The organism is Amycolatopsis sp. NBC_01286, assembly GCF_035982555.1.
GTDB lineage: Bacteria > Actinomycetota > Actinomycetes > Mycobacteriales > Pseudonocardiaceae > Amycolatopsis.
The window spans coordinates 9,941,848-9,998,345 of sequence record NZ_CP108428.1; the positions used below are offsets into that span (position 1 = coordinate 9,941,848).

The window sequence follows — 56,498 nt, forward strand, 5'->3', positions numbered from 1 at the left end:
CGCGCGGTGCGGACCTTCTCCAGGACGTCCGCGATGAACGACTGCCCGCCGAAGCCCGGCTCGACCGACATGACCAGCAGCGTGTCGTAGTGCTTGAGCGCGTCGAGCCACGGCTCGAGCGCGGTGCCCGGCTTGATCGACAGGCCGGCCTTCGCGCCCGCGGCGCGCAGGTTCTTCGCCAGCGCGACCGGGTCCTTCGCGGCCTCGGCGTGCACCGTGACGTTGTAGGCGCCGGCCTCGGCGTACCCGATCGCCCAGCGGTCCGGGTCGTCGATCATCAGGTGGCAGTCGATCGGCACGTCCGTGCTCTTGAGCAGCGCCTTGACCACGGGCAGGCCCAGGGTCAGGTTGGGCACGAAGTGCGCGTCCATGACGTCGACGTGCACCCAGTCGGCGCGGTGGTCGCCGGGGCCGGCCACGGCGGCGATCTCCTCGCCGAGCCGGGCGAAGTCCGCGGAGAGGATGCTGGGGGCGATCAGGGGTCGGTCTGCCACATCCCGAGTGTAGGAGGCTCGCGCTAACGGTCGCTAACCGGTTGTGACCAGAATCTGGCTCCCGAGAGGGAGGTCACCCCGCCACCGGCCGCCCTACGCTCGCCGCATGTCCGGATTCCTCCTGTCCCTGACGCGGATCGGCAGCTACCGCAGCCTGCTCCACGCCGCCGCGGGCGCCGCCATCGCGGTGCCGGTGGCCCCCTTCGCCCTCGCCGTGGCGGTGTCCTTCGACGTCGATTCCCGGCTCCGGGCGCTCATCGCCCTGCTCGCCCTGGCCGTGCTCATGGGGCTGCTGGGCCTGCTGGGACCGGTGCGGCGCCTCGGCGTCGGCCTGGCGAACACCCTGCTCGGCACCGGCGTCCCGGCGCCCGAGCGGCACCCGGGGGCCGGGGCGCGGCTGCGCTCGGGCCTGTGGCTCGCGCTGCACACCGCGGCCAGCGGCATCCTGTTCACCGTGCTGGCCTTCCTGGGGCTCGGGGTGCTCGTGCCGGCGGTATGGCTGGCGGGTGGCCAGGACCGGATCTCGCTGTTCTGGTCGGACGTCCCGCTCGGGGCGTGGACGCTCCCGTTCGGGCTGGTGGCGGTCGTCGCGGCGCTGGTGCTGACCGCGGCCGCCACCCTGGGCCTCCGCGTCGGCGCGGCCGCGCTGCTGGGGCCGTCCGCGGCCGAGCGCGCGGCGCTCGCCGAACGCCGCGCCGCCGTGCTCGCCCAGCGCAACCGGCTGGCCCGCGAGCTGCACGACTCGATCGGGCACACGCTGACGACGTCGACCCTGCACGCGGCGGCCGCCGCCGACCTGGTCGAGGCGGACCCGGCTCAGGTGCGACGCGCCCTCGGCACGATCGAAGAAGCCTCGCGCAGCGCGCTCGAAGACCTCGACCACGTCCTCGGCCTGCTGCGCGAGGAGCCGGCCGCGAAGGAGCCGACGCGCACGTTGACCGAGGTGGACGTCCTGGCCGTCCGTGCCCGCGACGCCGGGCTCGACGTCCGGCTGACCGTCCGCGGCCCGGTCGGCGCGCTGCCCGCCACGGTGTCGCGCGAGGGCTACCGGATCGTCCAGGAGGGCCTGACCAACGCGCTGCGGCACGCCGGGCCGGGCCGGGTGGACGTCCGTGTCGAGGCCGGGCCGGACCGCTTGGAGATCGCGGTCGTCAACCCGCTGGACGGGGAAGGCGCACGCTCGGGACGGCACGGGCTGGAGGGGCTCGCGGAGCGCGTCGAGGCCCTGCGCGGCGAGCTGGCCGCCGGACCGGACGGCGAGCGGTGGCGGCTGAGCGCGACCATCCCGCTGCGGGCGGGCACGTGAGCCCGACCGTCCTGCTGGCCGACGACGAACCCCTGGTCCGCGCCGGCCTGCGGGCCCTGCTGGAGCAGCAGGGCCTGACGGTCGTCGGCGAGGCGGCCGACGGCGCCGAGGTGCTGCCCGCGGTGCGCCGGACCACACCCGACGTCGTGCTGATGGACGTCCGGATGCCCGGCACCGACGGCATCGAGGCGACCCGGCAGGTCCTCGGCGCGCTGGCCGACCCGCCGAAAGTCCTCGTCGTCACGACGTTCGACAACGACGACTACGTGCACGAGGCGCTGCTGGCCGGGGCCAGCGGGTTCCTGCTGAAGCGGGCGCGCAAGGAGGAGATCGCGCACGCCGTGCGGACCGTCGCCGCCGGGGAGTCGCTGCTGTTCCCGGAGGCGATCCGGCGGCTGGTGAGCGCGCGGGCGCCCGGCGGGGCGCACGCGCGGGCGGCGAAGAAGCTGACCCGGCGCGAGGCCGAGGTGCTGCGGCTGATCGCCACCGGGCTGTCCAACCAGGACATCGCCGCCGCGCTCGTGATCAGCCTCGAGACCGTGAAGACGCACGTGGGCAACATCTTCGGGAAGCTCGGCGCGGGCAACCGCAGCCAGGCCGTGGTCATCGCCTACGAAGCGGGCGTCGTCCGGCCGGGACACCTCGCCGGTCAATAACCGACGTGCTCCCGGTCACCCACGGGAAGCCAGGTGTTCGGCCAGCCGCCACCTGACGCTCACCTCGCGTCCGCGCACGGCACACGTGCAACCGGACTAATAACCCGTGTCCGGAATCCGGACCTTTACTTCCCGAAGTCCCCGAAGAGGAGAAACATGGCTTCGCTGCTCACCGGCCGCCGCCGGTGGCTGGTCGCGGGCGCGCTCGGCGCCGCACTGGTCGCCGCCGCCCCCGTTGCCCTGGCCGCCACCGGCTCCGGCCCCGCCGACGCGCGCTCGGCCGGCACCGGTGACCGCACCGGCGACGTCCGCTCCGCGATCCAGGGCGGCAGCGCCCGCAACGTCATCCTGTTCATCGGTGACGGCATGGGCCAGTCGGAGATCACCGCCGCCCGCAACTACGAGCGCGGCGCCGCGGGCCGACTCGCGATGGACGAGCTGCCCCTGACCGGCGACTACACGACCTACGCCGTCGAGCAGAACAACCCCGGCAAGCCCAACTACGTGACCGACTCGGCCGCGTCCGGCACCGGCTGGGCCACCGGCACCAAGTCCTACAACGGCGCGATCTCGGTCGACGCGTACGGCAACGACGTGCCGACGATCCTCGAGATCGCCAAGCGCAACGGCCTGCGCACGGGCGACGTCACGACCGCCGAGGTCCAGGACGCCACCCCGGCCGTGCTCGGCTCGCACGTCGTCAGCCGCGACTGCAAGGGCCCGGTCGAGACGACCGCGAAGTGCGCGAAGAACGCCAAGGAGAACGGCGGCCTCGGCTCGATCTCCGAGCAGCTGGTACAGACCCGCCCCGACGTCCTGCTGGGCGGCGGCGCGACGTACTTCGACCAGAAGGTCACGGCCGGCAAGTTCAAGGGCAAGACGGTGCTGGAGCAGGCCAAGGCGGCCGGCTACAACGTCGTCAACACCGCGGCCGACCTGGCGGCGGCGAAGAAGGGCAAGCCGGTCCTCGGCCTGTTCGCCAAGAACAACCTGCCGGTGAACTGGACCGGCCCGGCGGCCGTGCACGGCGGCACCGCACCGGCCCGCTGCACCCCGAACGCGGCCCTGCCCAAGGCCCAGCCGAAGCTGGCCGAGCAGACCCGCAAGGCGATCGAGCTGCTCGAGGACCGTCGCAGCGACAAGGGCTTCTTCCTGCAGGTCGAGGGCGCGAGCATCGACAAGCAGGACCACGCCGCCGACCCGTGCGGCCAGATCGGCGAGACGGTCGACTTCGACGCGGCGATCGCGGCGGGCACGGCGTACGCCCGCAGCCACCCCGACACCCTGGTGCTGGTGACCGCCGACCACGGCCACAGCAGCCAGATCGTCGAGCCCACGGCCACCCCGGGCCTGACCGCGACGCTCGTCACCAACGAGGGCGCGAACATGACCCTGGCCTACGGCACCGCGGAGACGGGCGGCTCGCAGTCGCACACCGGCACCCAGGTGCGCATCGCGGGTCTCGGCCCGCAGGCGGCCAACATCGTCGGCCTGACCAACCAGACCGACCTGTTCGGCACGCTGAAGCGGGCTCTGCGCCTGCGCTGACGCTTCATGGTGGGGCAGGCCCCCGGATCCATCGGGCGGCCTGCCCCAATGCCCCTGGCGCCGGTGCTCCCTAGGTTGGGGAGACCGAGACACAGGGAGTCATTTCATGCGGAAATCCTTGCGCGGCAAGCAGATCGTCGCGTGCGGCACGCTCGTCGCGCTCCTCGCGGCGACCACCGCGGCACCGGCGCTCGCCGTCACCACGAATCCGCTGCAGCGGGCGCTCGACCGCGTCACCGCCCAGGGCGGCGCGCCCGGCGCCGAAGCCGTCGTCACCGACCACGGCCGCGTCACCGAGACGCGCAGCGGGACCGGCGACCTGACCACGGGGAAGCCCTACCCGCACGACGCGAAGTTCCGCGTCGGCAGCGTCACCAAGACGTTCGTCGCGACCGTGGTGCTGCAGCTCGTCGCCGAAGGGAAAGTGAAGCTCGACGAGCCGATCGAGCGTTACCTGCCCGGCCTCGTCGCCGGCAACGGGAACGACGGCCGGCAGATCACCGTGCGGAACCTGTTGCAGCACACCAGCGGGCTCTACAACTACACCGACGACGTGCTGACGGCGGACCCCGAGTCCCTGCGCCACCGCGGTGCCGAGCCCGGCGAACTGGTCGCGATCGCGCTGCAGCACCCGCCGCTGTTCGCGCCCGGCCGTGGCTGGTCCTATTCGAACACCGACTACATCGTCGCCGGGATGCTCGTCGAGAAGGTCGCCGGCCGCAGTCTCGCCACGGAGATCGACCGCCGGATCGCCCGGCCGCTCGGCTTGCGCGACACGTCGCTGCCCGGCCGCGGCGACGAACACCTGCCGGCGCCGCACCCGCGCGGCTACCTGTCGCTCGGCGGGCCTCCGGCCGACTTCACCGACTTCGACCCGTCGATCGCCGGCGCCGCGGGCGGGCTCGTGTCGTCCGGCCGGGACCTGGACACGTTCTTCAGCGCGTTGCTGGCCGGCCGGCTGCTGCCCGCCGCGCAGCTCGCGCAGATGCGGCGCACGGTCCCGGCACCGACCGAACCCGGCGCCGACTACGGCCTCGGCCTGATCCGCCGCACACTGCCGGACGGCACGCCGTACTGGGGCCACGACGGGGGAATCTTCGGCTTCGCCACCCTGGCCGGCGCCCTCGACGGCGGCCGGGCCGCCGCCGTGTCGGTCAACGAGCTCCCCGCGCCCGACGGCGTGCAGCAGAACACCGAGACGGCGTTCGAGGTGGCGCTGGCCCGCAAGTAGCAGCCGGAACTGTCGGTGCCACCCGGTAGCGTGGAAATCGGGGGCGGCGCCCCACACGCTGTTCAGGGAAACCGGCTGTTCAGGGAAGCGCCCCTGCTCAGGGCAGCAGGTCCAGCGCCTCGGTCCACGGCCGCCCGACGTCCAGGCGGTGCAGCGTCACCCCGGCCTCCGCGAGGGTGCCGAGGTGGCGCTGCCACGCCGGGTGGTGCACCCGGGTGTCCTGGATCTGGTAGGCCACGACGATCGTGATCCCGGGCGCGCCGAGGACGTCACCGAGCACGGTCAGGGCCTGGTTGTCCGCGATCCCGAGCGCCAGCTTCGCCACCGAGTTGGCCGACGCGGGCGCGAACAGGAACACCGACGGGTCCGGGTGCGGCCGGGGCTCCCCCGGCAGCCGGGACGCGCTGCGCACCGGCAGGTCGGTCGCCGACTCGACGTCCGTCAGGGCGCCGGTCGACTCGAGCCAGCGCATCGCCGTCGGCGTCAGGGTGATCGCCGTCCGCCAGCCGCGGGCGGCGGCGGGCCGGGCCAGCTCGGCGGCGAACCGGACGTCCAGCCCGCCGCACGAGCCGGCGACCAGCCCGAGATCCCTCACGGTTTGCGCAGCACGGCGCAGAACATCGCGTCGGTGCCGTGGCGGTGCGGCCACAGCTGCACGTACGGCCCGTCACCGAGTTCCGGCACACCGGGGAAGAACTCCCGCGAGTCCAGCACTTCGGCCTTCAGCCGCCGCGCCGTCTCGCCCACCACACCCTCGGTCTCGGCCAGGTGCGGCGAGCAGACGACGTAGGTGAGCGCGCCGCCGGGCCGCAGCAGGGCGTAGGCCGCGGTGATCAGCTCACCCTGCAGCTTCGTCAGGTCCGCGACGTCGGAGGGCTGGCGCCGCCAGCGCGCCTCCGGCCGCCGTCGCAGCGCGCCGAGGCCGCTGCAGGGCGCGTCGACGAGGATCCGGTCGTAGCCCGGCTCCAAGCCGCTTTCGCGGCCGTCGGCGACGTGCACCTTCACCGGCAGGCCGATCGTGGCCTTCTCGACCAGCTTCGCGCGGTGCGGCGCCTTTTCGACGGCGTCCACGGTCGCGCCGCTCAACGCCGCGAGGGAGCCGAGCATGACCGCCTTGCCGCCGGGGCCGGCGCAGAGGTCGAGCCAGCGCTCGTCCGAGCCCTCGACCGGCACCTTCGTCGCGGCGATCGCGCAGAGCTGGCTGCCCTCGTCCTGCACCGCGGCGAGCCGTTCGCGGATCGGCTCGGCGTCGGCCGGGTCGCCGGCGCCCGCGGGCAGGCGCACGCCGTAGGGCGAGTACGGCGCCGGGTCGCCGCCGGTGATGGCGGCCAGCTCGTCGGCGGTGATCTCGCCGGGGCGGGCGACCAGGTGCACTTCGGGCCGCGCGTCGTCGGCTTCGAGCGCGGCCTTGAGGCCGGCACCCTTGTCCCCCAGCGCTTCGGCGAACGAGCGGGCGATCCAGCGCGGGTGGGCGGTGCGCAGCGCGTACGCGCCGATCGGGTCGGTCGAGTCGTCCGGCGCCAGCTCGTCGAGCCAGGCGGCTTCGTCCTTTTCGGACACCTTGCGCATGATGGCGTTCGCGAACCCCGTGGCCCACGAACCGGCTTCGGCGCGCACGAGGTCCACAGTGGACGTCACCGCGGCGTGCTCCGGGATGCGCGTGCGCAGCAGCTGGTAGACGCCGAGGCGCAGCGCGTCCAGCACCGTGGGGTCGGTCTTGGCCAGCGGCCGCTCGGCGTTGGCCTCGATGACGGCGTCGAGCAGGCCCTGCGCCCGCGACGTGCCGTACGCCAGCTCGGTGGCCAACGCGGCGTCCCGGCCGCTGATCCGCCGCTCGCGCAGCAGGTCCGGCAGGACGAGGTTGGCGTAGGCGTCCTTCTCGCGCACGGCGCGCAGGACGTCGAACGCGGCCTGGCGGGCGGCGTCCACCTCCGGCGGGCGGCGCGGGCTTTCCTTGCGCGGGGCCGGGTGGCTCCGCTGCGGCCGTGACGGCCGGCGTTCCCTGTTGTCGTTCATCGGAGGCGTTCTCCCTGCTCGATCCGTGTTCCGCGAGCCCAGTCGGTGGCCGCCATCCGTTTCTTGCCGGGTGCCTGCACTTCGCCGAGCCGCAACGGCTTCGTCGCCGTCCCGACCAGCACCCGCTTGCGTTCCAGCACGAGCTCGCCCGGCGGCGGGCCGGGTTCGTCGACCACCGTGACCGGGCCGAGCTTCAGCCGTTCCCCGCGGAACTCCGCCCACGCGCCCGGCTCCGGGGTGACCGACCGGATCTGCCGGTCGACCGCCGCGGCCGGGTCGGCGAACGACACGCGGGCGTCGTCGACCGTCACCTTCGGCGCGTAGCTGAGCCCCTCGGCGGGCTGTTCCTGCGCGCGCAGGGTGCCGTCGGCGAGACCGTCCATGGTGGACAGCAGCAGCTTGGCCCCGGACTCCGACAGCCGGCCGAGCAGCTCGCCCGCGGTGTCGGTCGCGGCGATGGTCTCGGTGACCACGCCGAAGACCGGGCCCGCGTCCAGCTCCTTGACGATCCGGAAGGTCGAGGCGCCGGTGATCTCGTCACCGGCGCGGATCGCGGCCTGCACCGGCGCGGCCCCGCGCCAGGCGGGCAGCAGCGAGAAGTGCAGGTTCACCCAGCCGAGCGACGGGATGTCGAGCGCGGACTGCGGCAGCAACGCCCCGTAGGCGACGACCGGGCAGGCGTCCGGCGCGAGCTCGGCGAGCCGCGCGAGGAAGGCCGGGTCACCGGCGCGGGCGGGCGTCAGCACCTCGATGCCGTGCTCGTCGGCGAGGGCGCCGACGGGCGAGCGGACGACGTGACGGCCGCGCCCGGCCTGGGCATCGGGCCGGGTCACGACGGCGACGACCTCGTGCCGGCCGGAGTCGAGCAGAGCGCGCAGGGCGGGGACCGCCGGTTCGGGGGTGCCGGCGAAGACGAGCTTCATCGGCCCACCACCGGCGGGAGCAGGGAGGACTCACGTGGCTGGAACATCGGGCCTGAGTCTAGAAGGCCCCCTCCGGCCGGGCGCGCCAGTGCCCACCTTGGGCCGAAGTTGTGCACAACCCGGCCGTGATGTGGACAACCGTCCCCGGTCGCGGCCGTTCCCGGCTTTCCGTCGGCCACCCCCGGTAAACTGGGACCGGGGCCGGACCCCCGGTGAGGGTGGGGGCTGCTTTCGGGGCCGGGGCTGTGTGGCGAGCAGCGCGGTGCTGGGGGCGGCCGCACTGGGGATCGGGCTGCGTCGCGACCGGGCTGCTCAGGACTCCGGCTGTTTTGGAGCAGGTCGCGCCGGGGCCGAGGCGCGCCCGCAAGTCAGGCCCAAGGCGCGCTGGGCCGTGTCGGGACCGGCTTGCTTCGGGACCGGCTTGCTTCGGGACCGGCTTGCTTCGGGATCCGGCCGCAAGGCTAGCCAACCGGAGTTCCGGCCGAGCCAGACCGCAAGGCAAGCCGGCCCGCGCCGAAACCGGCTCGCTTCGAGATCCGACGCAAGGCCAGCCAACCGGAGTTCAGCCGAGCCAGGCCACAAGGCGAACCGGGCCACGCCAGAACCAGCTCGCTTCGGATCCGACCTCAAGGCGATCCGACCGAAGTTCGAGCCAGGGCGCGCCGCGAACCAGGCCGCAAGGCGAGCCGGCCTGGCCGCGGGCCGCTACCAGTGCGTGGGCCACACCACCTGGGCCGAGCCGATGCCGCGGCGGACCGGTTCCGCCGCCGCCAGCCAGCGGCCGTCGCGCAGGCGCTCGACTCCGGTGGCCGCGCCGATCTCCGCGGGCGCCGTCGAGAAGCCCTGGCCGCGGGCCTTGAGCGCCGCCGTCTCGGGCAGGTTCAGGAACTCCTGCTCGACCTGGGCCTGCGCCGAGTTCCGCTGCGACGCGCGCGGCGCCGCGATGGCGTCCTCCAGCGAGAGGCCGCGGTCGATCCGGCCGGTCAGCACCTGCAGCACCGTCGTGATGATCGACGCCCCGCCCGGCGAGCCCGTCGCGAAGAACGGGCGGCCGTCCTTGAGCACGATCGTCGGCGCCATCGACGAGCGCGGCCGCTTGCCGGGGCCGGGCAGGTTCGGGTCGGGCACACCCGGCGTCACCGGCGTGAACGAGAAGTCGGTCAGCTCGTTGTTGAGCAGGAACCCGCGGCCCGGCACGACGATCCCGCTGCCGCCCTCCTGCTCGATCGTCAGCGTGTAGGCGACGACGTTGCCCCACTTGTCGGCGACCGTGAGGTGGGTGGTGTTCTCCCCCTCGTACGGTGTCGGGGCGCCGGTGGTCCCCGCCTGACACGGGGTCGGGTGCCTCGGGTCGGCGGGCGCGACCGGGCTGGTCGCGGCCTTGTCCTTCGAGATCAGGCAGGCCCGCGAGTCGGCGAAGCGCTGGCTCAGCAGCTGCTTGGCCGGGACGTCGATCACGGCCGGGTCGCCGATCCAGCGGTTGCGGTCGGCGAAGGCGAACCGCGTCGACTCCAGGAAGTACTGCAGGTAGTCGGCCTTGCTCGCGTGCTTGAGGTCGTAGTTCTCGAGGATGTTGAGCGCCTCGCCGACGGTCAGCCCGCCCGACGACGGCGCCGGCATGCCGTAGACGTCCAGCCCGCGGTACTCGGCGTGGGTCGGCGTGCGCTCGATCGCCCGGTAGTCGGCGATGTCCCGGGCGGTCAGCTTGCCGGGGCGCACGTTCAACGTCGAGGCGGGATCCTTCGGCGGATTCTGCACGGTCTTCGCGATGTCCGCACCGATCGGGCCCCGGTACAGCGCGTCGACGCCGCCGCGCTCCAGCTGCGCGTACGTCGCGGCGAGGTCCGGGTTCCGGAAGACGGTGCCGGGCTCGGGCGGCGCGCCGTCCGGCAGGTACAGCGAGCGTGTCGACGGGAACGCGGCGAACCTCGCGGCGTTGTTCGCGATCTGCGTCTGGAACGTCGGGTCGACGACGAATCCCTTGCGCGCCAGGTTCTCCGCGGGCTTCAGGGTCTTCGCCAGCGACCGCGTCCCCCACTTGCGCAGCGCCTCGGACCACGTCGCGGGCGTGCCGGGGACGCCGACGCTCAGCCCGCTCGTGACGGCGTCGTTGAACGGCAGCGGCTGGCCGTTTTCGACGAAGAGGTTCGCGTCGGCCGACTTCGGCGCGGTCTCGCGGCCGTCCAAGGTGTGGACGCGGCCGGTCCTGGCGTCGTAGTAGACGAAGAACCCGCCCCCGCCGACCCCGGCGGAGAACGGGTCGGTGACCCCGAGCGCGGCGGCGACGGCGACGGCCGCGTCGACGGCGTTCCCGCCGTCGCGCAGGACCTGGGTGCCGATCGCGGTGGCGTCGGCGTCGATGCTGGCCACGGCGCCGCCGAAGCCGGTGGCGACCGGTGTCTTCGGGGTGGGCGTGGCGGCGGTGGCGGGTCCGGTCGCGACGGTCGTGAAGAGCGCGGCCGTGGCGGCGATGACGAGGGTTCGGCGACTCCGGAGCGCGGGCATGCGGGCGAGTCTGCCCCCTGCGCCAGGCCGCTTCAAGCGCCAAAGGGACCCCGGAATCCCTTTCGTCCGGTCCGTTGCCGATTCACGGGCTCGGCCACAGCGGGAAATTGAATCACATGGAGCAGTGACATTGCCCACGTAGATGTAACAGACTCATGCCGCGCGGCCCTGCACAGCCGCGCACAGCGAGGGCAACCCGAAAGGAACGACGATGACAGCACAACGACGGGGGTGGCGACGCCTGTTCGGCGCCGCGCTCGCGGTCTCGGCCTCCCTGCTGGTCGTGACCGCCACCGGCGCGAACGCGGCGCCGGGGCTCCCGGACCAGGACGCCACCGGCAACCACGAGATGGGCGCCGCGATCCGCGCCCACGACGGCGTCGGCGTCGCCCCGGCCGGCTCGGCCCCGGCGTCGGTGGACGCGAGCGTCCCCGGCATCGACGTCAGCTCGTACCAGGGCAACGTCAACTGGGCGTCGTACTGGAGCGCGGGCAAGAAGTTCGCCTACGTCAAGGCGACCGAGGGCACCGGCTACGTCAACGCCTACTTCAGCCAGCAGTACACCGGTTCCTACAACGTCGGCATGATCCACGGGGCCTACCACTACGGCCGCCCGGACCTCGCGGGCGGCGCGGCCCAGGCCGACTACTTCGTCGCCCACGGCGGCGGCTGGTCGAAGGACGGCAGGACGCTGCCGGGCACACTCGACATCGAGTGGGGCCCGAACAACGCGTGCTACGGCAAGACCGCGGCGCAGATGGTCGCGTGGATCAAGGCGTTCAGCGACGAGTACCACAAGAAGACCACCCGCTGGCCGGTGATCTACACGGCGACGAGCTGGTGGAGCCAGTGCACCGGCAACACGGGCGACTTCAGCTCGACGAACCCGCTGTGGGTGGCTCGGTATGCGTCGTCGGTGGGCACGCTGCCGTACAAGTGGGGCTTCTACACGTTCTGGCAGTACAGCTCCACACCGCTCGACCAGGACCAGTTCAGCGCGGACATCTCGCGCTTGAAGGTCCTGGCGACCGGCTGACACCCGGGTCGGGAGCACGCCACGCGCCGGGCGTGCTCCCATTCGGAGCCTTCTCCGGGACAAACACCGAGATCCCATTGTGCGTACGGCACGTAAGCGGTATATCACCTTTCGTGACACGTGGATTTCGCGCACTCCTCGGTGAGAGCCGGTGGAGCTCATTGCTGGAGTCCGGCGCCAACCGCGTGTACCCACCCGGGAGTCGCGTCTTCCGGCAAGGGGAGCCCGGGTCAACCGTCCTCGCGCTCATCTCCGGCCGGGTGAAGGTGCTCGGCGGGGAACGCGACGGCGGACAGCTGCTGATCACCCTGCGCGGTGCCGGCGATCTCATCGGCGAAGTCGCCGCGCGGCGACTGTCAGCGCGGACGGCCACCGTCGAAACGATCGATACGTGCACGGTCCGCGTGCTCTCCGGCGATCGATTCAACGCCTTCCTCAGCGAACACGACGGACACTCGGTCTTGACCGACTACCTGGTGACGAAGCTTTCCCAGACGGTCCCCTATCAAGTCGAACTCGTGCACTTCAGTCCTGAACGGAAGATCGCGCGGCTGCTGCTCGAAGTCGTGGCTCTCGCCGACCGAGCCGCCACGAACCCGGATCAGGTGCCGTTCTCCCAGCAGGACATCGCCGAAGCCCTGGGGCTCGCCCGCAGCACCGTCGCACTTCACCTCCAGCACCTCCGCAAACTCGGCGCGCTACGGCCTGGGCGACGACTTGAGGTATCGAGTCTCGAAACGCTGAAGACTTCCGCAGGAGTGTGACGCGCGCCACTTCCAGACTGTCCGACGCCGGACAATCCCGCCTCCCGTTTGTCGGCACCCTCGTGTTCGCAGCCCGACTACGAGGAGATCCCCGTGACGCCAGCAGCCGCAGAACTACCGCCCTACCGAGCCCTGCTCGCCGTCGACATCCGCGACTTCAGCGGTGTACTGGCCAAGGACCACGCCCGGATCACCGACGCGATACCCACGATCCTCTGTTCGGCGTTCCAGCGCTGCGGGCTCAGCGAGATCTGGCACCGACAGCGATTCGGTTTCGGCACCGGCGACGGCTACGCGCTCGGCCTCCCGTCCAAGATGCTCCCGTTCCTGCTGAACCCCTTCCTCGCTGCACTGCAGGAAGAACTCGTCTACCGCAGCGAAGTGCACGCCGACCCGGTCCCGCTGCGGATGCGCGTCAGCGTCCACATCGGACCGGTCACCGACTCGGGAACCGATCTGCTCAGCGAAGGAAGCGGGACGGCGCGCATCGAAACGCACCGGCTGCTCGACGCCGGACCGGTCCGTGAACTCCTCAACCGCTCCGGGCCGATGACCCGCGTGGCGGCCATCGTCTCGGAACAGGCGTACCACGACGCGGTGCTGTCGGGGTACGCCGCGGACGCGCCCGAGCACTACGTCCCCGCACCGGTCGAGGTCAAGAAGCACCGCGGCACCGGCTACCTCCGCGTGCCCTCCCCCAGCGGCGACCTGCTCCGCGACGGCTTCCTCCCGCGAGTCTCCGACCAGGCGGACACGGGGGCGGTGGCCCACGACCAGCAGAACGGCGAAGCAACTCCGACCGGCTCCGGACCGCAGAACACGGTCAACACCCACGGAGGGCCCGGGTTTCTGCACGGCGGCACCGGCGACCAGAACTACCACGCCCCCGCGCCCCGCGACGACCACCACCGGCCATGACCGCCCCGCGGAACACCGTCGACACCGGCGGTGGTCCGGGGTTCCTGCACGGCGGCTCCGGGGATCAGCACATCACCTTCTACGCAGCGGGATTCCGGCGCCGGCGCGCCGACCGGTTCGTGTCGGACGAACACATCGCCTGGCTCGCCGCGCGTTACGTCAGCCCGGAAGCGCCGCACGGACCGCTGTTCGGCGAGCACCGCACGATCGTCGTCACCGGCCCCGACGGTGCCGGGCGCCGGACTGCCGCGCTGATGGCCCTCACCGACAACGCGACCTTGGACTCCGGACGGCTCCGCGAACTGCCCGACCGCGCCGAGGACGACGAGTGTCCCCTCGACCCGGCCGAGATCAGGCCGGGCGAGCGGCTGTTGCTCGACTTGACCCGTACGGACGACCAGCGCGTCCGCGACCTCCGCCGCGATCTGGAGGCCTTCCGGCATGCTGTCGACCATCAGGACGCCCGGTTCGCCGTCGTAGTCCGGGGTGAGCAACGCGCGCTGCTGCCCGAGTGGAACGCGGCCATGGTCAAGTCCATCAGGCGTCCGCCCGGCAGGGCCGTGTTCGAGGCCTGCCTGTCGGCGGAAGCCATCCCGCTGCCCACCACGTTCCAGGTACCCGACAACCTCGAGCCGTACTTGGCCGGGTCTCCGGTGCGAGAGGTGGCCGACCTCGCTTTCCTGACCGCCGAGGCGGCTCGACGCGGCGCCCGTGACACGCTCTCCGATTGGATGCGCGAGGCAGTCGCGGCCCATGTCGGGCGCGGGCACCAAGCCGCTTTGCTGTTCCGCGAACACCAGGATCCCACGCTGCGCGCGTTGCTGGTGGTCGCGGCGTTCCTTCCCGGGGCGTCCCTGGACGACATGGTGGCAGCCGAAAACGCCTTCACGACGATCGTGAAACCTCCTCGAGAGGAACGGCACAGCCTCGGTGGCAGCTACCTCGCGGAGCGAATGGAGAAGGTCAAGCTCCACGTGGACGGGCGCAGGGACGTCGCGTTCACGGAGCTGGCTCTGGACAAGGCGGTCCGAGCGCACTTCTGGACGTACTTCCCCGATCTGCGCGGCCAGGTGTCCGATTGGGTAGCGCACGTGGCGCCCCGGCTCGACACGGAATCCGCCACGGGCCTCGTCGAATACTTCGCCGAGCAGGCACTGGGGACCGGACCGATCGAGCCCCTGTACGCACTGGCTCGTCGCTGGTCGGAGGACGCCGGTCCGAAACCCCTCGCGCTCCAGGTGCTCGACGCCGGCTTGCGCGACGACACCCGGGCGCCGGAGTTCCGGCGGTTCGTCTACGACTGGGCGCGGAAATCCCGCACACCGGCCGGTTTCGCCACGGTGATGATCGAAGCGTGCACCGTGACGATCGCCCCGGCACGCCCGATCCAGGCGATGGTGCGGCTGCACTACTTCACCCGCAGCGACGACGCGTCGGTGCGAGACCTCGCGCGCGAACGCCTGCTCGAACTGGTCTACCGGCGAAACTTCGAACGTTGGCTGATCCACCGATTGGCCACTGTCATTTCGCATCCGGCCGACCGGGCGATCCTGCTGGGACTGCGCGTCCCCGACTGGGTGGCAGCGGGTAGCAAGACGAGAAACCACCTGCTGTCGCTCTGGCGGCCCTTGATGGCCGAAGGCATCGGAACGCTGCCCGAGGCACCGGTCCGGGCCTGGCTTGCCGAACACCCACTTCTGCTCGTCGAGGCCTGCGACCAACAAGTTCGCTTGCTCAGCCGGCTCTACGCGTTCGCTCGCGACCAGGTTCGGACTGCGGACGAAGAGTCCCGCGAAGCCCGCCTGCGAAGCGCACTCGCCCTCCAGCACCACATCGACACACGAATGACCGCTGCACGCCTAGGAGAAGCATGAACAAGAACACCACCGGTGCGATCGCCGTCATTGCCGGCGCTCTGCTCGTGCCCCTGGGCGCCGGCCTCGCCGCCGACTGGCCGTTGTGGCTGACCATAGTGCTGATGGCGGGCGCGCTCGTCATCACGCTGTTCGTGCTGCGCGGTTGGTACGACCACCGCGAGCAAGCGGAGCTCCGCGCCGAAACCGAGTACCGGCGGCAGATGGCGGCCCAACAAGCACCTCCGCCACCGCCGCCTCCGGCCCCTGTGGCACCGCCGAGTCACGAGGTTTCCTCCGGATCGCTGCCCAGCTCGATGGACGGCATCCCGTTCAGGTTCGGCTGCACAGTGCACTGGGGCCCGGCCACTGCCCGGCCACTCGACAGTCACACCGACCAGGGTGCGATAGCCGCGGCAGCAGTGGTGCAGCGAGCTCAGCAGATCAGCCGAATGCACCACCCGGAAGACGACACCGTCCTCCATGCACTGGCGGCTTCGCTCGGGCAGCCCGCCACCAGTCCCGACGGGACGCTGTCCGTCTGGGCAACCGATGTGAAGACCGGAGTCGGCCAGGAACATCGCGAACACCTCCGGACGCTGGACGCGCTGCGCCGGCAGCAGCAGGTGCAGGAGCGGCAGATCGAGCACCAGCGGATGATGCGTGCCTATCTGGGCGACGAGGTGCTGACCAGCGTCGGCAGCACCGTGGTGTGGTGGCTCGCGCGCACCGAGGAGAACGTGCACGAGACGGTCGACCTCATCGGAACCTTGGCGCGGTTGTCCGCGGCCGCCAACAATGCCGAGGTGGACGAGCTGTTCCGGCACCTGCTGCCGGAACACCTGCGTGAACCGGCTCCCACACCGGCGTTCTTCACCCCGCCGTTCAACTCGCCAGAACCGGCTTTCACGGTCGAGGACGCCGAGCAGGTGGCCGAACCCCAGGCCGTCCACGCCGATCTGCTGCCTGATCCCGAGGACGCCGACAACGGCTTGTTCGGGCACCAGCTCGCCGATCTCGTCGAACAGCACGGGCACTCCGACAAGGCGCAGCGGGTACGCGAGAGCTACCGGACGATCGACGCGGACGAACCGGAGAATGGAACTAACTCATCGCACACCCAAGGCGCTTTCTTCGACGGCGATCCGGGCGCTCCCGAACCGGACGAGAACCGCGACTGGGGCGCCGGCGGCTAAATGAGTTCCATCGGGTCCAGCTGGATGCGGATCGGTTCGGTGGCCTTTCGCGCGTCGCGGCGGGCTGCGGCTGCGTGGATTGCCGTGGCCAAGGCTTTGCCTTCGCTGCGGGAGACCCGGACCAGTGCTCGCTCTCGCTCCGCGTTGCCCTCTTCGTCCACCTCGCCCAGCGGGACCGGGCCCAAGACTTCGCCGGAGGGGGGCAGCGGGAGGTCGTCCAGGACGCCTGCCACCGCGTCCGGGGTACCTTCGACGCTCGCCATGCGCATTGCCGGGGGGAAGCCCAGTTCCCGGCGCTCGGCCAGTTCCTGCGACGCGTGCCATGCCGGGTCCCAGCGGACCAGGGCCTGGACCACCGCCATGCCCGCCTCGGCTCCGACGATGACCCGGCCGCCCTGGGTAGAAGGGCGGACCAGGGCCGCCGCGGCCATCCAGCGGCGAAGGGTTTCTTCTCCTGCCCGGAGGTCTTGGCGGCCCAGCAATGCCCAGCCGTCCAGCAGCAATGCCGCGCCGTAGCCGCCTTCGGCCACCGGTTCCGCTCCTGGTGTGCACACCACCAGTGCGGGTTTTCCCGGCACCGAAGCGAGCACCTCCGATGCGCCCGACGTGCGGACCGGGATGCCGGGGAACGCCCGGCCCAGTTCCTCCGCTGTGCGCTTCGCGCCGACGATCACCGCTCGCAGGCGGACCGAGCCGCACGCCGAGCAGCGGAACGCCGTTTCCGGGACGCCGCACCAGCGGCACGCCGGCGGCTTCGGCTGGCCGTCGATCGAACCTCCCGGCAGGGCCAACGGGCCGGCGCAGCGGCGGCAGTGGGCCGACGTGCGGCAGTTTCCGCAGGCCAGGCCCGGCACGTAGCCACGCCGCGGGACCTGGATCAGCGTCGGGACGCCCGCCGCGAACGCCTGGCGGGCCGCCTCGAACGCCACGGCTGGGAGGCGGGCGACGCGGGCCGCTTCGTCGCGGGCGACGTCGAAGTCCTCGCCGACCGGGGTGACGCGGGGGGCCGCCGCGCGCAGGTCCGTGCGGTCCGCCAGGACCGGGGCCGCCCAGCCCGACTCGACGAGCAGCTGCGCCTCGGCCGTCCGGGCGAAACCGCCCACCAGCAGGGACGCCTTCGCCGTGTGTGCGCGGTCCATCAGCACGTCGCGGACGTGCGGGTACGGCGCGTGCTGGTCGAGGTGCAGGTCGTCGCCGTCGTCCCAGACCACGAACAGGCCGGGCTCGGCGACCGGCGCGAACATCGCCGCCCGCGTGCCGACCACCACCCGCACCGCGCCGCGCAGCACCGCGAGCCAGCGCCGGTACCGCTCGGCGGGCCCGAGCCCGGCGATCAACGCGACCACGCCATCGGAGCCCACGAGCGCGGCACACGCCTCGTGCACCCGCGTCAGGTCGCGGTGGTCCGGCACCACCAGCACGGCGCCGTGCCCGGCCGCGGCGGCGGTCGCCGCGGCCTCGGCCAGCCGGCGCGGCCAGTCTTCGCCCGGCAGGGCCTGCCAGACGGCGTTCGCGGGCTTCCCCTCGGCCAGCGCCTCCAGGAACGCCGGGCCACGCTGGTAACGCGCCCAGGCCGTGCTGTCGGGCGCCTCCGGGAACGCGGCCGTCTCGGCGGGTGGCTCACCTTCGACTTTCGCGTGCCGCGGCGGGATCGCGAGCCGCAGGACGTCCGAGAGCGTGCCGCCGTAGCGGTCGGCCACTGCGCGGCAGAGGGCGTGCAACGACGGCGTCAGCACCGGTTCGGCGGAGGTGACGCGGTCGAGGAAGGCCAGTTTGCTGCCGTAGTCGGTCGTCTCGGCGCGTTCGACGAGGTAGCCGTCGACCAGCTGCCCGGCGAACCGGACGCGGACCCGGCAGCCCGGTACCGCGGTCTCGTGCAGCTTCTCCGGCACGCGGTAGTCGAAGGTGCGGTCGAGGTGGGCCAGCGGGATGTCGACGACAATCCGGGCGACGGACCGTTCGGGCGCGGGCTGCTGGGCGCCCTTCGCCTTCTCCCCCGGCTTCGGCGCCTTCGACGGCTTCTTCCGGGCACGCGACGGCACCGCGGCTTTCGCGGCGGCGGGCGGCGGCCCCTCGGGAAGCTCCCAGAGGGCGGCGGGCTCGGAACTGCTCACCCGGAGATCTCTACCAGACCCCACTGACAGACTCCGACAGCCCCGACGCCGGAACGCCGTGAAGGGCACCTTCAGGGCTTATATGTCCCTGAAGGTGCCCTTCACGGCAAACGGATCAGGCTCCCGCGGCCGACTTCAGGTCCGCGGAGCGGGCGGTGCTCTCCCACGGGAGGTTCAGCTCCGGACGGCCGAAGTGGCCGTACGCGGCGGTCGGGGCGTAGATCGGGCGCAGCAGGTCCAGGTCACGGATGATCGCGGCCGGCCGCAGGTCGAACACCTCGGTGATGGCCTGCTGGATCTTCGACGGGTCCACCGTCTCCGTCCCGAACGTCTCCACGAACAACCCCACCGGCGCCGCCTTGCCGATCGCGTACGCGACCTGCACCTCAGTCCGCGTCGCCAACCCCGCCGCGACGACGTTCTTCGCCACCCACCGCATCGCGTACGCCGCCGAACGGTCCACCTTCGACGGGTCCTTGCCCGAGAACGCGCCACCACCGTGACGGGCCATGCCGCCGTAGGTGTCGACGATGATCTTGCGACCGGTCAGCCCGGCGTCACCCATCGGACCACCGATCACGAAGCGACCGGTCGGGTTGACCAGCAGCCGCGCGCTCGAGGTGTCGATGCCCAGGTCTTCGAGCTCCGGGCCGACGACGTGCTCCTTGACGTCGACGCTGAGCATCTTGTCCAGGTCGATGCCGTCGGCGTGCTGCGAGGACACGACCACGGTGTCGAGCCGCACCGGCTGGTCACCGGCGTACTCGATGGTCACCTGGGTCTTGCCGTCGGGACGCAGGTACGGCAGCACGCCGTCCTTGCGGACCGCGGTCAGCCGCTTCGACAGCCGGTGCGCCAGCGCGATCGGCAGCGGCATCAGCTCCGGGGTGTCGGAACACGCGTAACCGAACATCAGGCCCTGGTCACCCGCACCCTGGCGGTTGATCTCGTCCTCGTCGGACTCGACCCGGGACTCGTAGGCGGTGTCGACACCCTGGGCGATGTCGGCCGACTGCGACCCGATCGCCACGTTGACACCACACGAATTGCCGTCGAACCCCTTCGCCGACGAGTCGTACCCGATCCGCAGGATCACGTCCCGCACGATCGTCGGGATATCGGCATAAGCCTCGGTCGTCACCTCACCGGCGACATGGACCTGCCCGGTGGTGATCAGGGTCTCGACCGCGACGCGGCTGCGCGGGTCCTTCGACAGCAGCCCGTCCAGGATCGAGTCGCTGATGGCGTCGCAAATCTTGTCGGGGTGCCCTTCGGTCACCGACTCCGAGGTGAACAATCTGCTGCTAGACGCGGTCACGGTGGCCGTCACTTCCTCACCTTGTCGTCGGATGCCCCGAAACTTAGGCACCCCTTACCTGTGCAAGCGTACTGACTATCGCTCGGGGGACAGTCAATGCTTCATGAAGCCCACCACAGCGTCCCACAGGGTGGACGCGAGCTCCGACTTCCGAGCCAGAGGTATAGGGATTTCCGTGCCGTCGGCGGCCAGCAGCCAGCCCGAGTTGTCCTCGGTGCCGAACGCCTTGCCGTCGCCGACCGCGTTGACCATCAGCAGGTCGGCACCCTTGCGCTTGAGCTTCACGCGGGCGTGGTCGAGGACGCTGCCGTGCTCGTCACCGGTCTCGGCGGCGAACCCGACGACGACCTGCCCGCTGCGCCGGTTCCGCACCAGCTCGGCGAGGATGTCGGCGTTGCGGTCCAGGGTGATGACCGGGTCCGGCTGGTCGTCGGACTTCTTGATCTTGACCTCGGCCCGGTTCGCCGGCCGGAAGTCGGCGACGGCGGCGGCCATCACGACGACGTCGGCCGAAGCGGCCGCCTCGTGCACCGCGACCCGCATCTCCTCGGCGGTCGACACGTGCTTCACGGTGCTCCCCGCCGGGTCCGGCAGCGCGACCGTGTGCGCCGCGACCAGGGTGACCTCGGCGCCGCGCTGTGCGGCGACGCGGGCCAGCGCGTAGCCCTGCTTGCCGGACGAGCGGTTGCCCAGGTAGCGGACCGGGTCCAGCGGCTCACGCGTCCCACCCGCTGAGACGACGACGTGGACGCCTTCGAGGTCGCGCGGCAGGGCGCCGGGTTTGGCCAGCAGCAGCCGGGCGAGATCGACGATTTCGGCGGGGTTCGCCAGCCGGCCCTTGCCGGTGTCGACACCGGTCAGCCGGCCGGAGTCGGGCTCGGCGACCACCAGGCCGCGGGACCGCAGCAGCGCGACGTTGTCGCGGGTCGCCGGGTGCTCCCACATCTCGGTGTGCATCGCCGGGAAGAAGGCGATCGGGCACCGGGCGGTGAGCAGGGTGTTCGTCAGCAGGTCGTCCGCGATGCCGTGGGCGGCCTTCGCGAGCAGGTTCGCGGTGGCCGGGACGACGATGACGAGGTCGGCCTCCTTGCCGACGCGGACGTGCTGCACCTCGGGCACCTCGGTGAACACGCCGGTGTGCACCGGGTGGCCGGAGAGGGCTTCGAAGGTGGCCGCGCCGACGAAGTTCAGCGCGGCTTCGGTGGGTACCACGCGGACGTCGTGACCGGATTCGGTCAGTCCGCGCAGGACCTCACAGGCCTTGTAGGCGGCGATGCCGCCGCCCACGCCCAGGACGACGCGGGGGTTACTCACCCTCGGTGTGCTCGAGCAGGCCACCGTGGATCTCGCGCAGCGCGATCGAGAGCGGCTTCTCGCGCGGGCCCGGCTCGACGAGCGGGCCGACGTACTCGAGCAGGCCCTCGCCCAGCTGGGCGTAGTAGTCGTTGATCTGGCGGGCACGCTTGGCCGAGTAGATCACCAGCGCGTACTTCGAGCTGACCTTCTCGAGGAGGTCGTCGATCGGCGGGTTGGTGATGCCCTCGAGCTCTTCGTGCAGGGTCGCCTGAGTCGTCACTCGTGGTGCTCCGAATCCTCTGGTCTACCGGCGGCAAACTGCGCACCGGTAATCAAGCTTAGCAAGTGCTCAGCGGCCTCTCGCACGTCGGCGTTGACGAGGCGCTCGTCGAACTCCCCGGCGGCGGCCAGCTCACGCTCCGCTTCCGCCAGCCGGGTCTGCACCGCGGCCTCGCTCTCGGTGCCGCGCCCGGTGAGCCGGCCGACCAGTTCCTCCCACGACGGCGGCATCAGCATCACGAGCCGGGCCTCCGGCATCGCCACGCGGACCTGACGGGCCCCCTGGAGTTCGATCTCCAGGATCGCCGGCCGGCCGTCGGCGAGCGCCTTCTCGACGGGCTCGCGCGGGGTGCCGTAGCAGTTGCCCGCGAACTCGGCCCATTCCAGCAGCCGGCCCTCGGCGACCATCGCGTCGAATTCGACGCGATCGACGAAGTGGTAGTGCGCCCCGTCGATCTCGCCGGGACGCGGCTTGCGCGTCGTGACCGAGACGCTGAAGTAGATGTCGGGCTCCAGCTTCCGCAGTTCGCCCACCACACTCGACTTCCCGACTCCGGACGGCCCCGATACGACCGTGAGCCGGTGCCGGGAGAGGTCCCCCGTCACCGGCTCACTGCCGCGGTCGGCGCCCCGGCTCGCCGGGTTGTCCTGACCGACGCCGCTCACTCGCCGCTGAACTCGGCCAGCAGCGCCTTGCGCTGCCGGTCGCCGAGGCCGCGGAGACGACGGCTGGGGGCGATCTCCAGTCGTTCCATGGTCTGCTGAGCGCGGACCTTGCCGACGCCCGGAAGGGCCTCGAGCAGAGCCGAAACCTTCATCTTGCCGAGGACTTCGTTCTCCTCGGCCTGCTTCAGCACGTCGACCAGAGTGGTACCGCCCCGCTTCAGCCGCTCCTTCAGCTCAGCACGGATCTTGCGAGCAGCGGCGGCCTTCTCCAGCGCCGCAGCGCGCTGTTCCTCTGTCAGCTGGGGAAGTGCCACGTTTTCCTCCGGTAGTTCTCAAATCTGGGTGGGTGACGCGACGGTACCCACCCGTGAGCACCGGCCACAATGCGGGGGTGGCTGGTGGGACCCGCTTCCGAGGCCTGCTATTGGCCGTTTTCCTGCGGGTCGGCCAGCAGTTCGGCGACACGTTCGACCGCTTGGCGCAAAGCGGGTTGCTCCGGTCCGTGACGCAGCAGGTCACGGGACGATGCAGGTAGCAGCACTCCAGGCAGTCCAGCCCCGGCTGTATCACCAAAGACGGCCCGTAAATCGGCCACAGTGGCTCCCTGGGCCCCGAAACCGGGCGCCAGCACGGGTCCGTGGAGCCGCGAGAGATCGAGTTCGCCCGGCGAAACCGTCGCGCCGACGACGACACCCACATCGCCGAACGGCTCCGCTCCGTCGTTGAACGCCGCCGCGGAATCGACGATTCCCTGTGCCACGGTGCGTCCGTCGGGCAGCCGCGCGTTCTGCACGGCCGCCGCTTCCGGGTTCGAAGTTCGCGCAAGCACGAAGACGCCGCGCCCCGCGGACACCGCCGTCTCCGCGCATTGGGCCAAAGAGCCGAACCCGAGGTACGGCGAAACGGTGATCGCGTCCGCCGCGATGGCCGCGCCGTCGGCCACGTACGCCGCCGTGTAGGCCGCCATCGTGGAGCCGATGTCGCCGCGCTTGACGTCCAGCAGCACCAGCGCGCCGGCTTCGCGCGCCGTGTCCACCACCCGTTCCAGCACCCGGACACCCGCGGCGCCGAAACTTTCGAAGAACGCCGACTGCGGCTTCACGATCGCCGTGTGCGCCGCCAGGACCTCGGTGGCGGACAGCGCGAACCGTTCCAGGCCCGAGACGTCCACCGGGAGTCCCCAGGCCTCGATGAGGCCCGGGTGCGGGTCGATCCCGGCGCACAGTGGACCGCGGGCCGCGACGGCCTTCGCCAGCCGCGCCCCGAACCGCTCCTGGGCGCTCACGACTTCGCCTTCAGCGCCGCCTGCAGCTCCTGCAGGGACTTGACCCCGATGTCGCCCCGGATCAGCGCCTCGATGCCGTGCACGGCCGCCGCGGCGCCCTGCACGGTGGTCACGCACGGGATGTCGCGCGACACCGCGGCGGTGCGGATCTCGTAGCCGTCGATCCGCGGGCCGCTGTTGCCGTACGGCGTGTTGATGACCATCTCGACACCGCCCGCGAGGATGAGGTCGACGATGTTCGGCTCGGCCTCGCTGGAGCCCTCGTAGTGCTTGCGCACCACCGTGCAGGCGACTCCGTTGCGCCGCAGCACTTCCGCGGTGCCGGACGTCGCGAGGATCTCGAACCCGAGGTCCGCCAGGCGCTTCACCGGGAACACCAGCGAGCGCTTGTCGCGGTTGGCGACCGACACGAACACGCGCCCGGAAGTCGGCAGCGAACCGTAGGCCGCGCTCTGCGACTTGGCGAACGCCTTGCCGAAGGAGACGTCGACGCCCATCACCTCGCCGGTGGACTTCATCTCCGGGCCCAGCAGCGAGTCGACGCCGTGGCCTTCGGGGGTGCGGAAGCGGTGGAAGGGCAGCACGGCCTCCTTCACCGCGACCGGCGAGTCGGCCGGCATCCGGCCGCCGTCACCCTCGGCCGGGAGCACGCCGCTGCCGCGCAGGTCCTTGATCGTCGAGCCGGTCATGATCAGCGCGGCGGCCTTGGCCAGCGGCACCGCCGTCGCCTTCGACACGAACGGCACCGTCCGCGACGCGCGCGGGTTGGCCTCCAGGACGTAGAGGACGTCGTCCTTGAGCGCGTACTGGACATTGAGGAGCCCGCGGACGCCGACACCGCGCGCGATCGCCTCCGTGGAGCGGCGGACGGCTTCGAGGTCGGTGTGCCCGAGCGTGATCGGCGGCAGCGCGCACGACGAGTCGCCGGAGTGGATCCCGGCCTCCTCGATGTGCTCCATGACGCCGCCGAGGTAGAGCTCCTCGCCGTCGTAGAGGGCGTCGACGTCGATCTCGATGGCGTCGTCGAGGAACCGGTCGACGAGCACCGGGTGCTCGGGGTTGATCTCGGTGGCGCGGCCGATGTAGCCGGCGAGGGTCTGCTCGTCGTAGACGATCTCCATGCCGCGCCCGCCGAGGACGTAGGACGGCCGCACGAGCACCGGGTAGCCGATCTCGTCGGCGATCCGCTTCGCGCCTTCGAACGACGTCGCGGTGCCGTAGCGCGGCGCGGGCAGCCCGGCCTCGCTGAGCACCTCGCCGAACGCGCCGCGGTCCTCGGCCAGGTGGATCGCCTCCGGCGGCGTGCCGACCACCGGCACCCCGGCGTCCGCGAGGCGCTTGGCCAGGCCGAGCGGGGTCTGGCCGCCGAGCTGGACGATCACGCCGGCGACCGTGCCGGACGCCTGCTCGGCGTGCACCACCTCGAGGACGTCCTCGAAGGACAGCGGCTCGAAGTACAGCCGGTCGGAGGTGTCGTAGTCGGTGGACACGGTTTCCGGGTTGCAGTTGACCATGACGGCCTCGAACCCGGCCTCCCGCAACGCGATCGCCGCGTGCACGCAGGAGTAGTCGAACTCGATGCCCTGGCCGATCCGGTTCGGGCCGGAGCCGAGGATGAGCACCTTCGGCTTCTCGGTCTGCGGCGCGACCTCGGTCTGCGCCTCGGGGTCGGACTCGTAGGCCGAGTAGTGGTACGGCGTGTTCGCGGCGAACTCGGCCGCGCAGGTGTCGACGGTCTTGAACACCGGCCGCACGCCGAGGCGGTGGCGCAGCGCGCGGACGCCGTCCTCGCCGGCCAGTTCCGGGCGCAGCGCGGCGATCTGGCGGTCGGCCAGGCCGGTGCGCTTGGCGCGGCGCAGCAGGTCGCCGTCCAGCACGGGCGCGTCGCGGACTTCGGCGCCCACCTCGCCGATGAGCGCGATCTGGTCGATGAACCACGGGTCGATGCCGGAGGCCTCGTGCACCTGCTGCACGGTGCCGCCCAGGCGCAGCGCGCGTTCGACTTCGTAGAGCCGGCCCTCGTGCGGCACGCGCAGAGCGTCCAAAGTGGACTCCAGCGTGGCGCCTTCCGGGTCGGGCAGCGTCCAGAACCCGGTGGCCTTGGTCTCGATCGACCGCATCGCCTTGCCGAGCGCCTCGGGGAAGCTGCGGCCGAACGACATCGCTTCGCCGACGCTCTTCATCGTCGTGGTCAGCGTCGGGTCCGCGCCCGGGAACTTCTCGAAGGCGAACCGCGGGATCTTGACGACGACGTAGTCCAGCGTCGGCTCGAACGCCGCCGGGGTCGCCTTGGTGATGTCGTTGGTGATCTCGTCGAGCGTGTAGCCGATGGCGAGCTTCGCGGCGATCTTGGCGATCGGGAAGCCGGTCGCCTTCGACGCCAGCGCACTCGACCGCGACACCCGCGGGTTCATCTCGATGACGACCATCCGGCCGTCTTCCGGGTTGATCGCGAACTGGATGTTGCAGCCGCCGGTGTCGACGCCGACCGCGCGCAGCACGTCGATGCCGACGTCGCGCATCACCTGGTACTCGCGGTCGGTCAGGGTCATGGTCGGCGCGACGGTGACCGAGTCGCCGGTGTGCACGCCCATCGCGTCGACGTTCTCGATCGAGCAGACGACCACGACGTTGTCGCTGCGGTCGCGCATCAGCTCGAGCTCGTACTCCTTCCAGCCGAGCACGCTCTCCTCGATGAGCACCTCGGTGACCGGCGACTCGTCGAGGCCGGTGGACGCGAGCCGCTCCAGGTCCGCGGGCGTGTGCGCCATGCCGGACCCGAGCCCGCCCATGGTGAAGCTTGGCCGGATCACCACCGGGAGACCCAGCTCCTTGACGGTGTCGCGCACCTCGTCCATCGTGGTGCAGACGCGGCTTCGCGGGGTCTCGGCACCGACCTCGGCGACGATGTTCTTGAACTTCTGCCGGTCCTCGCCACGCTGGATGGCGTCGATGTCGGCCCCGATCAGCTCGACGCCGTACTTGGCGAGCACCCCGCGCTCGTGCAGCGCGACGGCGCAGTTGAGCGCCGTCTGCCCGCCGAGGGTGGCCAGGATCGCGTCCGGCCGCTCCACCGCGATGACCTTCTCGACGAAATCCGGCGTCACCGGCTCGATGTAGGTCGCGTCGGCGAACTCGGGGTCGGTCATGATGGTGGCCGGGTTCGAGTTCACCAGGGACACGCGCAGGCCTTCGCTGCGCAGCACCCGGCAGGCTTGCGTACCGGAGTAGTCGAACTCCGCGGCCTGCCCGATCACGATCGGCCCGGAGCCGATCACCAGCACGTGCTGGATGTCCGTCCTCTTCGGCATCAGTTTCCTTCTTTCACCAGGCGCCGCAGACCGTCGCGGAAGACCTGAAAGCTCTTGGATCGGTTGTTCTCGATGTCCATGTGGGGCGTGATCTCGCTCGCCGCCCGGACCTTCTGGAGGCCCTTCCGGTGGTAGCCGTGCTTCTGCAGCACGTGCTCCAAGCCCTCCCACGCACCGCCGGAGACGTTCTCCGGGTCGCGGAACTTCGTCTGGCTTCCCAGGCTCGGAGGCACCTTGAGGTAGGCCGCGTGCAGCGCGGGCACGTCGCCGAGAAACCACGCTTCGAGTTCCTCGATCACGATGCGGAACAGCGTCGCGTCAGCGGGCAACCCCGCCTCGTGCGCGATCTCGACAAGACGGTTCTTGAGCTCGGCGCAGTCGTCGTCATCCCGGTCGAGCAGGACCACGATCCGCAGACCTGTTTCGGCCCAGTAGTACGTGTAGTCCCGGAGCCGGACAGGCAGCTTGCGCAGCAGATCGCTCTTCCCGTTGAAGGGAATGATCTCGAAGGCGACACCGGGAACGATCTTCGGGAGAAGAGTTTTCAACGCCTCTTCCGCGGACGGTTCCTCGACGAGCACTTCGAGGCGGCAGGGGGCGAGAACGGTCACGGGCGCTCCCCGAGCGGGTCACCGAACCGGAAGTACCCCTCGGTCCACAGGTCGCCGAGCGCTCCGCCCGATTCGACCATGCGGACGACGGCCGCTTCGTCGGAGGCTCGTTTGACCTCTGCGTAGCCATCGTGTCCCCGGGCGAACGTCCAGACCTCGTCCGGTCGCAACGCATCGACGAAGCGAGGCGCGTGAGTCGCGACGATGACCTGGTCGGCGCGCGCACCGCGCGCGTCTTCGGCGAGCGAGTAGTGGAGCCGGGGGTGGACCTGGTTCTCCGGTTCTTCGAGTAGGAGGACCGACGTGTCCGTGCGCAATGCCACCAGGTAGCCGAGCAGCAGCAGCGTGCCGTCGGAGATGTTGTCCGGAGCGATGAGGTCTTCCTTGCCCTGCTCGCGCAGCCGGACGATCCAGGCGCCGTTGCCCTGCTGGAACGGTTCGATGTCTTCGAATCCCGGGACGTACCTCCGCAGCGAAGCCCGAAGGTCCTCCCACTCCCGGGGAAGCCCGGCACGGAGGCGCTGGACGATGGCCCCCACGTTTCGGCCGTCCGGCTTGAGCCGGGACGTCTTGTCGTCCTTCGCTCCGTTGCGCATCGCGTCGAGATTCAGGTCCGAGAGGCCGATCTCGGCTATGAACCGGTGGAACTTGCCAACCTCGGCCGCAGTGGCGAGCTGGCTGACCACACTCACACCGAGCAGATCCGGGGTGGCCAGCACGAGCTGCTCCCCGATCGCACCCAGACCGGCAACCTTGCCGGTGCCACCCCGGATGTCCAGCGCCTCAGTAGGCGCCTCGGCGCCCGCTGGCCGCCAAGTCAGCTTCTCCTCGGCCACTACCGGCTCGTCATCTTCGTGCTCGATGACCAGCCGATATTCGCCCATCGCACCTTCGACGTTGCACGTCAATTCGATCTCGACGGGCCCGGCCGCACCGTGGGTGACGATGTCGGCCGCACCCCCGCGCTCCTCCCACGCTGTGCGGAGCCCACCGCGGAATGACTCGGCGAGAAAGTCCAGCGCGTCGAAGACCGTGGACTTGCCACTGCCGTTCGGGCCCAGCAACGCCGTCACCGGCGTCAGGCCGTCCAGCTCGATGTCCCGGAGTACCCGGTAGTTCCGGATCCGGAGCCGCTCGATGCCGGTCGTGAGGGTCACGACCGCTTCTCCATGAGCGTCACGAAATCGTCGAACAGGGGGGCGGCGTCGTGCGGGCCGGCCGCCGCTTCGGGGTGGTACTGCACCGAAAACGCCGGGACGTCGAACGCCCGCAGGCCCTCGACCGCGCCGTCGTTCGCGCAGTAGTGGCTTACCTGGGCCGCGCCGAAGGGGGACTCGAAGCGCTGCCCGGGCTCGCCTTCGAGGGCGAAGCCGTGGTTCTGCGCGGTGATCGCGACGCGCTTGGTCACGACGTCGATCACCGGGATGTTGATGCCGCGGTGGCCGTAGCGCATCTTGTACGTCCCCAGGCCGAGCGCGCGGCCCAGGACCTGGTTGCCGAAGCAGATGCCGAACAGCGGGATCTCGCGGCCGAGGACCTGCTTGGTCAGTTCGGTGGCGTGCACCGTGGTGGCCGGGTCGCCCGGGCCGTTGGAGAGGAACACGCCGTCCGGCTCCACCGCCAGGACGTCCTCCAGCGACGCGGACGAGGGCAGCACGTGCACCTCGATGCCCCGCTTGACCATCTGGCGCGGGGTGTTGGACTTTATGCCCAGGTCCAGCGCCACGACGCGGAAGCGCGTCTCACCGGGAGGCGAGACGACGTACGGCTTCGGCGTCGAGACCTGGCCGGCCAGGTCGGCGCCCTCCATCTTCGGGCTCGCGAGGACCTCGGCGACCATCTCCTCGACGGTGCCCAGCGCGTCACCGGAGAAGACCCCGGCGCGCATCGCGCCGAGCTCGCGCAGGTGGCGCGTCAGCGAGCGGGTGTCGACCTCGGCGATGCCGACGATCCCCTGGTTCACCAGCTCGTCGTCCAGGGTGCGCTTCGAGCGCCAGTTGGACGGCGTGCGCGCGGGGTCGCGCACCACGTAGCCGTTGACCCAGATCTTCGAGGACTCGTCGTCCTCGTCGTTCCAGCCGGTGTTGCCGATCTGCGGTGCGGTCTGCACCACGATCTGCCCGTGGTAGGACGGGTCGGTCAGCGTCTCCTGGTAGCCGGTCATCCCGGTGCAGAACACCGCCTCGCCGAGGCTCCGCCCCCGCGCGCCGTACGCCGCGCCGCGGAACACCCGGCCGTCTTCGAGCACCAGTGCGGCCTGAGCGCGCGCGTTCACTGGGCACCTCCCTTGATCTTCAGCTCTTCGATCCAGTGTGGATAGTCGTCGAGTTCGTCACCGCGGAACCCGGTGTCGAGCTCGGTTTCGCCGGCGCGCCAGGTGATGACCAGCAGGGCGTCGGTGCCCATCACCTTCCCGGCGATCTTCGAGTCCTGCCGGACCCCGGTGACGACGTCACGCGGGATCCAGAAGTCGGGGGCACCGCCGCGTTCGACCGCGACGCCGCTTTCGTGCAGCCGCCAGACCGCGCCGGAGCGCAGGCCGGCACCGCGGGTGACGACCCGGTTCTGCCACTCCCCGGCGATCGTCGTCGCGATGTAGACCCCGGTCGATTCGAGCAGGACCTCGCCGGGCTCGGCGGGGATCTGCTCGAACGGCGGCACCCGCACGCTCTGCGAGCGCGCCTTGCGGCGCCAGCCGAGGTACATGCCCCACAGGCACAGCAGGAAGAAGGCGACGATCGCCAGCACCAGCCACAGGCGTTCCATCAGCAGATCTTCCCGTCCCGGGCGGTGACCCGCCCGCGCAGCAGCGTCGCGGTCACCACGCCGGGCAGCCGCATTCCCTCGTACGGGGTGTTGGCCGCGATGCTGGCCAGCTCGGCACCCCGGACCGTCCACTCGGCGTCCGGGTCGACCAGGGCCAGGTTCGCCGGCTCGCCCACCGCGATCGGCCGGCCGTGGTCGGCCAGGTTCCCGATCTCGGCGGGCCGCTCGCTCAGCACGCGGGCGACGCCGCGCCAGTCGAGCAGCCCGGTGCGGACCATGGTCTCGGCCACGATGGACAGTGCCGTCTGCAGCCCGAGCATGCCCGGCCGCGCGGCCGCCCACTCCGTGTCCTTGTCCTGCACCGCGTGCGGGGCGTGGTCGGTGGCGACGCAGTCGATGACGCCCTCCGCCAGCGCCGCCCGCAGCTTCTCGGCGTCCGATCGGGTCCGCAGCGGCGGGTTCACCTTGTTCACCGGGTCGTAGGTGGCCAGGCGCTCGTCGGTGAGCAGCAGGTGGTGGGGCGTGACCTCGGCCGACACCTTCGTGCCGCGGTCCTTGGCCCAGCGCAGCACGTCCGCGGTGCCCGAAGTGGACACGTGGCAGACGTGCAGCCGCGCGTTGGCGTGCAGCGCGAGCAGGCAGTCGCGCGCCACGATGGACTCCTCCGCCGCGGCGGGCCAGCCGGTGTAACCGAGCCGCGCGGCCTGCTCGCCCTCGTGCGCCTGGGCGCCGACGGTCAGCCGCGGCTCCTCGGCGTGCTGCGCGATGACGACGTCCAGCGCGGTCGAGTACTCCAGCGCGCGGCGCATCAGCAGCGGGTCGGCGACGCAGAGGCCGTCGTCGGAGAACACCTTCACCCGCGCCTGCGACGCGGCCATCGTGCCGAGCTCGGCGAGCCGCTCGCCCTTGAGCCCGACGGTGACGGCGCCGACCGGGTGGACGTCGACCAGGCCGACCTCCTGCCCGCGCCGCCAGACGTGCTCGACGATCACGGCGTTGTCGGCGACCGGGTCGGTGTTGGCCATGGCGAACACGGCGGTGTAGCCGCCGAGCGCCGCCGCGGCCGAACCGGAGTCGATCGTCTCGGTGTCCTCACGGCCGGGCTCACGCAGGTGGGTGTGGAGGTCGACGAAGCCCGGCAGCAGAACCTGGCCCGCGGCTTCGATGATTTCGGCGTCTTCGGGGACGTCCACGGCGCCGATCGCGGTGATCACGCCGTCCTCGACGAGGACGTCGACGGGATCACCCTCGCCGTAGGGGCGGGCGCCCTTGATCAGGGTGCTCACGCGGCGGCTCCTTCACTGGCCAAGAGGTGGTAGAGGACCGCCATCCGGACGTGCACGCCGTTGCGGACCTGTTCGGTGATGGCCGAGGCCGGGGAGTCGGCGACCGCGCTCGCGATCTCCATCCCGCGCAGCATCGGGCCGGGGTGCAGCACGACCGCGTGGTCCGGCAGCAGCTTCTGCCGCCGTTCCGAAAGGCCGTAGGCGATCGAATATTCGCGCGCCGACGGGAAAAAGCTCTGCCCTGGACCCCCGCCAGCCATCCGTTCGGCCTGGACCCGCAGCATCATCACCGCGTCGACCGCGGGCAGCTCGGCGTCGAGGTCGTGCGAGACGGTCACCGGCAGGCTTTCGACGCCGTAGGGCAGCAACGTCGGCGGCGCGACGAGCACCACTTCCGCGCCCAGGGCCGAAAGCAGGTGCAGGTTCGAGCGGGCGACGCGGCTGTGCAGCACGTCGCCGACGATCGCGATGCGACGGTCCTTCAAGGACCCGAGCCGCTCCCGCAGCGTCGCCGCGTCGAGCAGCGCCTGGGTCGGGTGCTCGTGGGTGCCGTCGCCGGCGTTGACCACCGACGTGCCGGGCTCGGCCAGCCACTCCGACAGCCGCTGGGCCGCGCCGCTGGCGGGGTGCCGGACGATCACGCAGTCGGCGCCCGCGGCGGCCAGCGTCAGCGCCGTGTCCCGCAGGGACTCCCCCTTGTTGACCGAGGAGCTGGACGCCGAGACGTTGATCACGTCGGCGCTCATCCACTTCCCGGCGATCTCGAACGACACCCGGGTGCGCGTCGAGTTCTCGTAGAACAGGGTGATCACGGTGCGGCCGCGCAGCGTCGGCAGCTTCTTGACCTCGCGGCCGAGCAGCGTGTGCTTCAGCTCGTCGGCCGTGTCCAGCACGGCCGTGGCCAGCGCCGGGTCGAGCCCGTCCGTGGCGAGCAGGTGCTTCACGAATCTTCTCCAGGGACTTCTTCGCTTGCGCGGAGCAGCACCGAGTCGCGGCCGTCGATCTCCGCCAGCAGGACGGACACGCCCTCGGTGCGGGCGGTGGGCACGTTCTTGCCGACGTAGTCCGCGCGGATCGGCAGCTCACGGTGACCTCGGTCGACGAGCACCGCCAGCTGCACCGCGCGGGGGCGGCCATGATCACGGAGGGCATCGAGCGCGGCCCGGATCGTGCGGCCGGAGAACAGGACGTCGTCGACCAGGATCACCACCCGGTCGTCGATCCCGCCGGGCGGCAGCTGCGTCTGCTCGAGCGCGCGGGGCGGGCGGCGGCGCAGGTCGTCCCGGTAGAGGGTGACGTCGAGGGCGCCGGTCGGCGGGCGGACTCCGGAGAACTCGCCGATCTTGTCGGCGAGGCGGGTCGCGAGGGGGGTGCCGCGGGTGGGAATTCCCAGCAACACGGGCGGGGTAGTGCTTTCCGCACCGTTCGCGGTCTTTTCGATGACCTGATGGGCCATTCGAGCGATCGTGCGCGCGACGTCGCCGGCCGTCAGGAGCTCGCGCTCCCCGGCCGAACCAGCCGCGTCACGGGGTCGTGACGACACTGCGGACTCCTTCCCCGCCTCACCGGACGGGTCCTTAAAGGACGTCTGTTCCCCTGCTGGTCGGGGCTTTCGCACCGACAGTAGCAGGCACTTTGCTCAGCCTTACGGGTGGTGTGGCGTGATTCGCGACAAGCTGCTGCTTGACCTGGTGACAACAATGCGTAACCATTACTCTGAGTATTCGACTCTCAGAGTCCCCTGGACCGGTCACCCCGACCGGGAGAGGGGTGAAGAACGGAGAACGACCAGATGGGCGATTACGCCAAGGCGCTCGGGGCCAAGCTCCGCGGGATCCGCCAGCAGCAGGGCCTGTCCCTGCACGGGGTCGAGCAGAAGTCCGGTGGGCGCTGGAAGGCCGTCGTCGTCGGCTCGTACGAGCGTGGCGACCGTGCCGTCACCGTGCAGAAGCTGGCCGAGCTGGCCGACTTCTACGGCGTACCGGTGGTCGAGCTGCTGCCCGAGGGCCGGGTCCCGTCCGGCGCGGAGCCCGCCACCAAGATCGTGATCAACCTGGAGCGCCTGCAGCAGCTGCCGGCGGAGAAGGTCGGCCCGCTGGCGCGCTACGCGGCGACCATCCAGAGCCAGCGCGGCGACTACAACGGCAAGGTGCTCTCGATCCGGACCGAGGACCTGCGGTCCCTGGCGATCATCTACGACATGACGCCGGGCGAGCTGACCGAGCAGCTCATCGACTGGGGTGTCCTCCCGCCCGAGGCCCGTCCCGCCAAAGAAGACTGATCCACTGTGTGCTGCCGACGCAGTGAGCGTTCCCCGGTGGGGCACCGGAGACGCTCACTGAGCCGTCGGGGGGCATCAGCACACCAGTGTTCTTCCGTCAGAGCACCGCGCGCAGGCGGTCGGCGATCGTGCCGATCCGGCCCAGCACGCCGTTGACGAAGCGCGGCGAGTCGTCCGTGGACAGTTCCTTCGCCAAGCCGACGGCCTCGTCGATCGCGACCGGGTCCGGCACGTCCTCGGCCCAGAGCAGCTCGTAAACCCCGACCCGCAGCACCGCGAGGTCGACCTTCGGCATCCGCTCCACGGTCCAGCCCTGCGCGTGCTCGGCCAGCAGCTCGTCGATCTGCGCGCGCCGGGCGGTGACGCCCTCGACCAGGCTGATCGTGTAGTCCCCGATCGGGTCGACCTCGGTCGCGCCGACGCGGTCGGCCAGCAGCGTCACCGGATCGGTGTCGCGCTGCGCGGCCTCGTAGAGCATTTCCACGGCACGGCGGCGCGCCTGCCTGCGGCTGATCGCGCCGCCGCGGTTCGGGTGGGGCTTCGACGTCGGCATCAGCTGGAGACGCGGCCCAGGTAACGGCCGTCGCGGGTGTCGACCTTGATCTTCTCGCCGGTGGACAGGAACAGCGGGACCTGGATCTCCGCGCCGGTCTCCAGCGTCGCCGGCTTGGTGCCGCCGGTGGAGCGGTCGCCCTGCAGGCCCGGGTCGGTGTGCTGGATGAGGATCTCGACCGAGGTCGGGAGCTCGACGTAGAGCGCCTCGTTCTCGTGCACCGCGACCTGGACCTCGGTGTTCTCCAGCATGTAGTCGGCGTTGGTGCCGACCACCGCGGCCAGCACGGTGATCTGGTCGTAGGTGTCGCCGTCCATGAACACGAAGTCCTGGCCGTCCTTGTACAGGTAGGTCATGTTCCGGCGGTCCACCGTGGCCGTCTCGACCTTCGTGCCCGCGTTGAACGTCTTGTCGACCACCTTGCCGGTGAGCACGTGCTTGAGCGTCGTGCGCACGAAGGCACCGCCCTTGCCCGGCTTCACGTGCTGGAACGCGGTGACGGTCCACAGCTGGCCCTCGAGGTTGAGGACGAGCCCGTTCTTCAGGTCGTTGGTCGTGGCCACGAGCTTGCAGTCTCCTGTGTCGATCTTCGGGTCGATCTTCGGTTCGGGGCCGCCGTCAGACGACCACGAGGTTCTTGGTGCTCAGGGTGAGGAGTTCGGGTTCCCCAGCCCGCACGACGAGCGTGTCCTCGATGCGCACGCCACCGCGCCCCGCGAGGTAGACGCCGGGCTCGACGGTGACCGCCATACCGGCGGACAGTGTACCGACGCCCGTGGCGGCGAGACTGGGCGCCTCGTGGATCTGCAGGCCGACGCCGTGTCCGAGGCCGTGCGCGAAGTGCTCGCGGTGACCCGCGTCCGCGATCACCTTCCGCGCCGCGGCGTCCACTTCGGACACCACGGCGCCCGGCGCGACGGCGGCGGCCCCGGCCGCTTGCGCGGTGTAGACGAGGTCGTAGACCTCCCGCTGCCAGTCCGCGGGCTCGCCGAGGACGAAGGTGCGGGTCATGTCCGAGTGGTAGCCGTCGACGGTGGCGCCGAAGTCCAGCTTCAGGAAGTCGCCGCGCTTCAGCTCGGCGTGCGTGGGCCGGTGGTGCGGGATGGCCGAGTGCGCGCCGGTGGCCACGATCGAGGCGAAGCTCGGCCCGGTCGAGCCGTGCTCCAGCATCCGGTTCTCCAGGTCGCGGGCCACGTCCAGCTCGGTCCGCCCGGGCCGCAGGCCGCCGGTGGCCACCAGGTCGTCGAGCGCGCGATCGGCCGCGGCGCACGCCTGCCGCAGCGCCTCGACCTCGGCGTCGTCCTTGACCAGCCGCAGGGCCTCGATCAGCCCGGGGGTCCGGACGAGGTCCGCGTGCGTCCGGAAGGCTTCGTACTCCTCGACGCTCACGTGCTGGCTCTCGAAGCCGACCTTCCAGTCCTTAGCGACACCCTTGACGAGCGCGGCGGCGCTCGCCCGGTCGACGACGGTCTCGAGGTCGGGCACCTCGGCGGCGGCCTGGGTGGTGTAGCGGCCGTCGGTGCAGAAGAGCGTCTTGTCGTCGCCGCCCGCGTACAGCAGCACGGCGGCGTTCGAACCGGTGAACCCGGTGAGGTAGCGGATGTTCAGCAGGTCGGTGACCAGCAGCGCGTCGAGGCCCGCGTCGGTGAGCGAGTCCCGCAGCGCCGCGCGGCGGCGTCCATGGGTTTCAGGCACTTCCCCACCCTAGTGGGGGCGGGGTGGGACCTTCGTCGGTTCCGTCCCCGGCCTCGCGCCGGCCGCTAAGCGACTCGCCAGTAGGCGGCCTAGAATCCGCAGGATGAGTGCCTGGGTGTTGCGCGGACTCGGGATGGCGGTGCTGCACGGCGCGGCCATCACCCTGCTGGCCAAGTACGCGGTCTACCACCCCACGGACCAGACGCTGGTCATCTCGATCGCCCTCGCCGTCCTCGTCGGGGCCGCCGCGCTGTGGAGCGCTCTGGACGCCTGGCGCGACCTGCCCGAGCGCGGGAAAGTCTGGTTCATCTCGGCGCTGATCGCGGGCCCGGTCGCCGGGATCCTGTACGTCATCGGGCGCGCGGTGTTCGTGGACCAGACGGGCGTTTCCGAACTGGGCGGCGCACTGACGGGCGGCGCCGCGTTCTCGGCGTTGCTGGTGCTGATCCCGGCCGGGCTGGGGTTGTTCGTCGGCGGGCGTATCGGTGGCCGCACGCAGCCTGAGGACGCCGAGTCCGACGCGGTCGAGCCCGCTGCCGCTTCCCGCCGCGTTCGATCCGGTCGCGCTGGATCCGCCGATGCCGAACCGGTCGTCGCTCGCTCCGGCCGCTCGCGGCCAGACGAGTCCGCCGACGCTCCCCGCCGCCCGCGGCCGGGCCGCGGTCGACCTGGCGATGCAGAAGCCGAGACCACGCAATTCAGCCGTGTCCCAGCCGATTCCGCCGAGTCCGGCAGCGCGCCTCGCCTCTCTCGGCTCAGCCGGGGCCGCCGTGGCGAGGCAAGCACCACTGAGTCCGGTGCTGCCGAATCCGCGGGCACGCAAGCCAGCCGCCCACGGCCCGGCCACCAAGGCGAGGCAGACCCCAGCACCATCGAATCCGGTGCTGCCGAAACCGCCGATGCTCAAGCCGGGCGACCCAGCCGCGGCCGCCCCGGCGAGGCAGACGCCAGCACCACTGAACCCGGCACTACCGAGTCCGCCAATGCTCAGGCCGGGCGGCCCCGTCCCGGGAGGGCCCGGCTCGGCCGTCCGCAACCCGGCGTTGCGCCGTCTCGCCGGGTTCAGCCGCCGAGTGAAGGGCCCGGCGCGTAGCCGTCCCACTGCGCCGTCGTGACGGTGTGCGGTGGTGAGCCGTTGTTCAGCGCCACGCCGCCGTCCGGTACCCGCCACAGGCGGTGGTCGTCGAGGACCAGCGCGAACCCGCGTCCCGGTGTCTGCACCGCTTCGGCGCCCGAGCCGAGCCGCGCCGCGACCGGCAGCACCGCCACCGCGGGCGGCGCCTTGTCCAGCAGCTCGCCGGCCAGCGAAAGCGCCACCACGCGCCGGTCGACCCGCACCCGCTTCCCGGCCCGGACCAGGTCCATCGTCCGTTCCGGGGACGGCATGGTGACGCCGTCGAACGTCGCGGCCACCCGGCCGGGATTCCCGCAGGCCTGGCTGCCGAGCAGGTCGAGACCGTAGTGCCGCAGGCCGGTCGGCGCGGCCGCCCCGCCGATCGCGGTGGCGCGCACGACGTCGAACGGCACCCGGTCGCACGGGTCGGCCGTCGACAACGGCGCGTGACCGTCCGAGCGGCGGACCAGGCCCGGCCCTTCCTTCCACGGCCCGGCGATCACGACCGGCTGGAACGGGTGCTCGGTGAAGTCGGCCGTCCAGAAGGTGAGCGTGGTGCCGTCGTCGGTCTCGTGCGCGATGACCCACGCGTCGAGCGCGCCGGCCCACATCAGGTCCGCGCTGAAGCCGTCGACCACCGAGCGCGTGCGCGGGGTGGCGGTCGACGCCACCGGCACGAATCCGCCGACGTCAAGCGCCTGCACCCCGGCGGCGAACGCCGGGTCGTGCGAGCGGAGCACGAACTGCCCGGCGCCGTTCCAGCCCGCGGCGCGGCCGGTGGTGTCGGTGAACATCAGGTAGAACCAGCCGTCGAGGTAGACGGCCGAGGGCTGGCCGGCGCCGTAGACGTTGGCGCGGTGCACATCGTGCGATGGCCCGAGGATCGGTTTCCCGCCGGCCGCGCGGGTCCAGTGGACGCCGTCGGGGCTGGTCGCGAGCCCGACGGCGTTGCCGAGCGCGTGGTCGCCCGCCGCGCCGGTGTAGTACAGGTAGTAAGTCGAGCCGACGCGCAGCACCGACGGGTCGCAGGTGTGCATGCCGTCGAAGTTCCCGGGCGCACCGGAGAAGACGGCGGCCGGGATGCCGCCGCCGGGCCCGGTGAACGGGCCGTCCATGGACTGCGCCTGGGCGTAGAGGATGTCGTCGCCGGGCGGGCCGGCGCCGCCGTACTGGCTGCACCACCACATCCGGGTCTGCCCGCGGTCGAGCATCACGGTGGGCCCGTAGTTGTAGACGGCATCCGCGCCCCCGGCGGCGATCACACCGCCACTCTGCCGGGGGTCACCCGAAGCGAGCTTGACATCGGTGGGCCGGGACGGATCGGCGGTCTGACCCCCCGCGATGGCGGGCTTGTCCCCGGCGGCTTGAGGCTGGGCGTAACCCTCGGTACAGCCCGCGAGCAGGAGCCCGGCCAGCACGCCGGCGAGAAGGGCACGAGCGGGTCGCCGACCCCCACGACGAAACGGGCTCACGACGCCGAAGTGTAGCGAGACCCAACCCACCCGAGTGAGGACACTCCCCGTCGACGGTCCCCCGATCGCGGCCGGTTGACGCTTGAAGATCGTTAGTCACAAGGCTCTCGCCAGCGGTTTTCGATCACCGGCCCGCGGACGGCCGCCGGTCCGGCCAGGTCACGACGCTCGATCGGCGGGCCCATCGACCGGACCGGCCTCGCCGATGTGCGACGCCTTTGGCAGACCATCTTGTCCCCGGGCTCGATGGGCGGGCATTCGCCACTTGTCCCAGCGGAGTCAAGCACCGGGCGGACGGCTGTCCCGGCCTTAAAGCGAGGTCGATTCCCTCGGCCGGCGGCCTTCGTCGCCAGCTCGGCCGAGCAGTTACCTTGGCCGGCGGGTTCGTCATCTTGCCGTCCACGACACCCGGCCGCCCGCGGTACCTGGCCGACAGAGCCACTTCCCTGGCCCGCGGCCGTCGCCGCCCCAATCACCTCCCTCGGCAGGCAGCTTCGTCGCCTGCTCCGCCGAGCCACCTCCTTGGCTGGCGACATCCGTCGTCAACCCGAGCCGCTTCCCTTGGTCGAAGGCCGTCATCGCCTGCCCAGCCGAGCCACTTCCTCGGCCGACGGCATCCGTCGCCAGCCCGAGCTATTTTCTCTGTTCGCGCTGAACCGGCCGCCCGCGCTTGGGCCCGCCCGCCGCTTCAAGCGGCCCGCCGCTCTTGACCGGCGGCCTTCATCGCGTGCCGGAGCCGCGCCACTTACTTTGGCCAGCGGGCTCGCCATCTGACCCGCCCGCGGCACCCCGGCCGCCTGCGGCACCTGGCCGACCGAGCCACTCCCCTGCCCGGCGGCCGTCGCCGGCACAGGTCACTTCCCTTGGCCGGCGGGGGTTTGCCATCTGACCGCGCGCGGCACCCGGGCGCCTGGCGGCCCGGGTGGCTGGGTCAGGTTCGCTTGGGCTGTGGGCCTTCGATCGCGACCAGTTCGACCTCGAAACCGGCGTTGTTCTCCAGGTAGGCCGCGTAGTGGGCGTCGCCGCCCGCGTGTGGGTAGCGGTCCTCGAACAGCGGGCTCCAGCCGTGGTCGGGTGCGCGGGCCGCCAAGGCGTCTACCAGTTTGCGGGTGTCCACGTGCAGTGCCAGGTGGTTCAAGCCGGGGTGGGTGCGCTCGTGGTCCGGCGCGCTCATGGCGGGTGATGCCTCGACCACCAGGTACGTGGCACCCAGGCGCCAGCTGACTCCGGCGGGCCAGCGCTGGAACTCGCGCCAGCCCAGTTCGGCCAGGAGCCAGCCCCAGCTTCGCTCGGCCGCCCCCAGGTCCGGTACCCACAGTTCGATGTGGTGCGGGCGCCCGTGGGTGGCGGGCAGCGCGACCAGCACGCGGTGCAGGTCGCCGTAGTGGACGCCGCTGCCGACGTCGAGGAAACCCAAGCGCCCGGCCACTTTCCGGCTCGCCGCGTTGTTCTCGTGCACCAGTGCCCAGACCGCGGGCAGGCCGAGGCCGTCGAGCCCGTGGTCCAGCACCGCGCGAGCGGCCTCGGACGCGAGGCCCTGCCCGGCGTGCGCGCTCGCGACGTAGTAGCCCAGCTCGGGCACGCCGCCCGGTAGTTCGGACGACGGGCGCAGGTGCGCGACGCCGATGACCTCGCCGTCGCGCTCGATCACCCAGTGGCCCTGGCCGGCCGGGCCGTCGTAGGCCAGGCGGCGGTCCACCATCTCGCTCGCCGCGGCCGGGTCGGAGAAGTCCGCGGCGAAGTAGCGGCTCATCTCCGGGTCGGAGAACACCTTCACGACGCTCTCGCGGTCGGCTTCGACCAGCGGACGCAGGGTGAGCCGCGCGGTGGTCAGCGTCGGCAGGCTCATGCCGGGTGGGCGGCGAGCCAGCGCAACGCCAACGGGTAGCCGTCGACGCCGAGGCCCGCGATCACCGCCGTCGCGATGTCCGACAGCACGCTGTGGTGCCGGAACGCCTCGCGCTTGTGGACGTTCGAGATGTGCAGCTCGATCAGCGGCGCGGACAGCTGCGCGGCGGCGTCGCGCACCGCGATCGAGTAGTGCGTCCAGGCGCCGGCGTTGAGGACCACCGGGTGGCCGCCGTCGGCGGCCTCGTGCAGCCAGCCGACCAGTTCGCCTTCGTGGTCGGTCTGCCGGACCTCGACCTCGATCCCGAGCTCCTCGCCGGCTTTCACGCACAGCGCCGCGAGGTCGTCGTGAGTCGTCGAGCCGTAGACCGACGGCTCGCGCTTGCCGAGGCGCCCGAGGTTGGGGCCGTTGAACACGAACGCCTTCACAGCAGCACGCTCCCGCTGTTCTTCGGGGTGTCCGCGGCGATCGCCGAGTACGCGGCGGCGAGCAGCGACGGGTCCGGGCCCTCGAGCCGGCCGGGCTTGCCGAGGCCGTCGAGGACGACGAACCGCAGCACGCCGGAGCGGGTTTTCTTGTCGCCCTTCATGGTTTCCAGCAGCTGGGACAGCGCGTCGGCGTCGTACGTCGTCGGCAGCCCGAGCAGTTTCAGGACGGCCGCGTGCCGCTCCGCCGTGGCGTCGTCGAGCCGCCCGGCCAGCCGGGCCAGCTCGGCGGCGAACACCAAGCCGACGCTCACCGCGGCGCCGTGGCGCCACCGGTACCGCTCGCGGCGTTCGATGGCGTGACCGAGCGTGTGGCCGTAGTTGAGGATCTCGCGGAGGTCGGACTCGCGCAGGTCGGCGGCCACGACGTCGGCCTTGACCTGGATGGACCGGCGGACCAGCTCGGCCAGCACGTCGCCGGTCGCGTCGAGCGCCGCTGCCGGGTCGGCCTCGATCAGCTCGAGGATCCGCGGGTCGGCGATGAAGCCGGTCTTGACGACCTCCGCCATCCCGGCGACCAGCTCGTTCGGCGGCAGCGTCTCCAGCGTCGCCAGGTCGACGAACACCGCGCTCGGCTCGTGGAACACCCCGACGAGGTTCTTGCCCGCCTCGGTGTTGATGCCGGTCTTGCCGCCGACGGCGGCGTCGACCATGCCCAGCAGCGTCGTCGGCACGTTGACCAGCCGGACGCCGCGCATCCAGGTGCCCGCGACGAACCCGGCGAGGTCGGTGACCGCGCCGCCGCCGAGGCCGACGACGACACCGCGCCGGTCCAGCCCCATCCGGCCGAGCACCTCCCAGCAGAAGCTGGCGACGGTGAGGGCCTTGCCGTCCTCGGCGTCCGGGATTTCCACGCGGTGCGCGTCGAGGCCGGCCGCGACCAGCTCCTCGCGGATGGCCTCGGCGGTGGTGGTCAGCGTCGGCGGGTGGATCAGCGCGATCTTGGAGGCGTCGGCCAGCTGCGCGGTGAGCTCGCCGAGCAGGCCGCGCCCGACCACGACGTCGTAGGGGCGGGCGGTGGCGACGGTGATGCGCACCGGTTCGGACACGGGTGACTCACTCCTTGGCTTCGGCGGGGACGACGAGCCCCGCGGCGAGGTCCGCGACGATCTCGGCGGGGGTCCGGTCGTCGGTGACGACCTCGACGGTGGCGACCTCGCGGTAGACCGGCACGCGCTCGTCGAGCAGTTTCTTGAACGTGGCGCGGGGGTTCACCCCGGCCAGCAGCGGCCGCGCGCTCGACAGCCCGGTGCGCTGCACCCCGGCGGCGAGGCCGACGTTGAGGAACACGACGGTGTGCGCGGCCAGCCGGGCGCGGGTGCCCGGCGTGAGCGGCGCGCCGCCGCCGAGCGAGAGCACTCCGCTGTGCTCCGCCAGCGCGGTGGTGACCGCTTCCTCTTCCAGCGCGCGGAAAGCGGCTTCGCCGTCTTCGGCGAAGATGTCGGAGATGCTGCGCCCGGTGCGGGCGACGATGTCGGCGTCGCTGTCCCGGAAGACCAGGCCGAGCGTCTCCGCCAGCAGCGGCCCGACGGTGCTCTTGCCCGAGCCCGGCGGGCCGACGATGACCGCGCGCGGGCTCACCAGCGCTCCTCGAGGGCCTTCAGGTACGCCTCGGCGTTGCGCTTGCTCTCGATCAGCGAGTCGCCGCCGAACTTCTCGAGCGCGGCGTCCGCGAGGATCAGCGCCACCACGGACTCCAGCACGACGCCGGCGCGCGGCACCGCGCAGACGTCGGAGCGCTGGTGGATGGCGACCGCGGGCTCGCCCGTCCGGACGTCCACAGTGGACAGTGCCTTGGGGACGGTCGAGATCGGCTTCATCGCGACGCGCACGCGCAGCGGCTCGCCGTTGGTGATGCCGCCCTCCAGGCCGCCCGCGCGGTTGGACCGGCGGGTGACGCCGACCGGGCCGGAGCCGCGGTCGATCTCGTCGTGCGCCTGGCTGCCCCAGCGGCGGGCGGTGGTGAAGCCGTCGCCGACCTCGACGCCCTTCATCGCCTGGACGCCCATCAGCGCGCCGGCCAGCCGCGCGTCGAGCCGGCGGTCCCAGTGGACGTGCGAGCCGAGGCCCGGCGGCAGGCCGTAGGCGATGACCTCGATCACGCCGCCGACGGTGTCGCCCGCCTTCCGCACGGCGTCGACCTCGGCGACCATCGCGTCGGTGCCTTCCTGGCTGAAGGCGCGCACCGGGCTCTCGTCGATGGCGGGCAGGTCCGCGGCGACCGGCAGCGGGCCTTCGGGTGCGTCCGCGCCGCCGATGGACACGACGTGGCTGAGGATCTCGACGCCCAGCAGCTGCCGCAGGTAGTTCCGCGCGACGGTGCCCAGCGCGGTCCGCGACGCGGTCTCGCGCGCGCTCGCCCGCTCCAGGACCGGGCGCGCCTCGTCGAAGCCGTACTTCTGCATGCCCGGCAGGTCCGCGTGGCCCGGCCGCGGCCGGGTGAGCGGTTCGTTTCGGGCGAGTCCTTCGAGGATCTCCGGGTCGACCGGGTCGGCCGCCATGACCTGTTCCCACTTGGGCCACTCGGCGTTTTCGATCTGCACGGCGATCGGGCCGCCCTGGGTGCGCCCGTGGCGGACGCCGCCGAGGAAGGCGATGTGGTCGGTCTCGAAGCCCATCCGCGGGCTGCGCCCGAAACCGAGCCGGCGGCGGGCCAGCTGCCCGGTGACGTCGGCGGTGGTGACCTCCACCCCGGCGGGCATGCCTTCGAGCACGGCGGCCAGCGCGGGTCCGTGCGATTCACCTGCGGTGATCCAGCGCAACATGTCCTCAATCCTGTCACGGGCGCCGAGGGGACCGGAGCAGCGCCCCGGCCCCTCCGGCAGAGACAGCAGGAAGGGACAAGCGCACACATCCGGACGGCGGATGGCCACTCCGCCGAAGGGTTGCCGCGGCGGGGTGCGGGACGGGTGGCGTGACCCCGTCACGACGCAAGCGGGAAGAACACGCACAGCCAGGCCCCGGGCGAGGAGGCCAGGGACGCGGGCCTGCCGACACCGCGAGCGTCGCCAGACCACGGCAAGCAGCCGGGCCGTCACAACGCGAGCGGGAACAGCACACACAGCCACGCCGCGGCGAGGAGGGCCGGTCCGTGCGGGACGCGGTCCTTCCGGCTGACAGCCGCAATGGCGAGGGTGATCAGCGCGGCCGCGAGCGTCGCCAGGATCAGGGCGGGCCAGCCCGCCGCGCCCAGGACGGCACCCAAGCTGCCGGACAGTTTCACGTCGCCCGCGCCGAGGCCGGCCGGGGCGAAGTGGTGGATCGCCGCGTGTGCGCCGCCGAACAGGAGTGCGCCCACCGCCGCTCGGATGGCGAGCGACGGTCCGCCGCCGCCCAGGGCGGCCGCGCCGATCGCGGCGCCGAAGAGGGGGTACGCGGGCAGGGTCAGCACGTCGGGGAGCCTGAGGTGGCGCAGGTCGGCGAGGGCCAGCGGGACCGCGAAGACGGTCAGCAGTGCAGGGACCGGGAGCCACCAGCCGGGCCAGCCGTCGGTCAGCCAGCGGACGGCGACGGCCGTGGCGCCGAGGGTGGTCAGACCGGCGGCGGTGACGACCGGGATCGGGGCGGCCGCTCGCCTCAGGGCCCAGGCCGCGATCGGCGCGGAGATTGCGGTGGCTGCGACTAGGAAGAAGATCACCTCACCAGCCTGCTGCGGGCGAGTTGACCAGGGCAAATGCCGGGCGTCACGAACGGTCCGTTCGCGACGCTTTGGCGGTGGTTTCACTCCTGTGGGCGACAGCTTGGGCACGGCGGCACAGGTCGCGGGTCGTGAGTGGTAATTCGGGTTCTAACCCGAATTACCACTCACGACCGGCGAAACGGACGGGCGAGAGAGTGCCGGAGGTTGTGGCTGGGTTGGGCCGATGCTCAGAAGGCCTGCGAAGCACTCACGGTGTTTTCGGAAGCTGCGAACGGCCGAGGGAGCGGCCGATCGAAGCGAGCGTTTGAGCTGCCCGAGCCTGCTGGTGACAGGGCCGGGCGATCGGGTGCGGCAGAACAACGCGACCGGGTCGGCAGGAAGTGCGGAGGCCAGGTGCGGCCGGGCTGTGCCTGGGTGGCCGGACCGGTGTGACCGCACCGGATGGCGGGCCGAAAGCCCGAAACCCCTGCGGAAGGTGGCTCATCCGGGACCCCCTGCGTCCCGGATGAGCCACCGAAGCCTCACGAGCTCACAAACTCAGCCGCAGCAACGCTCGTCCGCTTCCACCGCGGACCTCCAGCGCCGCCATGTCCGGGGTCTTCAACGCCGTGCCCACCACGATGCGGGCCGTGTTGTCCGGCAGGGCCTTCCACGTTGCCAGCTGCGTCTCCTTGCCGTCGCGGCCGATGGCCACCAAGGCGTAGTCGCCGCCGCTGTGGCCGCCCGTGTAGCTGCACGACATGTCGACTTCGGTGCCCCACTCGTGGACGCCCAGGCGTGCGTCGGCGCGGACCGGGAACTGGCCCAGGGCCGTCAGCGCCAGCGGCTGCGGGCCGAGGCCGGGAGCCGGAGCGGCAGGCGCGGGTAATGCCGCCACCACTCCCAGCGCCACGCACGCCGCCACCGCCACCGCGGCCGACAGGGACGTCACCGCGTTGCGGATGCGGCGGCCGCGGCGTACCCGCTTCAGCACCGACGACAGCAGGTCCGGCGGTGGCGGACCGGCGTCCACTACCGCGCTGACCTGCGGTGGGCCGCTCTGGGCCAGCAGCCCCGGCAGGCCCGCCAGCTCGCGCACCGCGGCCGCGCAGCGCTCGCAGCCGCGCAGGTGCTGCTCGAAGCGCTGGCGGTCCTCGGGGGACAGCGCCCCGAGCACGTACGCGGCGTCGAACGTCGCGAACGGGTCTTCACTCACTGGGTCACCCCCCTCTCCTCGAGCACCAGGCGCAGCGCGCGCAACGCGTAGTGCGTGCGCGACTTGACCGTCCCCTCGGCCACCCCCAGCCGCACCGCCGCGTCCGCGACCGAATACCCCTGGAAGTAGCACAGCACCAGCACCTCGCGGTGCCGTTCCGAGAGCTCCGCAAGCGCCTCGGCGACCAGCCAGCCCTGCACGGCGCGGTCGGTGCCGTCCGCGACGGCCCGCTCCGGCGGCTGGTCGGTCATCACCTCCGAGCGCGCCGACGCCGAGCGCCAGCCGTCGATGGCGATCCGCCGCGCGACCGTGAACAGCCAAGCCCGCGCCGAGCCCTGGGACTGGTCCAGCACCGTCGTCGACCGCCAGGCCCGCAGCAGCGTCTCCTGGACGACGTCCTCGGCGCGGATCCGGTCCCCGGAGGTCAGGTGGAGCGCGTACGACCACAGCGCGGCCGCGTGCTCCTCGTGCAGCGCGCGCATCAGCGCGTCCTCCGCGACTTCGCCCACGGGGTCAGACCGCGACTTTGCGCCGGTCCTTCACGACCATCAGCGCCAGCCCGCCGATGATGCAGATCACCTCGGTGATCACGCCCCAGTACTCCGGCTGGCTGTTGAACTGGTCGTGGTTGCCGGCGAAGCCGACCGTCGCGGCCAGCACGTACGCACCGAGCGTCAGCGCCCCGAAACCGAACGCGCCCAGCGCGGGCAGCCAGTGCCGCCAGGCCAGCACGGCGATCGCGAGCACCAGCCCGGCGATCGCGTCCAGCAGGAACAGCGGGCCGACGATGCCCGGGTAGTCCTCCGTCCACAGCACGTAGTGCACACCCGCCGAACCCAGCAGCGCCACCGCCGTGACGATCCGCAGAACCCAACCCACCATGATCGTTCCTCCGCTCCACACCCACTCGGGTAATACACGGAACAGGGGGCGTTCCGGTTCACCCGCCCCGGTGGGAATTGAACCGAAGCGATGTCGATCTCGTTTAAGAGGCATGACTGCCGAACTGCACTCCCGCCGCACCGTCCTCACCACCGGTGCCACAGTCGCCGGTGTCGCCGTGGGCGCCGTCGCGCTTTCCGCCTGCGGATCCTCGGACGACTCGAAGTCGGGAACCGCTCAGGCGCCCATCGCCGCAGGTACCCCGCTCGTGGCGCTCACCGACGTCCCGGTCGGCCAGGCCAAGGCGGCCAAGGCGCCGGACGGCTCCGACGTGATCGTGGCCCGCACCTCCGACTCGGCCGTCGCCGCGTTCAGCGCGATCTGCACGCACCAGGGCTGCACCGTCGCGCCGAAGGGCGCCGACCTGGTCTGCCCGTGCCACGGCTCGGTGTTCAACGCCCTCACCGGCGAGGTCAAGCAGGGACCGGCGAACAAGCCGCTGCCGGCCGTCGCGGTGAAGGTCGAGAACGGGAAGGTCGTCACCGGCTGACGGGCCGGGAGACAGCGAAGGGCCCTTGTGGACGGTGATCGTCCACAAGGGCCCTCCGTGTGACAAAACCGACTCAGGCGTCCCAGGCGAACAGGCGCTCGCCCGCCGTGACGTCGCGGTCGCCGTCCAAACCGGACAGCACCTCCGCGCCGGCGTCCAGCGCGACGACGGGCACGATCGCCGAGTAGCCCGCCGCGGTCACCGCCTCCGGGTCCCAGCTGACGATCGGCTGCCCGGCCCGCACCTGCTCGTCCTTGACGACGTGCAGCGTGAAGCCCTCGCCCTTCTCCTTCACCGTGTCGATCCCCAGGTGCACGAGCACGGCCTGGCCGTCGTCGGTCTGGACGACGAAGGCGTGCGGGTGCAGCGTCTTGATCGTGCCGTCGACCGGCGAAACCGCGTCCGCACGGCCACCCGTCGGCTGGACGGCGATGCCCGGACCCACCATGGCCTGCGCGAACACCGGGTCCGGGACCTCGGTGATCGCCACCACGTGCCCGGCGACCGGGCTGAGGATCTCCAGGGTCACAGCAGGTCCTCGATGTCGCTGGCGATCGTGTCCGCCTCCGGCCCGACGATCACCTGCAGCGCCGTGCTCCCCATCTTGACGACGCCCATCGCGCCGGCCTTCTTCAGGGCCGCCTCGTCGACGAGGCCCATGTCCTCGACCTCGCACCGCAGCCGTGTGATGCAGCCCTCGACCTCGGTGAGATTGCCCGCGCCGCCGAGTGCCGCGAGGATCTTTTCCGGCCTGTCATCCGCCATCGCGGTCTCCTTGTTCACTGTTTGTTCCCAACCTGACGCGAACCGCGTGTCCACCTGTACTACGCCGTTCGTCGGCATGCACGCCGCCGCGGGCCACGAACGGATAACGGTGGGTTGACACCCGTCCGCGCGGCGGAGCATCCTGCCCCATCAGATCATTGGTCTAGACCGGAACGTACCAATGTTCCGGACCGGACGCGAGCACCGGTCCCCGGGGACCGAGAACGAGGAGGGTGACGCCGATGAGCGCGGCCGCGCACGTCCCGCCACCCGACCGGGTCGTCAACGGGCCCACGCCCAAGCACGCCCAGCTGCGGGAGATCCTCCGCCGCACGGTGGAGCGCGAGCTCCCGCCGGGCGCGCCGATCCCGTCGGAACGCGAGCTGGCGCAGCGCTACGGCGTGTCGCGGCTCACGGTCCGGTCGGCGATCGGCAAGCTGGTCGAGGAGGGCCTGCTCGCCCGGGTCCGCGGCAAGGGCACCTTCACCGCGGCCCGGCGGATGGAACTGCAGCTCTACCTGATGTCGTTCACCGACGACATGCGGCGGCGGGGGCTGACCCCGACGACCGAGGTGGTCTCCGCGGCCACCGAGGTCCCACCCACCGCCTCCGCGCACGCCCTCGGCCTGGCCGAGGGCGCAACCGCACACCACCTCGTGCGGTTGCGCCACGCCGACGGCGTACCCCTCGCCGTCGAACGCGGCTGGTACCACGCGGGCCGGGCTCCCGGCCTGCTCGAGCTCGACCTGACCCAGTCGCTCTACGCGCAGCTGGCCGAGACGTACGACGTGCGTCCCGACCAGGCGTGGCAGACGGTCTGGGCCGAAGGAGCGGACCGCGAGACGGCCCGGCTGCTCGGCATGCGCGCCGGCAGTCCCCTGCTCGTGTTCCGCCGGGTCTCCAGCGCGAACGGCGACCCGATCGAAGACATCACGTCCTGGTACCGGGGAGATCACTACCAGGTGACCATGCAGTTGGACCGGAACACCCCGGAATCCGGTACCCCACCCCACTATGGAGGTTCCTGATGAGCTCCACCACCGCGGAAGGGGCGACGAAGAAGAGCGGCAGCGGTCTTGCCGGTCTTCAGCGCTTCGGCCGTAGCCTCATGCTCCCGATCGCCGTGCTCCCGGCGGCAGGGATCCTGCTGCGTTTCGGGCAGGACGACATGCTCGGCAAGGACGGCCTGGGCTGGAACAAGGTCGCCTCGGTGCTGGGCGCCGCGGGTGGCACGCTGTTCAACTGGCTGCCCCTGCTGTTCGCGGTCGGCATCGCCGTCGGCTTCGCCCGCAAGGGTGACGGCTCGACCGCCGTCGCCGCCGTTGTCGGCTTCTTCGTCTTCAGCGCCGTCATCCAGGTGTTCGCCCCGCTGACCGACCTCCCCGGTTACAAGGCCGGTGCGACCGAGCTCGCGCCGATCAAGTGGCCCTACTCCGTACTCGCCGGCGTCGTCGTCGGCATCGTGGCGGCGTTGCTGTGGCAGCGTTATCACCGCATCAAGCTGCCGGCCTACTTGGCGTTCTTCGGCGGCCGCCGGTTCGTCCCGATCATCACCGCGCTGGTCATGGTGATCCTCGGCGTGATCTTCGGCCTGGTCTTCCACTGGGTCGACCAGGGCATCCAGGCCGCCGGTGACGCGGTCACCGCCTCCCCGATCGTGGGTGGCGGCATTTACGGCGCACTGAACCGGCTGCTGATCCCGGTCGGTCTGCACCAGCTGCTCAACGTGCCGGTGTGGTTCATCTTCGACGGCGGCGACATCAACAACTTCGTCGCGGGCAAGCTGTCGGCGGGTGCCTTCACCACGGGCTTCTTCCCGATCTTCATGTTCGCGCTGCCCGCCGCGGCCCTCGCCATCTGGCAGACGGCCCGTCCGGCGCAGAAGAAGGTCGTCGGCGGTGTGATGATCGCCGGCGCGCTGACCTCGTTCCTCACCGGTGTCACCGAGCCGATCGAGTTCTCGTTCATGTTCGTGGCGTGGCCGCTGTACCTGTTCCACGCGGTCATGACCGGCACCTCGCTGGCCCTCACGAACGCGCTGGGCATCCACCAGAGCTTCAACTTCTCGGCCGGCGCGATCGACTACCTGCTCAACTTCAACGCCCCGGCCGCGCAGAAGCCGTGGCTGCTGATCCCGATCGGGCTCGTCTACGCGGTGATCTACTACGTGGTGTTCCGCTTCGTGATCACCAAGTGGAACCTGCGCACGCCGGGTCGCGAGGACGAAGCCGTCCAGGCCGACCTCGATGCGACGGCCGCGAAGTAACATCGAGAACGACGTAACCCCGTAGCGAGAGGACGAACATGCCGGAGAAACGCGTCGCCGTCGCGAGCAAGGTGGGCCTGCACGCCAGGCCGGCCGCGCTGGTGGCGAAGGCGGCCGCGGCGCAGCCCGTCGCGGTGCAGATCGCCAAGGCCGGGGGAACCCCGGTGGCCGCCGGCAGCGTGCTCAACCTGATGACACTCGCCGCCGGATACGGTGACGAGGTCGTCATCAGCGCCGAGGGCGAGGGCGCCGAGGAGGCCGTGGAAGCGGTCGCCCAGCTGGTCGCCACCGACCTCGACGCCTGAGTAACACCCACCGCGAAGGCCCCCGCACCGGTCCCCGACACCGGTGCGGGGGCCTTCGCGGCGTTTCGTAGGGTGGACGCATGGAAAGCGTGCGCCTGATCGACGAGTGGCCGGTGGACAACGCCGCGACGGCGGTGGTGACCACCGGCGGGACCGTCGTGGGCCGCCACGGCGACACCACGCGGAAGTTCCGGCTGGCCTCGGTCAGCAAGCCGCTGACCGCCTACGCGGCGCTGATCGCGATCGAAGAGGGCGTCGTCGAGCTCGACACCCCGGCCGGCCCCGCGGGCTCGACCGTGCGGCACCTGCTGTCCCACACCTCCGGGCTCGCGTTCGACGCGCACAAGGCGATGGCCGCGCCGGGCACCCGCCGGCTCTACTCCAACGCCGGGTTCGAGCAGCTGGCCGACGCGCTGGCCGAGCACTCCGGCATCCCGTTCGCGCGGTACCAGGCCGAAGCCCTGTTCGGGCCGCTCGGCATGACCGGCACCACCCTCGACGGCTCGCCCGCGTCCGGCGCGGAGTCCACTGTGGACGACCTGGTCGCGTTCGCCGCCGAGCTGCAGGCGCCGAAGCTGCTCGACCCGGCCACCGTGGCCGAAGCGACGAACGTCGTCTTCCCCGGCCTTTCCGGTGTGCTGCCCGGGTTCGGCCACCAGAAACCCAACGACTGGGGCCTGGGCTTCGAGATCCGCGACCACAAGAGCCCGCACTGGACCGGCTCGGCGAGCTCGCCGCGGACCTTCGGGCACTTCGGGCAGTCGGGCACGTTCCTCTGGGTCGACCCGGACGCCGGCGCGGCCTGCGTCGCCCTGACCGACCGCGCCTTCGGGCCATGGGCCGCCGAGGTCTGGCCGCGCTACACCGACGCCGTGCTGGCGGACCTGGGCGCGTGAAACGGCTCCTCCTCGCGTCACTGCTCCTGCTCGCCGCCTGCAGCGCACCCGAAGCCGCGCCGGCCCCGTCGTCGACGCCGCAATCGACGACGGCCGACGCTCCCCCGGCGCTCGGCACCAACGGCGCCGCGGTGCCCACGCTGCGCTGGACGCCGTGCCACGGCGGTTTCCAGTGCTCGCCCGCGTCCGTGCCGCTGAGTTACCGCGAGCCGAAGGGCAAGGCGATCACGCTCTCGGTGATCCGGCTCCCGGCGAGCGACCCGTCGCGGCGGATCGGCTCGCTGTTCTTCAACTTCGGCGGCCCGGGCACCGACGGCGTCGGCGAACTGACGCGGTTCGCCGCGCGCTACCCCGACGAGCTGCGCGCCCGGTTCGACCTGGTGGGCTTCGACCCGCGCGGGATCGGCGGGTCGGCGCCGATCAGCTGTCCCGGCGCGGACCACCCGCCGGCGATCCCGTCGCCGTTGCGGCAGCCGGACGACTTCTTCGCGGCCAGTGCGGCGCCCGGGAAGGCGTGCGCGGCCGGCTCCGGCGACCTGCTGAGCCACCTCTCGACGGCGAACGTGGCGCGGGACATGGACTTGCTGCGCCAGGCCGTCGGCGATCCGGCGCTGAACTTCTACGGCTACTCCTACGGCACCTACCTCGGCGGCACGTACGCGAACCTGTTCCCGGACAAAGTCCGCGCGATGACCCTCGACGGCACGCTCGACCTGGTCGCGAACGCCACCGGGAAACCGGGGCAGGAGCAGCAGCCGGTCGACGTCCGCGCCGACGTCCCCGCCGCGCAGCAGCAGGAGTTGGACCAGTTCTTCACGGTGTGCGCCGCGGCCGGGCCGAAGTGCGCGTTCGCCGGCGGTGATCCGAAGGCGAAGTTCGCGGGCGTCTTCGCCCACGCGTCACGCGGGCCGGGCGTGTCCTCGCTGATGCGGACGATCGACAGCGCGTTGTACCAGTCCGGCCGGTGGAAGCGCCTGGCGGAAACCCTTTCCGCGCTTCCGGCGGACCCGGGCGCCGCCGCGCCGGTGCTCGACCCGTACGTGCCGACGCACTCCCCGAGCTTCCTGGCCGTCCAGTGCGTCGACAGCGACAACCCCGCGGCCCCGGCCGGCTACGCGGCGCTCGCGGCGAGCGAAAGCAAGCGGCAGCCGTACTTCGGGCTCGGCGCGGTGTTCTCGATGGCCCAGTGCGTCGGCTGGCCGGCCCACGACGCCGACCGGTACACCGGCCCGTGGAACCGGGCGCGCGAGAACCCGGTGCTGGTGCTGAACAACCGGTTCGACCCGGCGACCCCGCTGCACAACGCCCAGGCGACGGCGGCGGAACTGGGCGACGGCCGGGTCCTGGTGGTCGACGGCTACGGCCACACGTCCCTGGACGTCCACAGCGCCTGCGCCACGACGGCGGTGGTCCGGTACCTGACGGACCTGGCTGTGCCGACGGCGGGGACGAGCTGCGCCCCGGACACGGTGCCGTTCCCCTGACACCGCGGTCGTGAGTGAAAAACAGTGTTAGAACACTGTTTCTCACTCACGACCAACCCGCGCCGCGCGTTCAGCCGGATGGCCGCGCGGGGCAGGGTCCAACGGCCCTGCCCGGCGCGCGGGCCGGGTGGTGTCATCTAGGGGTGCGGGCCCGCCCGGGCCGGTGCGGGGACCTCGGGCCCCGGCGGGCCGCACGCTTTACTCCATGACGCGGATCGGGGTCCCCGCCTGGTAGGCCGCGATGTCCTCGACCGCGTCGCCGTAGAAGATCTCGTAGACCTCCCGCGTGACGAAGCCGATGTGCGGCGTCAGCGTCGCGTTCTCGAGCGTCCTCAGTGGATGGTCCGCCGGGAACGGCTCGGTGTCGTAGACGTCGATCGCCGCGCGGATCGCCTTGCGCCCCAACGCGTCGAGCAACGCCGCTTCGTCGACGATCGGGCCGCGCGAGGTGTTCACCAGCAGCGCGCCCGGCTTCATCGCCGCGATTTCGTCCGCGCCGACCAGACCGCGGCTGCGGTCGCTGAGCACGAGGTGGATCGACAGCACGTCCGAGCGGGCGAACAGGTCCTCTTTGGACACCGCGGTAACGCCGTGCGGCTCGGCCTTCTCCGGCGTCAGGTTCTGGCTCCAGGCGATGGTCTCCATCCCGAAGACCTGCCCGATCTTCGCCGCGCCCGCGCCGAGCCGGCCGAGGCCGAGCAGCCCAAGCGTCTTGCCGTGCAGCATGGTGCCGACACTCGTCTGCCAGCCGCCCTCGCGCATGGAGCGGAACTCCTGCGGCAGGTTGCGCGACGCCGCGAGGATCAGCGCCCACGTGTGCTCGGCCGTCGGCTCGCCGATGTAGCCGGTGGCGGTCACGACTACGCCGTTGCGCCGCGCCGCCGGGACATCGATGGCGGCGTTGCGCTTGCCGGTGCTGACGAGCAGCTTGAGGTCGGGCAGCCGGTCGAGGACCTCGGCGGTGAACCGGGTCCGCTCGCGCATCGCGACGACGGCTTCGAAGCCCTGCAACTGTTCGACGACGTCGTCCAGCGGCTCGGTGAAGACCGTGATGTCGGCCCCCAGTGAGTCCCAGTCCCCGAAGGTGAGGGCGACGTTCTGGTAGTCGTCGAGAATGGCGATCCGCATGATCTCACCGTAGCCCGGCGACGCTCTTCCGGCCGACGTGACCCCGCTCTCTTGAACGCGTTCAAAACAAGGCCTACAGTCTGTCTTGAACACGTTCAAAACTTGGAGGGACCATGGAACCCGTCGTTGTCGCCTACGCGCTCTACCTGCTGATCAGCATCCCGTTGACGGTGCTCGTCGCCCGGACGCTCAGCAAGCACGGCCGCACCTTCCTCACCCAGGTCTTCGAGGACAGCCCCGGCCTGGCCAACGCCGTCAACCAGCTGCTGGTCGTCGGCTTCTACCTGATCAGCCTCGGCTTCGTGACGCTCTTCCTGACCAGCCGGGCCGACGTCGGCACCGCCCGCCAGGTGTTCGAGGTGGTCTCGGTGAAGGTCGGCGTCGTCGCGCTCGTGCTCGGCGTGATGCACCTGTTCAACGTCCTGGTGTTCAACGGCATCCGCCGCCGCCACCTCGCCCCGAAGGCCGCTCCCGCACCGCAGCAGCCGGTGTTCGCCGGCCGGCCCGTGCCCTACCCCGGCGCGCCGGGCCCGCAGGTCCCGCCCTTCCCCGCGCCCTGACGTGCCCGCCGCTAACGTGCAGACCGTGCCGAAGAGCGAGGAAACGCGGTCCCTGATCGTCACCACCGCCATGCGGTTGTTCACCGAGAACGGGTACGACCGCACGACGATGCGCGCGATCGCCGCCGAGGCCGGGGTCTCGGTCGGGAACGCGTACTACTACTTCTCCTCGAAGGAACAGCTGATCCAGGGGTTCTACGACGAGATCGCGCGGCTGCACCTGGACGCTGCCCGCGCTCAGCTCGTGCACGAGACCCGCTTCGCCGACCGCTTGAAGACGGTCCTGCTGTGCTGGCTCGAGCTGGCCGAGCCCTACCACCGCTTCGGGACGCAGTTCTTCGTCAACGCGGCCGACCCGGAGTCCCCGCTGAGCCCGTTCAGCGAGGAGTCCTCGGCCGCCCGCACCGCCTCGATCGAGCTGATGCGCGAGGTCGTCGACGGCTCCGACGTCAAGCTCGACCCGGAGCTGCGGGCGCAGCTGCCCGAGCTGCTCTGGCTCTTCCAGATGGGCGTGGTGCTCTTCTGGGTGCACGACCGCTCGGCCGGTGAGAAGCGCAGCAGGATGCTGGTCGAGCGCAGTGTCCCGCTGCTCGCCCGGCTGGCCGCGCTCTCCCGGCTGCGGGTGTTCCGCCCCGTCAGCCGGGAGATCGTCGACCTGATCCAAGACCTGGCCAATCGGGACTGACCGCCCGGAAGTAGAGGAACCGCGGCTTCGTCCGCAGCTTCTTCGCCCACTTCGGGTCGGCTTCGTCGGCCTCGGGCACCGGCATCGGCTCGACCAGCCGGTCGACGGCGAACCCGGCGTCGCGGACCGCACCGAACATCCAGCTCAGCGGCCGCCGGTAGAACCGGACGGGGTGCGGGCGCCCGCCGAGCCCGAAGTCGTCTTCGAGCAGCTCGACCTCGAAGTAGTTCTCCTTGTCGAACCAGTGCCAGTCCTCGCCGGGGTGGTGCACCGAGAACACCAGCGCGCCCCCGGGCTTCAGGACCCGGCGGAACTCGGCCAGGGTGGCGTCCCAGTCCTTCAGGTAGTGCAGCACGAGCGACGCGGTGATCACGTCGATCGAGCCGTCCGCCAGGTCGAGCGGCCGGGAGACGTCGGCGTGCTCGAACCGCGCGATGTCACCGAACTTCTTGCGCGCGACGGCGACCATGCCCGTGCTGGCGTCGACGCCCACGACGTCGGCGCCCCGCTCGGCCAGCAGCGCGCTCAGGTGCCCGGCCGCGCAGCCGACGTCCAGCACGCGCTTGCCTTCGACTTCCCCGGCCAGCTCTACGATCGCGGGCCGGTCGTAGAGGGCGTTGGTGACGGACTTCCCGGCGTGCTCGGCGTAGGCCTCGCTGTAGCCGTCGTACTGCTCGGCGCGGGCGCGGCCGAGGATCTCCTCGACCACCTCGGTCTTGGCGTCGGCGTAGTTCTGGATGTACTTCCACTCCCGCGCGGCCAGCTCGCGCTTCTTCGCGGCGTAGAGCTCCAGCTCCTCCGGGTGCGACCGCAGGCGGTCGCGGAAGAGCCGGTAGCGCGCCGCCTGGCCGTTGCCCGGCGAGTACGTGTGCAGGTTGACGTTCGTGTCCGGGCCCTTGAAGCAGCGGTGCTTCTCCCAGTCCGGCTCGCGGATGACGAGCCGGTAGCCCGCACCTTCCAGCGCCGGGACGTAGGCGCTCTCGTCGTCGGAGTCCGGCACCTCGAGGTAGATGTCGACGCACGGCTTGGCGCACAGGCCGGGCACCGACGTCGACCCGACGTGTTCCAGGGCGAGCACCTGCTCCCCCAGCACGCCGCGGATCCGCTCGGCTTCGCGCTCGAAGGCCTCCGGCCACTCCGGGTCGTAGTCGACGAGCGTCACGGTCGAGTCGAGCTTGGGCGGCTCGCCGCCGACCCAGGCGCTCTCCAACTGGTCGTCGTTCAGCGCTTCTTGACTGGTCATTCCGGTAGACCCCCTTGTTCAAGGCAGTCGGCCAGAATATCAACCTGGGGCAAGCGGTTTACCCGATCGGCA

56 protein-coding genes and 1 pseudogene (2 of these 57 only partly in view) are annotated in these 56,498 nt (G+C 71.4%); 19 read left to right on the forward strand and 38 right to left on the reverse strand.

The annotated features are described in order from the left end of the window. Positions 1 to 479: the 5' portion of a ribulose-phosphate 3-epimerase gene (gene rpe / locus OG570_RS44750; protein WP_247064151.1), read on the reverse strand. It extends 193 nt beyond the left edge of the window; 479 of the gene's 672 nt are visible here — the first part of the coding sequence; the start codon lies at positions 477 to 479; its stop codon lies off the left edge, out of view. Positions 480 to 600: 121 nt separating this feature from the next. Here rpe and OG570_RS44755 point away from each other — a divergent pair, with 121 nt between their 5' ends. From OG570_RS44755 to OG570_RS44770, 4 genes are all read left to right on the forward strand, one after another. Then, positions 601 to 1,800 (forward strand): sensor histidine kinase, encoded by a 1,200-nt coding sequence (locus OG570_RS44755; protein ID WP_326954709.1) that lies wholly within the window; start codon positions 601 to 603, stop codon positions 1,798 to 1,800. Further along, on the forward strand, positions 1,797 to 2,456 hold the full coding sequence (locus OG570_RS44760; protein WP_326954710.1) for a response regulator transcription factor: 660 nt from the start codon (positions 1,797 to 1,799) through the stop codon (positions 2,454 to 2,456). Before OG570_RS44755 ends, OG570_RS44760 begins: the two co-directional genes overlap by 4 nt. A 156-nt stretch (positions 2,457 to 2,612) precedes the next feature. After that, positions 2,613 to 4,004 carry an alkaline phosphatase gene (phoA, locus tag OG570_RS44765; RefSeq protein WP_326954711.1) on the forward strand — a complete coding sequence of 464 codons (1,392 nt, stop codon included), beginning with the start codon at positions 2,613 to 2,615 and terminating at the stop codon, positions 4,002 to 4,004. Between the two features lie 106 nt (positions 4,005 to 4,110). Further along, positions 4,111 to 5,235 carry a serine hydrolase domain-containing protein gene (locus OG570_RS44770; RefSeq protein ID WP_326954712.1) on the forward strand — a complete coding sequence of 375 codons (1,125 nt, stop codon included), beginning with the start codon at positions 4,111 to 4,113 and terminating at the stop codon, positions 5,233 to 5,235. 97 nt (positions 5,236 to 5,332) lie between these two features. Here OG570_RS44770 and OG570_RS44775 read toward each other — a convergent pair whose 3' ends face one another. From OG570_RS44775 to ggt, 4 genes are all read right to left on the reverse strand, one after another. Next, positions 5,333 to 5,830 carry a flavoprotein gene (locus tag OG570_RS44775; protein WP_326954713.1) on the reverse strand — a complete coding sequence of 166 codons (498 nt, stop codon included), beginning with the start codon at positions 5,828 to 5,830 and terminating at the stop codon, positions 5,333 to 5,335. Further along, entirely contained in the window at positions 5,827 to 7,251 is a 1,425-nt protein-coding gene (locus tag OG570_RS44780; protein WP_247049154.1) for an RsmB/NOP family class I SAM-dependent RNA methyltransferase, read from the reverse strand. Before OG570_RS44780 ends, OG570_RS44775 begins: the two co-directional genes overlap by 4 nt. Further along, the gene (gene fmt, locus OG570_RS44785; protein WP_326947830.1) at positions 7,248 to 8,174 is read right to left on the reverse strand and encodes a methionyl-tRNA formyltransferase; all 927 of its coding nucleotides are present in this window, start codon (positions 8,172 to 8,174) and stop codon (positions 7,248 to 7,250) included. The genes OG570_RS44780 and fmt overlap by 4 nt, the downstream gene beginning before the upstream one ends. Before the next feature lie 705 nt (positions 8,175 to 8,879). Then, complete coding sequence (gene ggt, locus OG570_RS44790) at positions 8,880 to 10,679, reverse strand: gamma-glutamyltransferase (RefSeq protein WP_326954714.1); 1,800 nt, start codon at positions 10,677 to 10,679, stop codon at positions 8,880 to 8,882. A gap of 211 nt (positions 10,680 to 10,890) precedes the next feature. On the opposite strand from ggt, the gene OG570_RS44795 reads away from it, so the two are divergent. From OG570_RS44795 to OG570_RS44815, 5 genes are all read left to right on the forward strand, one after another. Continuing rightward, positions 10,891 to 11,715: a GH25 family lysozyme gene (locus OG570_RS44795; RefSeq protein WP_326954715.1), complete on the forward strand. Its 825-nt coding sequence runs from the start codon at positions 10,891 to 10,893 to the stop codon at positions 11,713 to 11,715. Between the two features lie 185 nt (positions 11,716 to 11,900). Beyond that, on the forward strand, positions 11,901 to 12,479 hold the full coding sequence (locus tag OG570_RS44800) for a Crp/Fnr family transcriptional regulator (protein WP_326960334.1): 579 nt from the start codon (positions 11,901 to 11,903) through the stop codon (positions 12,477 to 12,479). 93 nt (positions 12,480 to 12,572) lie between these two features. After that, positions 12,573 to 13,397 (forward strand): hypothetical protein, encoded by an 825-nt coding sequence (locus tag OG570_RS44805; RefSeq protein WP_326954716.1) that lies wholly within the window; start codon positions 12,573 to 12,575, stop codon positions 13,395 to 13,397. Continuing rightward, positions 13,394 to 15,271: a hypothetical protein gene (locus OG570_RS44810; RefSeq protein ID WP_326954717.1), complete on the forward strand. Its 1,878-nt coding sequence runs from the start codon at positions 13,394 to 13,396 to the stop codon at positions 15,269 to 15,271. Before OG570_RS44805 ends, OG570_RS44810 begins: the two co-directional genes overlap by 4 nt. Beyond that, positions 15,268 to 16,446: a hypothetical protein gene (locus OG570_RS44815; RefSeq protein WP_326954718.1), complete on the forward strand. Its 1,179-nt coding sequence runs from the start codon at positions 15,268 to 15,270 to the stop codon at positions 16,444 to 16,446. Before OG570_RS44810 ends, OG570_RS44815 begins: the two co-directional genes overlap by 4 nt. Here OG570_RS44815 and OG570_RS44820 read toward each other — a convergent pair. From OG570_RS44820 to pyrR, 15 genes are all read right to left on the reverse strand, one after another. Further along, positions 16,443 to 18,560 (reverse strand): primosomal protein N', encoded by a 2,118-nt coding sequence (locus tag OG570_RS44820; protein WP_326954719.1) that lies wholly within the window; start codon positions 18,558 to 18,560, stop codon positions 16,443 to 16,445. The two genes, OG570_RS44815 and OG570_RS44820, sit on opposite strands and share 4 nt — an antisense overlap. Positions 18,561 to 18,675: 115 nt before the next feature. Next, entirely contained in the window at positions 18,676 to 19,878 is a 1,203-nt protein-coding gene (gene metK, locus OG570_RS44825) for a methionine adenosyltransferase (RefSeq protein ID WP_326954720.1), read from the reverse strand. 93 nt (positions 19,879 to 19,971) lie between these two features. Next, positions 19,972 to 21,192 (reverse strand): bifunctional phosphopantothenoylcysteine decarboxylase/phosphopantothenate--cysteine ligase CoaBC, encoded by a 1,221-nt coding sequence (gene coaBC / locus OG570_RS44830; RefSeq protein WP_326954721.1) that lies wholly within the window; start codon positions 21,190 to 21,192, stop codon positions 19,972 to 19,974. Continuing rightward, positions 21,185 to 21,454, reverse strand: coding sequence for a DNA-directed RNA polymerase subunit omega (gene rpoZ / locus OG570_RS44835; protein ID WP_005152353.1), 270 nt, complete (start codon positions 21,452 to 21,454; stop codon positions 21,185 to 21,187). Before rpoZ ends, coaBC begins: the two co-directional genes overlap by 8 nt. Then, on the reverse strand, positions 21,451 to 22,119 hold the full coding sequence (gmk, locus tag OG570_RS44840; RefSeq protein ID WP_442788233.1) for a guanylate kinase: 669 nt from the start codon (positions 22,117 to 22,119) through the stop codon (positions 21,451 to 21,453). Before gmk ends, rpoZ begins: the two co-directional genes overlap by 4 nt. Further along, a complete protein-coding gene (mihF, locus tag OG570_RS44845; protein WP_013224622.1) occupies positions 22,116 to 22,433 on the reverse strand; it encodes an integration host factor, actinobacterial type in 318 nt (105 codons plus the stop codon). Before mihF ends, gmk begins: the two co-directional genes overlap by 4 nt. 107 nt (positions 22,434 to 22,540) lie before the next feature. Further along, entirely contained in the window at positions 22,541 to 23,404 is an 864-nt protein-coding gene (gene pyrF, locus OG570_RS44850; protein WP_326954722.1) for an orotidine-5'-phosphate decarboxylase, read from the reverse strand. Continuing rightward, complete coding sequence (gene carB, locus OG570_RS44855; protein WP_326954723.1) at positions 23,401 to 26,715, reverse strand: carbamoyl-phosphate synthase large subunit; 3,315 nt, start codon at positions 26,713 to 26,715, stop codon at positions 23,401 to 23,403. The genes pyrF and carB overlap by 4 nt, the downstream gene beginning before the upstream one ends. Continuing rightward, positions 26,715 to 27,326, reverse strand: a complete 612-nt coding sequence (locus OG570_RS44860) for a DUF4276 family protein (protein WP_326954724.1) — start codon at positions 27,324 to 27,326, stop codon at positions 26,715 to 26,717. Before OG570_RS44860 ends, carB begins: the two co-directional genes overlap by 1 nt. Then, positions 27,323 to 28,483 (reverse strand): AAA family ATPase, encoded by a 1,161-nt coding sequence (locus tag OG570_RS44865; RefSeq protein WP_326954725.1) that lies wholly within the window; start codon positions 28,481 to 28,483, stop codon positions 27,323 to 27,325. Before OG570_RS44865 ends, OG570_RS44860 begins: the two co-directional genes overlap by 4 nt. Continuing rightward, positions 28,480 to 29,601: a glutamine-hydrolyzing carbamoyl-phosphate synthase small subunit gene (gene carA / locus OG570_RS44870; RefSeq protein ID WP_326954726.1), complete on the reverse strand. Its 1,122-nt coding sequence runs from the start codon at positions 29,599 to 29,601 to the stop codon at positions 28,480 to 28,482. The genes OG570_RS44865 and carA overlap by 4 nt, the downstream gene beginning before the upstream one ends. After that, positions 29,598 to 30,092 (reverse strand): PH-like domain-containing protein, encoded by a 495-nt coding sequence (locus tag OG570_RS44875; protein ID WP_326954727.1) that lies wholly within the window; start codon positions 30,090 to 30,092, stop codon positions 29,598 to 29,600. Before OG570_RS44875 ends, carA begins: the two co-directional genes overlap by 4 nt. After that, entirely contained in the window at positions 30,092 to 31,378 is a 1,287-nt protein-coding gene (locus OG570_RS44880; RefSeq protein ID WP_326954728.1) for a dihydroorotase, read from the reverse strand. Before OG570_RS44880 ends, OG570_RS44875 begins: the two co-directional genes overlap by 1 nt. After that, positions 31,375 to 32,322: an aspartate carbamoyltransferase catalytic subunit gene (locus OG570_RS44885; RefSeq protein ID WP_326954729.1), complete on the reverse strand. Its 948-nt coding sequence runs from the start codon at positions 32,320 to 32,322 to the stop codon at positions 31,375 to 31,377. The genes OG570_RS44880 and OG570_RS44885 overlap by 4 nt, the downstream gene beginning before the upstream one ends. Continuing rightward, positions 32,319 to 32,921, reverse strand: a complete 603-nt coding sequence (gene pyrR, locus OG570_RS44890; protein ID WP_326954730.1) for a bifunctional pyr operon transcriptional regulator/uracil phosphoribosyltransferase PyrR — start codon at positions 32,919 to 32,921, stop codon at positions 32,319 to 32,321. The genes OG570_RS44885 and pyrR overlap by 4 nt, the downstream gene beginning before the upstream one ends. A gap of 249 nt (positions 32,922 to 33,170) precedes the next feature. On the opposite strand from pyrR, the gene bldD reads away from it, so the two are divergent. Further along, on the forward strand, positions 33,171 to 33,659 hold the full coding sequence (gene bldD, locus OG570_RS44895; RefSeq protein WP_020422358.1) for a transcriptional regulator BldD: 489 nt from the start codon (positions 33,171 to 33,173) through the stop codon (positions 33,657 to 33,659). 97 nt (positions 33,660 to 33,756) lie between these two features. On the opposite strand, the gene nusB is transcribed toward bldD, so the two are convergent. The 3 genes from nusB to OG570_RS44910 are packed head-to-tail and all read right to left on the reverse strand — an operon-like array spanning position 33,757 to position 35,907. Continuing rightward, entirely contained in the window at positions 33,757 to 34,212 is a 456-nt protein-coding gene (gene nusB / locus OG570_RS44900) for a transcription antitermination factor NusB (protein ID WP_326947807.1), read from the reverse strand. Beyond that, positions 34,212 to 34,775, reverse strand: a complete 564-nt coding sequence (gene efp, locus OG570_RS44905; RefSeq protein ID WP_326947804.1) for an elongation factor P — start codon at positions 34,773 to 34,775, stop codon at positions 34,212 to 34,214. The genes nusB and efp overlap by 1 nt, the downstream gene beginning before the upstream one ends. A gap of 55 nt (positions 34,776 to 34,830) precedes the next feature. Further along, positions 34,831 to 35,907, reverse strand: a complete 1,077-nt coding sequence (locus tag OG570_RS44910) for a M24 family metallopeptidase (protein WP_326954731.1) — start codon at positions 35,905 to 35,907, stop codon at positions 34,831 to 34,833. A 103-nt stretch (positions 35,908 to 36,010) separates the two neighbouring features. On the opposite strand from OG570_RS44910, the pseudogene OG570_RS44915 reads away from it, so the two are divergent. Further along, positions 36,011 to 36,457, forward strand: a pseudogene (locus OG570_RS44915) (B-4DMT family transporter); the annotation flags it as partial. A gap of 512 nt (positions 36,458 to 36,969) precedes the next feature. On the opposite strand, the gene OG570_RS44920 reads toward OG570_RS44915, so the two are convergent. The 10 genes from OG570_RS44920 to OG570_RS44965 all read right to left on the reverse strand — a co-directional run bounded on the left by OG570_RS44920 (position 36,970) and on the right by OG570_RS44965 (position 46,544). Further along, positions 36,970 to 38,283 carry a beta-xylosidase gene (locus OG570_RS44920; RefSeq protein ID WP_247049131.1) on the reverse strand — a complete coding sequence of 438 codons (1,314 nt, stop codon included), beginning with the start codon at positions 38,281 to 38,283 and terminating at the stop codon, positions 36,970 to 36,972. A 1,141-nt stretch (positions 38,284 to 39,424) separates the two neighbouring features. Then, positions 39,425 to 40,342, reverse strand: a complete 918-nt coding sequence (locus OG570_RS44925; protein ID WP_326954732.1) for a GNAT family N-acetyltransferase — start codon at positions 40,340 to 40,342, stop codon at positions 39,425 to 39,427. Then, positions 40,339 to 40,770 carry a type II 3-dehydroquinate dehydratase gene (gene aroQ / locus OG570_RS44930; RefSeq protein ID WP_326954733.1) on the reverse strand — a complete coding sequence of 144 codons (432 nt, stop codon included), beginning with the start codon at positions 40,768 to 40,770 and terminating at the stop codon, positions 40,339 to 40,341. The genes OG570_RS44925 and aroQ overlap by 4 nt, the downstream gene beginning before the upstream one ends. Continuing rightward, positions 40,767 to 41,876, reverse strand: a complete 1,110-nt coding sequence (gene aroB / locus OG570_RS44935) for a 3-dehydroquinate synthase (RefSeq protein ID WP_326954734.1) — start codon at positions 41,874 to 41,876, stop codon at positions 40,767 to 40,769. The genes aroQ and aroB overlap by 4 nt, the downstream gene beginning before the upstream one ends. Before the next feature lie 7 nt (positions 41,877 to 41,883). After that, on the reverse strand, positions 41,884 to 42,408 hold the full coding sequence (locus OG570_RS44940) for a shikimate kinase (protein ID WP_247049127.1): 525 nt from the start codon (positions 42,406 to 42,408) through the stop codon (positions 41,884 to 41,886). Then, positions 42,405 to 43,592: a chorismate synthase gene (aroC, locus tag OG570_RS44945; RefSeq protein WP_247049126.1), complete on the reverse strand. Its 1,188-nt coding sequence runs from the start codon at positions 43,590 to 43,592 to the stop codon at positions 42,405 to 42,407. The genes OG570_RS44940 and aroC overlap by 4 nt, the downstream gene beginning before the upstream one ends. A gap of 269 nt (positions 43,593 to 43,861) precedes the next feature. Next, positions 43,862 to 44,464 carry an A24 family peptidase gene (locus tag OG570_RS44950; protein ID WP_326954735.1) on the reverse strand — a complete coding sequence of 201 codons (603 nt, stop codon included), beginning with the start codon at positions 44,462 to 44,464 and terminating at the stop codon, positions 43,862 to 43,864. 532 nt (positions 44,465 to 44,996) lie between these two features. Beyond that, the gene (locus OG570_RS44955; RefSeq protein WP_326947795.1) at positions 44,997 to 45,662 is read right to left on the reverse strand and encodes an anti-sigma factor family protein; all 666 of its coding nucleotides are present in this window, start codon (positions 45,660 to 45,662) and stop codon (positions 44,997 to 44,999) included. Then, positions 45,659 to 46,171, reverse strand: a complete 513-nt coding sequence (locus OG570_RS44960) for a sigma-70 family RNA polymerase sigma factor (RefSeq protein ID WP_305879311.1) — start codon at positions 46,169 to 46,171, stop codon at positions 45,659 to 45,661. Before OG570_RS44960 ends, OG570_RS44955 begins: the two co-directional genes overlap by 4 nt. A 4-nt stretch (positions 46,172 to 46,175) precedes the next feature. Beyond that, positions 46,176 to 46,544, reverse strand: a complete 369-nt coding sequence (locus OG570_RS44965) for a hypothetical protein (RefSeq protein ID WP_247049123.1) — start codon at positions 46,542 to 46,544, stop codon at positions 46,176 to 46,178. Between the two features lie 112 nt (positions 46,545 to 46,656). On the opposite strand from OG570_RS44965, the gene OG570_RS44970 reads away from it, so the two are divergent. Then, positions 46,657 to 47,094: a QcrA and Rieske domain-containing protein gene (locus OG570_RS44970; protein WP_326954736.1), complete on the forward strand. Its 438-nt coding sequence runs from the start codon at positions 46,657 to 46,659 to the stop codon at positions 47,092 to 47,094. Between the two features lie 73 nt (positions 47,095 to 47,167). Here OG570_RS44970 and OG570_RS44975 read toward each other — a convergent pair whose 3' ends face one another. Beyond that, positions 47,168 to 47,623 carry a PTS sugar transporter subunit IIA gene (locus OG570_RS44975; RefSeq protein ID WP_326947793.1) on the reverse strand — a complete coding sequence of 152 codons (456 nt, stop codon included), beginning with the start codon at positions 47,621 to 47,623 and terminating at the stop codon, positions 47,168 to 47,170. After that, positions 47,620 to 48,000, reverse strand: a complete 381-nt coding sequence (locus OG570_RS44980) for a PTS glucose/sucrose transporter subunit IIB (protein ID WP_326954737.1) — start codon at positions 47,998 to 48,000, stop codon at positions 47,620 to 47,622. Before OG570_RS44980 ends, OG570_RS44975 begins: the two co-directional genes overlap by 4 nt. A gap of 101 nt (positions 48,001 to 48,101) precedes the next feature. Here OG570_RS44980 and OG570_RS44985 point away from each other — a divergent pair, with 101 nt between their 5' ends. From OG570_RS44985 to OG570_RS45005, 5 genes are all read left to right on the forward strand, one after another. After that, positions 48,102 to 48,887, forward strand: a complete 786-nt coding sequence (locus OG570_RS44985) for a GntR family transcriptional regulator (protein WP_326954738.1) — start codon at positions 48,102 to 48,104, stop codon at positions 48,885 to 48,887. Next, the gene (locus OG570_RS44990) at positions 48,887 to 50,125 is read left to right on the forward strand and encodes a PTS transporter subunit EIIC (RefSeq protein WP_326947792.1); all 1,239 of its coding nucleotides are present in this window, start codon (positions 48,887 to 48,889) and stop codon (positions 50,123 to 50,125) included. Before OG570_RS44985 ends, OG570_RS44990 begins: the two co-directional genes overlap by 1 nt. Before the next feature lie 38 nt (positions 50,126 to 50,163). Continuing rightward, on the forward strand, positions 50,164 to 50,430 hold the full coding sequence (locus OG570_RS44995; RefSeq protein ID WP_247049117.1) for an HPr family phosphocarrier protein: 267 nt from the start codon (positions 50,164 to 50,166) through the stop codon (positions 50,428 to 50,430). 80 nt (positions 50,431 to 50,510) lie between these two features. After that, entirely contained in the window at positions 50,511 to 51,326 is an 816-nt protein-coding gene (locus OG570_RS45000; RefSeq protein ID WP_326954739.1) for a serine hydrolase domain-containing protein, read from the forward strand. Further along, a complete protein-coding gene (locus OG570_RS45005; protein WP_326954740.1) occupies positions 51,323 to 52,810 on the forward strand; it encodes an alpha/beta hydrolase in 1,488 nt (495 codons plus the stop codon). Before OG570_RS45000 ends, OG570_RS45005 begins: the two co-directional genes overlap by 4 nt. Before the next feature lie 198 nt (positions 52,811 to 53,008). On the opposite strand, the gene OG570_RS45010 is transcribed toward OG570_RS45005, so the two are convergent. Next, on the reverse strand, positions 53,009 to 53,938 hold the full coding sequence (locus tag OG570_RS45010; protein ID WP_326954741.1) for a D-2-hydroxyacid dehydrogenase family protein: 930 nt from the start codon (positions 53,936 to 53,938) through the stop codon (positions 53,009 to 53,011). A gap of 113 nt (positions 53,939 to 54,051) precedes the next feature. Between OG570_RS45010 and OG570_RS45015 the strand changes: the two genes are divergently transcribed. Then, complete coding sequence (locus OG570_RS45015) at positions 54,052 to 54,498, forward strand: hypothetical protein (RefSeq protein ID WP_247049113.1); 447 nt, start codon at positions 54,052 to 54,054, stop codon at positions 54,496 to 54,498. A gap of 25 nt (positions 54,499 to 54,523) precedes the next feature. Then, the gene (locus OG570_RS45020; protein ID WP_326954742.1) at positions 54,524 to 55,183 is read left to right on the forward strand and encodes a TetR/AcrR family transcriptional regulator; all 660 of its coding nucleotides are present in this window, start codon (positions 54,524 to 54,526) and stop codon (positions 55,181 to 55,183) included. Here OG570_RS45020 and OG570_RS45025 read toward each other — a convergent pair. Then, positions 55,134 to 56,426 carry a GrpB family protein gene (locus OG570_RS45025; protein ID WP_326954743.1) on the reverse strand — a complete coding sequence of 431 codons (1,293 nt, stop codon included), beginning with the start codon at positions 56,424 to 56,426 and terminating at the stop codon, positions 55,134 to 55,136. The two genes, OG570_RS45020 and OG570_RS45025, sit on opposite strands and share 50 nt — an antisense overlap. Positions 56,427 to 56,484: 58 nt before the next feature. After that, positions 56,485 to 56,498, reverse strand: partial view of a shikimate dehydrogenase gene (locus OG570_RS45030; RefSeq protein WP_326960335.1) — the end only. 817 nt of this gene lie beyond the right edge of the window; 14 of the gene's 831 nt are visible here — the last part of the coding sequence; its start codon lies beyond the right edge, outside the window; the stop codon is at positions 56,485 to 56,487.

Bases quoted from the DNA above. Each gene is read 5' to 3' on its own strand.
- OG570_RS44810 (WP_326954717.1), top strand. From the start codon at position 13,394: ATGACCGCCCCGCGGAACACCGTCGACACCGGCGGTGGTCCGGGGTTC.
- fmt (WP_326947830.1), bottom strand. From the start codon at position 8,174: ATGAAGCTCGTCTTCGCCGGCACCCCCGAACCGGCGGTCCCCGCCCTG.
- OG570_RS44965 (WP_247049123.1), bottom strand. From the start codon at position 46,544: ATGGTGGGTTGGGTTCTGCGGATCGTCACGGCGGTGGCGCTGCTGGGT.
- phoA (WP_326954711.1), top strand. From the start codon at position 2,613: ATGGCTTCGCTGCTCACCGGCCGCCGCCGGTGGCTGGTCGCGGGCGCG.
- OG570_RS44985 (WP_326954738.1), top strand. From the start codon at position 48,102: ATGAGCGCGGCCGCGCACGTCCCGCCACCCGACCGGGTCGTCAACGGG.
- OG570_RS44770 (WP_326954712.1), top strand. From the start codon at position 4,111: ATGCGGAAATCCTTGCGCGGCAAGCAGATCGTCGCGTGCGGCACGCTC.
- OG570_RS44780 (WP_247049154.1), bottom strand. From the start codon at position 7,251: ATGAACGACAACAGGGAACGCCGGCCGTCACGGCCGCAGCGGAGCCAC.
- nusB (WP_326947807.1), bottom strand. From the start codon at position 34,212: ATGCCGACGTCGAAGCCCCACCCGAACCGCGGCGGCGCGATCAGCCGC.
- OG570_RS44815 (WP_326954718.1), top strand. From the start codon at position 15,268: ATGAACAAGAACACCACCGGTGCGATCGCCGTCATTGCCGGCGCTCTG.
- OG570_RS44875 (WP_326954727.1), bottom strand. From the start codon at position 30,092: ATGGAACGCCTGTGGCTGGTGCTGGCGATCGTCGCCTTCTTCCTGCTG.
- OG570_RS44970 (WP_326954736.1), top strand. From the start codon at position 46,657: ATGACTGCCGAACTGCACTCCCGCCGCACCGTCCTCACCACCGGTGCC.
- OG570_RS44755 (WP_326954709.1), top strand. From the start codon at position 601: ATGTCCGGATTCCTCCTGTCCCTGACGCGGATCGGCAGCTACCGCAGC.
- bldD (WP_020422358.1), top strand. From the start codon at position 33,171: ATGGGCGATTACGCCAAGGCGCTCGGGGCCAAGCTCCGCGGGATCCGC.
- OG570_RS45010 (WP_326954741.1), bottom strand. From the start codon at position 53,938: ATGCGGATCGCCATTCTCGACGACTACCAGAACGTCGCCCTCACCTTC.
- OG570_RS44925 (WP_326954732.1), bottom strand. From the start codon at position 40,342: ATGAGCCTGCCGACGCTGACCACCGCGCGGCTCACCCTGCGTCCGCTG.
- carB (WP_326954723.1), bottom strand. From the start codon at position 26,715: ATGCCGAAGAGGACGGACATCCAGCACGTGCTGGTGATCGGCTCCGGG.
- OG570_RS44995 (WP_247049117.1), top strand. From the start codon at position 50,164: ATGCCGGAGAAACGCGTCGCCGTCGCGAGCAAGGTGGGCCTGCACGCC.
- OG570_RS44980 (WP_326954737.1), bottom strand. From the start codon at position 48,000: ATGCTCCGCCGCGCGGACGGGTGTCAACCCACCGTTATCCGTTCGTGG.
- OG570_RS44795 (WP_326954715.1), top strand. From the start codon at position 10,891: ATGACAGCACAACGACGGGGGTGGCGACGCCTGTTCGGCGCCGCGCTC.
- OG570_RS45025 (WP_326954743.1), bottom strand. From the start codon at position 56,426: ATGACCAGTCAAGAAGCGCTGAACGACGACCAGTTGGAGAGCGCCTGG.
- ggt (WP_326954714.1), bottom strand. From the start codon at position 10,679: ATGCCCGCGCTCCGGAGTCGCCGAACCCTCGTCATCGCCGCCACGGCC.
- OG570_RS44990 (WP_326947792.1), top strand. From the start codon at position 48,887: ATGAGCTCCACCACCGCGGAAGGGGCGACGAAGAAGAGCGGCAGCGGT.
- OG570_RS45000 (WP_326954739.1), top strand. From the start codon at position 50,511: ATGGAAAGCGTGCGCCTGATCGACGAGTGGCCGGTGGACAACGCCGCG.
- OG570_RS45015 (WP_247049113.1), top strand. From the start codon at position 54,052: ATGGAACCCGTCGTTGTCGCCTACGCGCTCTACCTGCTGATCAGCATC.
- aroC (WP_247049126.1), bottom strand. From the start codon at position 43,592: ATGTTGCGCTGGATCACCGCAGGTGAATCGCACGGACCCGCGCTGGCC.